Below are 57671 nucleotides of genomic sequence, written 5' to 3'. Positions count from 1 at the left end.
ACGTCGTGCGCAACACCGAAAATACGCTGGACATGACGCGGGCCGAAAAAGACGCGATCCGGGTGGCGCGCGATGTGCTGGCCTGCGCGTCGGCGATCCGCGCGCTTCATCAGGAAGTCGGGTCTTATCAGGCCGCCGCGCGGGATCTGCCCGGTGTGAAGAGCGATCGGCTCATTCGCGGCACAGACGCCGACGCGATTTTGCGCGATCTCGATCCGGCCCTTTCCCGCGACGCCGCCGATGCCACGCTGCGCCTGCCGGTCGCGCGCCGGGCGGAACTCAACGAACTCGTGCTGTCGCATCAGACCATCACGACGCGATATGCCGAAGCGGTCGAACGCGCGCGCCATGCCGAGTCGATGTTGAGTCTTCAAAAAGCCGAAAGGGCGGCGATGCCCGCCGCTCGCGATCCGCGGTCTCTGGCCGAACTCTGCGATGATCTCGCACGGACCGGCGATCCGCAAAAAACCGCCAACGAAGCCGAAATCGCCGCTGCACGCGCCCGGGCGGATCTCGGTCGCGAGACGGCCGCATTGCCGCTGTGGACACGCGGCGCGGACGAAATCGAACAAACGCCGATCCCGGCGCGCGCGACGGTGACGCGATTCGAACGCGAAATCGTTGCGATCGAGCAGGCGCAACGCGAGTTGGACGAGCGTAGCCGCCGCCTGGACAGCGCGGCGCAGGAGCGCGACGAGCGGGGGCGCGAACTGGCGCGCGAAAGCGAAGTGCCCACCGAGGCGGCCCTGATCGCCGCCCGCCAACATCGCGATCAGGGTTGGAAACTGGTTCGCGACGCCTGGCTGGGTGGCGCGAACGACACCAATACCTGGGCCGCTTACGACAGCGGGCGCGATCCGGCCGCCGCCTTCGAGCACGCCATGCGTGAGGCGGACGAAGCCGCCGACCGGCTGCGCGGCGACTCGACGCGGGTCGCCGAGGCGGTGCGACTCGAATTGGAAGCCGCGCGGGACGAAATGGCGCGCGCCGAGTGCGTCGAAGCCCAAAACGATTGGCGCGTTCGCCGCGACACGTTTGAGCACGATTGGAACGCCGAGTGGCGGGACGCCGCCGTGACGCCGAAATCGCCGTCCGAGATGCGCGAATGGCTCGACGCCTTCAGCGCGGTTCGCGAGAAAGCCCGCGTTGCGCGGGAATCGGTCGAACGGGCGCAAACCACGAGACGCGAGGCCGACGAATGGCGCGCCCGGCTGTCACGCGCGCTCGAGGCGTGTGGGGAACAGACGGCGGCCGGCGAGACGCTCGCGGCGCTCCATGCCGCCGCGAAGCGGATCATTGGAGACGAGCGGCGCCTGGATCAGAAACGCGCGATCGCCGATGCCGCCCGGCAGTCCCGCGAACTGGAACTGGCCGAGGCATCGGGTCGTTTCGAACAGGTGCGTAATGAGCGGACGCGATGGGCCGACCTATGGCGCTTGGCTGTCGCCGATTTGCCGATGACCGGCGACGCGGCTCCCGCGCAGGCGGCGGAGGTGCTCAAGAAGCTCGACGAATATTTCGGGTACGAAAAAGAGATTCGCGGCCTCGACGCGCGTATCGCAAAGATGACCGCGCATATCGAAGACGTTCGGCGGCGAGCGCGGGAGCTGAGCGAAGTGTCGGGAATCGCGCCCGCGCAGACCGACGCGGCGGATCTCATCGAAGAGTTGCACGGGCGGCTTCAGCGGGCGATGACGGACAACGAGCGCCTCCGGGATCTGGAGATGCGCGAAGTCCAGGACGAAAAGGCTCTTCATGCAGCGAAAACCGGGCTCCAAGCGGCGCTCGCCGAAATCGACGCGCTGCGAATGCGGGCGAAATGCGACACGGCCGACGAGATCGAAGACATCGCCCGGTTTGCCGCGCGAAAGCGCGTGCTCGCCGAAAAGTGCGACGGCCTGCGATCCGACCTGACACGCGAGGCCCGCGGCGCGGATCTGGAAACCTTGCGCGGCGAAATTACTCAGGGCGACGAACCCTCCGAACTCGATCTCGACATCGCGCAGCGCGAACTGGATGACCTGCGCCGGGAATATGACGAACTCCGGGACGAAATCGCCGCCGCGCGCGCGGATCTTCGCGACGAGGCGCCCGCGTCGCGAGCGGCCCAGTTGCTCGACGAGCGGGAACGCGTGCTCGCCGAACTGCGCGATGCGGTCGCACGCTGGCGGCGTCTGCGTTTCGCGACGCATTTGCTCGCCGCGCGGATCGAATCCCTCGGCGATCGTTCGCAAAATCCGGTGCTGGCCCGGGCGGGGGAATTGTTCCAAAAGCTCACGCACGGTTCGTTCGAAAAACTCGGCGCCAACTACAGCGACGACCCGCCGACGATCGCGGGTTTTCGCCCGACGTCACGCGATCCGGTTCCAGTCCCCGCCATGAGCGACGGCGCGCGCGACCAGCTCTGGCTCGCGCTGCGTCTCGCGTGGATCGAGCGGCGCGCGGTCGATGGTCTCGCGTTGCCCGTCATCGCGGACGACCTGCTCGTGCAGTTCGACGAGAATCGCGCGACGGCGGCGCTCGAATCGCTGGCGCAGTTGTCCGATCACACGCAGGTGCTTCTCTTCACGCACCATCGGCACACGTCGGATCTCGTCCGCGCACTGAACGAGGAAACACGCTCGCGCGTTTTCGAACACGAACTCGGCGGGTGATGTTGCTCGAACGCGGTCCGTGCGTTGACGGAGGCTCACACGCCCGGACGCACGTGGCAGGTCATGCAGTCCTTCGGATAGATCGGACCCGTGCCCGGCGCGTGACACTTGATGCACTCGTGAAACGCCTGGCGTCCGCCGGGGATGCCCGCCTTCGCGGGCTCGGTGTGACACGTCATGCACTTCGAGCCGGTGCCCGGCGCGTCCTTGTGATGGCAGATCCGGCAATTGCCCTGCGCGCGTTCCACATGCGCGGTGTGATTGAAGATCGCCGGCTTCTTCCCCGTGAGCGAGAGAATCTGCACGCCCGCGGGACCGGTCGAAGCCCCCTGCGTGAAATGATGCGCGCCGAGCACAACGACCAGTGCGGCAACGAAGATCGCGAGATACCGTGTCATTCATTCCCCCTCACGAAGACCGGCATACGCTGCCCGACTCGCGGCGGGACGCCGATCCAACTCGCGGAACGTTAGCACACTCTTCGATCGAATCCCAAGACCACGGGACATACGGATGTGGAGATGGGGGGGCGGCGCAACGTGGCGACATCCGGGCACGACGAATTGCGACAGGTGCGTTGATTCATCGTCGCGATTGACCTATGGATCGGTGAATCCATCAACGCGGGTCAAAAAGCGGTTTCGTCAGCCCGCGTCGAATTCCGCAGATGGAAACCAAGGGATTTCTCAGACAATCGTCATGGGAAGGACGCGAAGACTTCGCCGGTGGGCGATGACGCTGGAATGAGCGGCAAAAGACGTACGCAGGCCTTTGCGCAACGTGGTCGACTGTTACGTTTTCCAGCCGGATTCCAAGGTATCCCAATCGTGACCGATCAAGCAGAGAGGAGCTGGAAGGCGGCGAGGGCACGAAGCCAACTCGGAAAAGTCGAAAAAATTCGACCTGGGCGTCCTCCCGAAGCATCCGGTTTTTAGGCTCTTTTTGGAAAAGCGATCAGAAATTTTCAAAGTTCGCCGATTCTGAAAAGGCTGAACTTTGGGAATTTTTAACCGTTTTTCTCGATAAGCCTCTCGGGAATTCGTTCATTTTTCTGTGATGCCCATGGAGAAAAGACGTGAAAGTGCCTGAAAAAGCGCGGAAATTCGTGTGCGTGAACGAACCTTGCGGATTCACTCGCCGGGGACACGAATTCCAAAAATCGGGCACATTTTGGGCTGATGGCCTTTTCGCCGACGGACGCACGGAAAAGTTTCGCGTAACAGATTTTCCATTGACGCCAAAGTGGGATGTTGTTATACGTCGGTCATGTCCAACCCGAAATTCCACTGGGGGTAATTCCAATGTCCTCGACCACCGAGATTATCGCCACTGTCCGCCGCGAACTCGACGAACTCCAACGCAAGATCGACGAGATCAACGGGAAGAAAGCTGAACTCGACAAGGAAATCTTTCAGGTGCGCGAAGACATGAAGCGCCGCGAAGACCTGCTCCTCGTCTGGGAAGGCAAGGCCGACGTGAAGCCGATGATTCAGCGCCGCACCCGCGGTCGCGCTCGTCGCGGCGGATTCACGATGAACAACCTCATCCTCGAGATCATGGAGCAGTACGGTCGCCCGATGTCCGCGCATGAGATTCTCGACGAACTCTCCAAGCGCAGCGCGGCCGGTTCCTCCAAGAGCCCGATTTCGTCGGTGCGCAACGCGCTGCAGATTCTCAAGAAGCGCAATCAGATCCTGAATCCGGCGTACGGCGTTGTGTGCCTGCCCGGTCATGAGAGCGCCGTGTCGAGCGCGCCCAAGGTCATTCGCCGCGCGAAGGGCGACGCCTGATCCGACGACCAGTTCCCGAACCGTACCGCGGTTCGAGATTGGCCCTGCCGCATACGGCCGCTCCGCTTCGGGGCGGCCGTTCTTCATGAATCGCGCGCCGTCCGGTCGCGCGAGATCTCATCACTTTCGCCGTAGCCCGAGCAGCGTCTGCGCGAGTCGGGCCAGCGCGGAGCCGGCGGGCGCGGCGAACGAGAGCGCCATCGTCTCCTTGGCAAGTGCGATCGCGTCGCCGTCCTTTTCCGCAATCGACGCCGCAAGCGCGAGCACGCGCGTATCGAGATCCTCGGGAGCGCAGACGTCGTTCGCGAGTCCCCACGCGAGCGCCGTGTCCGCATCCACGCGTCGGCCCGTGAGGATCATCTCCTTCGCGCGACCGAGGCCCACGAGCGCCGCGAGACGGTGCGAGCCCCCGGCGGCGGGGATCAAACCGAGCCCTGTTTCCGGCAGCGCGAAGAACGCATCTTGAGACGCCACACGCAGGTCGCACGCGATGGCCAACTCGCACCCGCCCCCCACCGCCGCGCCGTTCACCGCCGCGATCGTCGCCTTCGGAAACGCCGCGATGGCCGCGAAGAGCCGCGCGCTGGGAAGATCGAGGACCGAAAGCGGATCGCGCGCGCGCAGCGCGTCGAGATCGGCCCCCGCGCAAAAATGCCGATCGCCCGCGCCGCGAATGACGATGACCGACACCGCGGGTTCGACAAGAGCCGACGCGAGCGCGTTTGCGATACCCGCGAGCATGGCGTCATCGTAGGCGTTTGCGTGCTCCGGGCGGCGCATCGTGATCACGAGCGCGGCGCCGTTCATGTGCGTTTCGACGTTTGGGAACATCCGCCGACCTTTCTCGACGTTCGGATTCCATCGCTGCCGTGGTATAACCTTGGCCATGCCGCCGGAGCAAATCAACTGCCGCCGATGCCGGCACTATGCCGTGACGTGGGATCCCGCATGCCCACACGGCTGCCGCGCGTTCGGCTTCAAATCCGTGCAGATTCCCAGCGTCCAGGTCTTCGCGAACTCGGGCATGCCGTGCACGATGTTCGAGCCGAAGGACAGAACCCCCGACAAGCCGTCGAAGAAGAAGCCGATCGTGGCGTGAGCCCTATCGCTCCAGCACTTCGTTCCCGCGGAAGAAATAATCCCAATCGCCGGGATCGCCCTGCGCGTAAGGCGGATTGATCGTGATGGTGTGGACCGCGCCGGGGTCGTCGGCGGCGACGTGCCAATACAGTACGAAGCGTTCGGGATCGTACTCGCAGCGACCGTCCGACACCTTCACGTAGAAGCCGTCGGTGTACTGTAGCGGCGGCACGAAAATCTCGGTGGGCGCGTCGGTCTCCTTGCCCGCCATCTCCATGTGGAATTCGAGATAAGGCGTCTGTTCGCCGGGGCGCGGCTCGAAGTAGTGCACCGGCGAGTGGAAGTACATCGAGAGCAGACGCCCGGCGGTGGCGCGCGGAACCGTTCGCGAATACGCCTGCCACGAGCGCGGCTCGCCGTCGGGGCCGAGCACCGAAAAGTCCTCGCGGTTCCAGCCGTCGCCGTTCTCCGCGGTGTTTTCGGGCGAATAGCACCACACGGTGCGGTGCACGAGCATTTCGTCGTACGCCTCGTAATACGGATTGAGCACGAGCGTCGAGATGTGGTAGTCGTTCGCCATCGACTCATCGATGCCGCCGAAGTTGAAGTAGGTGCCGAACTCACCCATCAACACCGGCGGATTGCCGAGCGAAAACGTCGCGGGTTCGATCGCCTCCGCGATGGGGTCGCGGTAGTCGCGCAGCCATTTTTCCTCGGGTGTGAACTCGCGCGGCGGTGCGTTGACGCCCAGATGCGGGTAGATGTCCGTGTAGTAGTGCGGCGCGTACACCATCTGGTCGAAACCCTCGGGGCGCGTCATCGGCTCGGCCCACTGCCCGCCGATACCCCGGTCCATCGCCCCCAGCGCCTGCTCGATGAACATGATCGCGTCGGGGTCCTCTTCCAGAATCGCGCCGCCCACCTTCTCGTAGAACGGTTGTAGGTGCGTCTTGTTGAAGTTCGAATTGATGGCGAGCGCCGCGTCGAGCTCCGGCCGCCACGGATCGAACGCGCGGTCGGGCGCGAACCCCTGCGCCTCGATCTCGTCCACGCTCGCCGGCAGTCCGATGTCCGACATGAACACCTCGCGCATCAGGTCGGCCTGCCCCGCGCCGAGGCCGTTTTCGACGAGCCCGTCGAGAAACTCATTCACGATCTCCATCGCGCGCTCGTTCCCGATCTTGCCGCCGGCGGACTTGGCCTCGCGATAGAGCAGCGCCTGAATCGGCAGCCGGATGAAAAGCCCCGCGGGCTCGTTCATGAGGTCATAGCCCAGCACGTTCGGCGAATCCTTAACGCGCATCGCGATCTGCCGCCACGCGTTGGCGTAGCTGTCCTGCAGGTAGTCCTCGACGTTTTTCCCTTCGATCGTATGGTGCGGATACACCTCGCGCCCGGCGAGCATCGCCGCGAAGCAGCGGTTCACGTCGAGCGAGATGAAGATGTTGACGCCCCAAAGCTGGAAGGGGATGACGTCCGACACCGTGCGCGGGCTGGAGCCGAGCCAGAACGGCAGACCCCACTCCGGGCCGCCGACGAATTTCTCGGGCAGGCACGTCTTCACCGCCCACGCGGGCGCGCCGTCGCCGCCCACGCGGTTGTTGAGACCGTATTCCCCGGCGAGCGCGATTTCCTTTTCGTCGTAGAGATTCATCTCGTCGCCGCCGTCGTCGAAGAGCGCGACGAGGTGGCGCGAGAAAAAGTCCTGGTGCATGTCGAGGAAAACGTAGAGCCCATTCTCGCCGGCGAGACGCACCACCTTTTCCACATAGTCGAGGTAATCCTCGTCGTACTCGCCGCTCGCGTAGGGCTCGACGCCCTCCCAGATCACGAGAAAACGGATCGTGTTGAAGCCGAGCTTTCGCATGATGGCGAAGTGGTGTTCGGCGTCGGCGAGGTCGAAAGGCTTGCCCACGTAGGTGACGGGGTCCGTGCCCGCAGGGAACTTGGTGCTGCCCGACAGGTTCGCGCCGTGCAGGAAGACGTAGCGGTTCGCGTCGTCGCGCAAATAGCTCTGATCGACGCGCACTTGGCCGAGCGGCCGGTCGCGCCCGTCTTCGAAATCGTAGTGGTCGTCGCACGCACTCGTCGCGACGCACACGAACACCGCCGCCGCGATCCAAAACCGCCAACACGCCCACATGATGTATCTCCCGGAATCGGCGCGAATTCCCACGCGCCCGACGACGCCAATTTCTCACGCGCATCGGGATTTGTCATGCCCCCGTCGTCCGCACGCCCGCGTCACCAGAAACCCGGCTTGTGCGGGTCGGTCACGAGGGCATAGCGCCACGCGTCGATCGCATGGTCGTCCTGCTTCACGGGCTCTTCACGCGCACCATCGTCGTCGCGCCACCGGTATTGCGGGATTTCCGACAGAAGCTGAACGCACCCCGCGTGCACGCGCAGCAGCGGCCCGCCGGGGCGATCGGGGTGCAGCAGCGTGCAGATGCGCGCGATGCCCGAGGCCACGTCGTTTTTCGCGGCGCGCGCCGGCAATCCCGCGCCGCGCAGCGCGCGGATGTACTCCGGCCGCGCGGGATCGCACGCGAAGGCCGACGGGCGCCACCGCTCGGCGAGTTCACGCGCGATCGCAACCCACGTGCGTCCATCCCCTACCACTGGCAAGCCGCGTTCGTAGCGCTCGTCGAGCGTCCACCAGCACCCGTCGCCGTCGCGGGCGACCACGATCATCGCGCCGGGGTTTCGGAATCCCCAGTCCACGCCTACGCGCACCTCGTCGAACCGCGACGGCGCGTCGGCGTCCGCAAACACGTGCGCGCGGCGATCGAAGCCCTCGAAGACTTGGCCGATGAAGGCATCGAACGACGCGAGATACTCGCGCTCGAAATACCGCGCGGGCAATTCGCGGCGAGCGCGCTCGACCTCGGCGGCCAGGTGCGGCAGCGCGGTGTTTTCCGCGGTGGTGAAATGCGCGCGGCCGTAGTCGGGTAACGCCAGTGCGTCGCCCGGATCGCCGCGCCGCCAGATCTCGCGAAAGAACCAGTTGCGCGAGAGCGGCGTGGTCGAAAAAAGTCCCCAGCCGAGCCGGTCCGACAGTCGCATGCGCAGTTGCCCGGTCCACGCGCGCTCATCCACGCGGGCGGCCTCGTCGATCCACAATCCGTCGAGGCCGACGCCCACGAGCCGCTCGGGCACGTGCGCGCTCTTGAACTCGACGGAGATGTCCCCCGCCAGCTCGATGCGCCGGTCGGTGCGGTGGACGTTGCGCACGATCACGGCGACCGGACCCGCGAGCGCGCTCATCACCTCGCGCCACTGCACCTCGCCCAGATCGTGCGTGGGCGCGACGGCCCAGTAGAGCAGCGATCCCGACTTGGCCCAACGGTCGGCGTATACGCGTCGCAGGAACTCGCGCGCCGCGCCGTACGTCTTGCCCGAACGCACCCCGGCGCACAGCGCGACGAAGCGCGTGCCCGCGCGGTGCAGCCGCTTTTGGCCGTCGTGGGGGTGGTAGTTTGCGAAGAGGTGGAGCACGGAATGGGTTGTTGGTTGTTGGATGTTGGTTATCGGTCGTTGGCCGTTGGTTGTTCGTCGTTTGTCGTCGTTCGTTCGCCGGTGGTCGTATGCCGACTCTTGTCACCCTGAGCGCAGCGAAGGATCTTCCTTCTCCACCGCAGATTCTTCGCTTCGCTCAGAATGACATACCCCACCTGAGCCGACATCCGCCCGCTTGAATCGACATCCGCACGGTCGTCGACTCCCGCTATTCTTCAGTACCCGGAATCGCGATGTTGACGACGATCACGTCCTCGCCGCGGTCGCGCGCGGCGGCGATGCCTTTTTGCACGCGCTCCAGCAGCTTGGTGATCTCGTCGAGATCGGTGTCGGGAAATTCGCCCGCGAGCATCTCGGCGATCCGCCCGCGCACGGCTTCCCACATGGCATGAAAGGTTTCTTCGGTCATTGGTGGGTCTTTGGTCGTTGGTCGTTGGTCGACCCGGAGTCCGTCATGTGGAACAGCCGCCCTCGGCTGTTCATATCTGTAAAAGCCGCCGTCGAGTGCGCCCGCACCTGCCCTGTCGTCGCAAGGCGAAACGCGCTCCCTCACCCTTCGCCGGATGAACGGGTGTCGGCGGCGAAATGCGTCGAGGTACGTCACGACGCGCCGGGAGGCGTTACGACGTGCCGAGTTTCTCTTGCGAACGGATTTCTGCTATCAACGCGTCACACGAGAGGGCATTCCATGGCCGACGCACATCGAGAAGAAGTATTGAACGTCTTTGCGGCGATGGCGCTCATAGAACTCGGCGTGTCGGCCGACCCGGAAACGTCTCATCTGATCCGCACGGCGCAGGGTCAACGACGCGCACTCCCCGACGTCATGATCGTCGAGCATGGGCTGCGTCATGTCATCGAGGGCAAGATCGCCGATCAGGGGAACGCCAAGGACGTAGTTTTCGCACAAGCGCGAGAGCGAATCGAAACCTTGCACGCGCACATCGGCGTCGCTCTCGTCTACCCCACGAGGCTTCGACGGGTTTCTTTTGATCGGCTGCTCGACGGGATGAAAAGCGAGCAGTCACTGGAATGGATCATATCGACCGAAGCCGGTTCATCGGACTGGTCGAAGGGCAGCCTCAGTGATTTGGTCGAAGGCCTCCGGCGCACCCACGCCGTCCTCGCCCAGGAGGATGTCGTCGAGTCGGCCGTCGAATTGCTCCGCTTCTCGATGCAGCCGCTCGTCGCGGCGATACGGACGAATCCGGTCGGATGCCGTCGATGCGCACGAGTGCTTGGAATCATCACCGAGGAAGAGTATGCGTCGAGCGATCCACTCGACGGCCTGAAAGCGGACTCATCCGCACAGATCGCCGCGCTCACCGTCGCGAACGCCGTCACGTTTCATTCGTTGCTGTCGGGCGCAAATCCCCGTGTGGCGTCGCTTGCCGCGATATTCGAGGACGCCAGTCCCATTCTGCGATTGTGCGACGAGTGGAAATCGATCATGGACGCGATCAACTACGTTCCGATTTTTGACGTGGCGCGCAGGATTCTTCAGAGCGCTCCGGTGATGCGGGACGTGGACGATGCGGTGAAAACTCTCTACACGCGAGCGGACGGCGTAGTCAGGAATCGGGCCGCCCTGCGTCACGACCTCGTGGGGCGTATCTTCCACCTTCTGCTGCTTTCCGCAAAACACCTCGGGACGTTCTATACGTCAGTGCCTGCAGCGACGTTGCTGCTCAAGTTGGCGCTGCAGCCCCGGTTGTGGCCAGCCGTGAACTGGGCCGATCCTGAAGTGATCCGGTCATTTCGCGTCGCCGATCTAGCCTGCGGTACGGGAACGCTTCTCATGGCGGCGTTGCAAGCCGCGTCCGACAATTTCGTGACGGAAAAATTCCGGAAGAATGAACGCGTCGATCCGGCGGATCGGAGGGCGTTTCACCGGGCGATGGTGGAAGACGTCCTCCATGGGTATGACGTGCTGGCGAGCGCTGTCCACCTGACCGCGTCCACCTTGGCCACGCTGGACCCGGAAGTCCCGTTCCGGACGATGAACCTGATGAGCCTCCCTCACGGCCGAACATCCGAGGGACAATACGCGCTGGGCAGTCTCGGATTCCTGAAGGAAACAACACTCGGCGTGCAACTCGATCTGATGAGGCCGGTGGAGAAGGCGGGCGACGCGGCACGCGTCACGGGATCGGGAGAACGACGAACCCAGGCGACGCTCCCGGAGATCGACCTGTTCGTCATGAATCCTCCTTTTGTGCGAAGGGTCGGCGGCAATCTACTGTTCGGCTCGTTGTCCGAAACGGAACGATCCGAAATGCAGAAACGCCTCGCCAAGATGCTGAAGGCCGAAGCGGACTCCACTCAATCTGATTGGGCGAGCACCACGGCCGGTCTCGGGTCCGTATTTTTGGCTGTTGCCGCGAAACGTCTGAAGTCTGAAGGTCGGCTCGCGTTCGTGCTTCCCGCCTCTCTCGCAACCGGGGTGGCATGGGAAAAGTCGAGATCCATGCTGTCTGACCACTTCATTCTGGAATACGTTGTCAGCAGTCACGATCCCGAGAAATGGAGTTTTTCCGAGAGCACGGACCTGAGCGAAATCCTGATCGTCGCCCGCCGGCGCGCCAACGGCGAGAACCACGGACCGAGAACGGGTTTCGTCAACCTCTGGAAAAACATGACGTCGCCTATCGAGGCGCTCACGATTGCCGGAATCGTTGGTGACCCAGCGCCCGCGCAGTTCGAGGATGACCACGCGATTTCGTCGATCCGACTCGGTGACCGGAAGGCCGGAGAAGCCGTGTCGGTTCCCTGGAACGAGATCCGCGACTCCGGTTGGTATCCGGCGACCTTCGCCCAAGTCGATGTCAGTCGTGCCGCGCGGAATTGAAAGACAGGTGTCGTTTTCATTCCCGGCACTGCGGAAAAGAAGGAAGTCCCCTGCGAAACTCTTGGCAAGATTGTTCACCTCGGTCCGGACCGTCGGGATATTCACGACGGGTTCACGTTTTCTAAGGACCCCACGCCGTACCCAGCTTTTTGGAGTCACAAATCGGATCGCGTTTTAACGATCAGCCAGATTCCCAACGGATATCTGGAACCTCTCGTCCATCCCAAGGAGAACCGCCCGAAACGACCGGTCGCTCTTCTTTGGCCGAAAGCCGCGAAGTTGATGCTCGCCGAAAGACTCCGGCTCAACGCAAATCGAACCGTCGCATGCCTGCTCCCCGTCGAGGCACTCTCAAATACCTGGTGGCCGGCGAAGGCGGTCTCCCACGATATCGAACAGTTACTTGCCCTGTGGCTGAACAGCAGCATCGGAATTCTCTCGTTACTTTCGATTCGAACGATGACGGAGGGTCCATGGGTCGAGTTGCGAAAGCCTTCCCTTTCATCCCTGCCCGTTCCGAATTTCGGTAAGCTGAAAAAACGGCAGCGCGAGAGCCTGCTGGACCTTTATGATCGGGTCAGCCGGGAAACCCTGCTTCCGATTTCGGAGATGGCCGATGATCCGGTGCGAGCGAAAATCGATCGCGGCATCGCGGCGGCTTTTGAACTTCCGTCCTTGGATCCGTTGCGAAGCGCTATCGGGCGCGAACCAACAGTCTGCGGAAAGCCGCTCTATGCTGATAAATAGACCGCGGGTGATCAGCCGCCGAGTTTTTTCGCCAGAAGGTCGTGCGTGATCTGGGGATGAGCCTGGCCGCGGCTGGCCTTCATGACCTGGCCGACGAAAAATCCCATGACGGCGGTTTTGCCCGAGCGGAACTGTTCGACCTGTTTGGGATTCGCGGCGATGATCTCGTCCACGATCTTCTCGATCGCGGCCACGTCGCTGATCTGCGAAACGCCCATCGACTCGACGATCTTCGCCGGGCTGTCCTTCGTGTCGAACATCGCGGCGAACACGTCCTTGGCGATCTTGCCCGTGATTTTTTCCGACGCGATGAGCGTGAGCAATTCGCGCAGGCGCGGCGCGTCGATGGGGTTCTTCGCCAGTTCCAACCCGCGCTGGTTGAGCGCGCCGAGCAGTTCGGACGACACCCAGTTGGCCGCGGTCTTGGGCGATATGCCCTCGCCCAGAACCGACTCGTAATACGCGGACAGCTCGTCGTCCGCGGTCAGAACCTCGGCGTCGTAAATCGACAGCGTGTAGTCGCGCTCAAAACGCACGCGCTTTTCCCACGGCAATTCTGGCAACTCGGCGCGCGCCGCGTCGATCATGGCGGGCTCGACGATCAGCGGATGCAGATCGGGATCGGGGAAGTAGCGATAATCGTGCGCCTCTTCCTTGCCGCGCATCGAATAGGTGCGGCCCTTCTCGGCGTCGTACAGGCGCGTTTCCTGCACCACGACCTCGCCGTGCTGCAACAGATCCCATTGGCGCGCGGCCTCGTATTCCAGCGCGCGCTGGATGTACCGGAAGCTGTTGATGTTTTTCAGTTCGGCGCGCGTGCCGAATGGATGATCGGGCGTGGGACGCACCGAAATATTGGCGTCGCAGCGAAACGAGCCTTCCTCCATATTGCCGTCGGAAACGCCGAGCGTGCGCACGAGTTGGCGAATGGTTTTCAGATACGCCACCGCCTCGTCGCTCGTGCGGAAATCGGGCTCGGAAACGATTTCGAGCAGCGGCACGCCGGTGCGGTTGTAGTCGAGCAGCGATCCGCCGCCGCCGTGCATCGACTTGCCCGCGTCTTCCTCGATGTGAATGCGCGTGATGCCGAAGCGCCGCTCCGCGCCGTCCACGATTACGGGCAACCAGCCGTGCTCGCAGATCGGCTTGTCGTACTGGCTGATCTGATAGCCCTTGGGCAGGTCGGGATAAAAATAGTTTTTGCGCGCGAAAACCGATTCGCGATTCACGGAGCAGTGCGTGGCGAGGCCGAGCAGCACGGCCATCTCGGCGACGCGGCGGTTGAGCACGGGCAGCATGCCGGGCATGCCCATGCACACGGGGCAGACCTGCGTGTTCGCGTCGTGGCCGAAGTCGGTCGGGCACGAACAGAACGCCTTGGTCTTCGTGAAAAGCTGAACGTGGACCTCGAGGCCGATGACGATGTCGTAGGGGCGCGCGTTCATGCGGAGACCTCGGAAGTGGACCTGCGGTACGTTTTCTTCATGCGAGTCCTACCCTCCTCACGAGGGAATCGTGGAGAAGCGCCAAATCCGAAGGAATGCGGTTCGCGGCTCGCTGGCTATCCGCAATGGCCCGCGCCAAGTCGATGTCTTCTTGCACCGACGTTCCCTCTCGCGCCCGCGCGGCGGTTTGCGTGACGTATCCACGCACGGTCCTAAAGATTTCTTTACCGGGAAAGTCTCGATTCCAAATTTGGTTCTCCAATTGCTGCCTTCGTAATGTGTGTGCGACATTCAAATATGGATTGAGATTCGCGACGACCTCGTGCGCACGCAATTCCAGGTCGCGAAGCCACGGCTGGCTTCCAATGTACGTCGTCGCGGCAGCCAAATCGGGAATGGTGCCGAATGTCGGATTCTCGAAATATTCGCCGATCATTTCACCGCGGCACCTCGCAAGGACATCGCGGCATGCGAGCCACGCGGGCATGGCTTCGGCGCACTGAATGGCTCTGCTTCGGACCTCGTCCTCACTTCTATTCGCGTAATTCGCGCGGCAATCCGCGATCAGCTCGAAATCGAGCAGGTAGTTCTCGATCTCGAACACCGGGAGACGATAAACGGTCAGGTCTCCCGGTGGATTCGCCCATCGGTCGAAATTGTCTGTTCCAAAGTCGCGATCGACGATCCCAAATACCCAGCCATCGTGTGTGTCGCGCACGATTCCCCGCACGGCGTTGCTTCCGCCGGCGAATCGACACGTGATGTCCTTGTCTTCCCACAGCGCCGTGGGATACGCACGCGTCAGCTCGTCTTCGACCCAAACGACGACTACCGAACGGGCGATTTCCGCAGACAGGTGACTGTGCGTCGGCATCAGTCGCGACCGCCTTCGCTGAGCGCACGTGAATTGCGAAGACGAACGCGCGGGTCATTTTCGTCGAGAAGAACGAATCGCTGGTAGTATTCGACGGCATCGAGCACGTCGGGGGAGTGCGTCGCGCAGATGATCTGCGTGTCGGGGAGAACCTCGCGCAGCGCACGAAGAATCGCTCGATGCCAAGTCGGGTGCAGGTGCAGTTCCGGCTCGTCGATGAACAATAATTTCGGCTTGTTCTTTACAATCGCGAAAGTGCCCAACATACATAATATTTCAATCTCTCCCGAACTCAATTTATCTACAGAGACTATTTTTTTATTCAAATCATCAACTATAAATAAGTCGAAGTTCATCCTTCTCACATCGTTTAGCTGTTGATCGTCTATGTGCCGTGAATCAACGGGCCTAGCTTCAAATTTGATTTTAGAATGTGGATAAAAATAACTCCAAGCCAAAGCCAAGGATTCAAAAACAGGATCATTCTTTGGCGAATTATCATTTCGCCGAAACCCTCTAAGTGCTGTAACGTCGATACAATACGATTTCAATATTTTTAATCTCACATTTTCTTCCGTGACAAAAGATTCGAGATTCCCAGCGATCGCTACAGGTAATCCACCGGCCAAAACCTGCTGCCTTGACGATGAAAAATACTCTACAGAATCTTTCAACTTTTTCTGCATTTCAGATGCATTTTGCCTCTCTTTGGCGAAGCTCCACACGGCAGATATCGAGTCTTCACTGAAAACATCGGCCCCGTTTTGCAACTTTGACATCACGAGATCTTCAAGAGAAATTGATCGAAGTGTATTTTTTAATTTGAACTTTTTATCAGATCCAGCATCAATGTCAATTATAATCTCGGCATTTTCGGATTTGAGGCCTATATTGAATGAATTTCCTTCTTTTCCATGAGGAAGTGCTTGATATTCGCATGACAATAGGCACGCCTCCAGCACGCTCGTTTTCCCGCAGCCGTTCGGGCCTGCTAGGACGACGAGATCGAGCGGCTTTCCAGCCGGGTCGACGAAATCCAGCGCCAGATGATCGATCCCGCGAAAATTCGTGATCTCGACACGTTCGATTTTCATCGCCGCCTCCTCAGGTTCCCGCGAGTTTAGCATGGTTCGGCACGATGCGCGGCGGCAGCGCCTTTTCCATCGCGTCGCCGAAACGCAGCATCGTGGCCTCGTCCATCGGACGGCCGATGATCTGCAATCCCACGGGCAGGCCCGCGTCGTCCGCGCCGCACGGAATCGACATGCCCGGCAGGCCCGCGAGATTCACGGGGATGTTCAGGATGTCGGACAGGTACATGCGCAGCGGATCGTCGGCGCGCTCGCCGATTTTGAACGCCGTCTCGGGCGCGGTGGGCGAGACGATGAGATCCACGTGTTCGAACGCGCGCGAAAAATCCTCGCGGATCAGCGTGCGCACCTGGCACGCGCGACCGTAGTAAGCGTCGTAGTATCCCGACGAAAGCGCGAACACGCCGAGCATGATGCGGCGGCGCACCTCCGGACCGAAGCCCGCTGTGCGCGATTTCGTATACATCTCGAGCAGGTCAGTCGCAGGCGCGCGGAGCCCGTAACGCACGCCGTCGTAGCGCGCGAGGTTGCTGGAACACTCCGCGGGTGCGACCAGGTAATACGTCGCCACCGCGTAGCGCGTGTGCGGCAGATCGATATCCACGATCTCGGCGCCGAGTTTTTTCGCCGTGTCGATCGCGGCGCACACGGCGTGTTCCACATCGGGCGCGAGGCCCTCGCCGAAATATTCGCGCGGCACGCCGAGGCGTAGCCCCCGGATGTCGCCGGTGAGCGCCGTCGTGAAGTCGGGCACCGCGTCGGGCAGGCTCGTCGAATCCTTTTCGTCGTGGCCGCAGATCGCGCCGAGCATGAGCGCCGCATCCTCGACGGTTCTCGTCATCGGGCCGACCTGATCGAGGCTCGACGCGTAGGCCACCACGCCCCAGCGCGACACGCGCCCATACGTGGGTTTGATGCCCACGATGCCGCAGTGCGACGCGGGCTGGCGGATCGAGCCGCCCGTGTCGGTGCCGAGCGCCGCGAGCACCGCGGACGACGCCACCGCCGCCGCGCTGCCCGACGACGATCCGCCCGGCACGCGCGTGACGTCGTGCGGATTGCGCGTCGGGCCGAAGTGGCTGTTCTCGCCCGACGATCCCATCGCGAATTCGTCCTGATTCAGCTTGCCGACGCTGATCGCGCCGGCCCCGTGGTTGGCGCAGCACAGCTTCTTCACGCACGTCGCCGAATAGGGCGGCACGAAGTTTTCGAGGATCGCGCTCGCCGCGCTCGTGCGCACGCCCTTGGTGCACAGGATGTCCTTGAGGCCGATCGGCAGGCCGAGCAGCGCGGGCAATTCGCCGCCTCGCGCACGACGCGCATCCGCATCCGCGGCCTTGGCGCGGGCTTGATCGAAGGTGCGCGTGATGAACAGATTGAGTTTCGGGTCCAGGCGTTCGGCCCGCGCGACGCACGCATCGACCAACTCCACGCTGGTCGCATCCTTGTTGTCGAGCATCGCCTTCGCCCCCGCGAGGGTGAGGCGATCGAGCTGCGCTTCGAGGCTCATGTCGCGCCGCCCCCTTCGATCACGCGCGGCACGACGACGAAATTGCCCTGGCGTTTCGGCGCGCCCGCGAGCGCCTCGTCCACGGTCAGGCCGGGGCGCGCCGCGTCGTCGCGCAACGGCAGCGGCATGGGGCGGCCATGCGCGGTGGCGGCGATGCCCGCGACGTCGAGTTCCTTGAGCTGCTCGACGTATTCGATCACCTCGCGCATGTGGCGCGTGAGTTCAGGAATGTCGAGCCCGTCGGGATCGAGCCGCGCGAGCGCGGCGACATTTCGGATCAGTGTTTCGTCAACGTTCATGTTTGGGTCTTTGGTCGCCTGTCCGCCGTAGCCTTGGCGAAGGCGGATTGGTTGTTGGTCTTCGGTTGGCGGAATCAGCCCTTGAGCTTTTCCACCGAGGTTTTTGCCTGCGCCGACTCGGGCGCGTCGGGGCGGAGCTTAATGAATTTCTCGTAATTTTCCAGCGCCGCCGCGCTTTGGCCCTTGGCCTCGTACGCCGCGCCGAGCCCGAAATACGCGTCGGCCGACCCCTGCGCCTTGGCGTCGGTGAACGCTTCGATCGCCGCGTCGGGCGATTTCATGTCGAGGTAGATCCAACCGGTCTCCATCAGCGCCTCGACGTTGCCCGGCTGAAGTTTGAGCGCCTTTTCGAGTTGGCCGAGCGCCGGGTGGTATCCGCCGCCGCGCCGCATCGCACGTGCCTTGGCGAGCAGATACGCGAACGCCTTGCGTTTTTCGGCGTCGCTCGCGAGCTCCTTGTCATCGCCATAGACGAGCTGGTCGCCGCCGCCCTTCATGCGACCGCGATACATCTCGACCGCCGACTTCGCCTCGGGATTGTTCGGGCTCGCGTGCAGCGCCGCCGCCGCCGCGTCGTAAGCCGATTTCCAATCGCGGCGATTTTCGAAGAGCTGCGCGAGACGCGTGTGCGCTTCGAAGCTGCCCCGGTCGCGGGCCGTCGCCGCGCGCAGCGATTCGAGTTGGCGCTCCTCGTCTTTTTGCGCGCCGTAGATCCGCGCGAGCAGCACGTAGCCTTCGGCGACCTGCCGGTCGAGCTCAGGCCCCTGCGGCTGCGCGGTTCCGTCTTCGGGGACGTGCGTCGCACGCAGGGCGAGCTTGGTCGCGCCGTTGAAGTCCTCGCGCGCGAAGCGGCAAAGCCCGAGCGCGAGGAAGCCGGCGCGGGATTGGGCGGTTTCGGGCGCGAGATTTTCCGCCTCGACGCACCCCTGCTCGATCAGGTCGCGGTTTTGCGCGACCAGGCCGTCCTCGACCCGGTGCCATACCAGTCGCGCCCGCGCGTCGTTCAAACTCGGGTCCGTGGCGAGCGCCTGGCCGAAGAGATCCACCGCCTTCTCCCGATCGATGGGAATGCCGGTGCGTTCGAGCGACCGCGCGACGGCGAAGTCCTCAAGCGCCTCGACCGTCGGATCGGTGACGCGTTCGGGCGCGGGCGGCGTTCCCGGCGGCGCGGCTTCGCGCGGGCGAAAGACGAGCGCCGCGGCGACGATGATCGCGATCGCGATGAAGGTTCCGATCAGTAGACGGCGCGGGGTGATGCGCCGGACGAGCTCGGGCACACCCGTGTCGAGGCGCGCCGCCCCGGACGGCTCCACCCGCACGACCTCGGGCTCGAACACGAGCGGCGACGGAGCGCGCGTTTCGTGCGGTACCGCCCAGTGAGCATGGGCCGGCGAGATGATGCGTTCGATCGCTCCACGATCGTCGACGAGGTCCGGCATCGACGCGGGTTCCCCGAGCGCCGGAATCGCGGGGCCGGTCAGGGTGTCCGGCGTCTCGTCGTCCTCGTCGAGCACGACCTCCTGAAACTCGTCGCCCGGTTCGGGTTCGGGTTCGGGTTCGGGGATGGAGATGAATTCCGGCTCGGGTTCAAGCTCCGGCTCTTCTTCGAACTTGGGAATGGGCTCGGGTTCCGGCTCGTCATGTGGCACAGCCGCCCCCGGCTGTGCGTGCTCCGGCTCGGGCTCGGGTTCGGTCTCGGGTTCTGGCTCCGGCTCGGCCGCCGGCTCGGCCACCAGCTCTTCCTCAATCTCGACAATCGGCACGCACGGCATGGCGGGTGCGCCGGGGAAATCCTCGGGAACGGAAACTTCCGGGGCCGCTAAGACGGCGGCATCCGGCTCGATTTCCGGCGGCGCCTCAGCGTCGGTCTCGGGTTCCGGCACTGCTTCGACGTCGAACCCGCCATGTGGCACAGCCGCCCCCGGCTGTGCGTGCTCCGGCTCGGGTTCCGTCTCCGGTGCGGGAGCAAGTTCCGACTCGGGCTCGAGTTCAGGTTCAGATTCCGATTCAGGTTCTTCTGAAATCAGCACAGCCGAGGGCGGCTGTGCCACATGATCTGACTCGGGTTCGAGTTCGGGTTCGGGCTCCGGCTCCACGTCCGTCGGCGGCGCGACGGGATGCGCGTCGTGTTCGTGCGCCGCGTGAACGAAGTCATGCGCCTGCTTCCACAGCGAAGGCCGTTCCACCTCGTCCAGCACCTGCTCGACGTAGTCGTCCGGCGCTTCTTCGGCGGGCAGTTCCGCCGGGAAAGCAGGCGGCTCGCGCGGCACAGCAGTCATCGGCGGCGCGAGATCAGATCCCGTTTCCGTTTCGGGCTCGGGTTCAGGCTCGAGCACAGCCGAGGGCGGCTGTGCCACATGTTCATACTTGGGTTCGAGTTCCGCCTCTGAGCGTTCGACCACTTCGACCGGCGCTTCTTCGCGTCCCGTTCCGAACAGCTTTTGCCACAACGTCGGAGGCTTTTCGGATGGCTCGACCGTCAGTGATGGGCGGACATCCGCAGGTACCTCGATCTTGAGGTCGATTCGCGTTGACCCCGGCTTCGCGCGAAGCGCGTCGTGCGAAGGCTGGAGCGCGGGCGAGGAAATGGGAATCGGCTCGGGCTCGGGTTCAGGCTTAGCCTCAGGCTCGGGTTCGAGCTCGGGCTCGGGTTCGAGCTCGGGATCGGGTTCTGGCTCAGGTTCAGGCTCAGGCTCGTCATGTGGCACAGCCGCCCCCGGCTGTGCGTTCTCCAACTCAGCTTCCGGCTCCGGCGCGGGCTCAGGCTCGGGTTCGAGCTCGGGATCGGGTTCTGGCTCAGGTTCAGGCTCAGGCTCAGGCTCGGGTTCGAGCTCGGGCTCGGGTTCTGGCTCAGGTTCAGGCTCAGGCTCAGCCTCAGGCTCGTCATGTGGCACGGCCGCCCCCGGCTGTGCGTTCTCCAACTCAGCTTCCGGCTCCGGCGCGGGCTCGGGTTCGGGCTCGGGTTCGGGTTCAGGCTCGGGCGCAGGCTCGGTTACTTCCCCAACGCGGGACGTCTCGACCCAGCCCGCATCGTAATCCGGAGGCGGCGGAACGGGCTCTTCCTCTTCTCGGTCTTCGCGAACGCGACCGAAGAGCTTCTTCCACAGCGACGGCTTCTCGGGCGTTTCGATCGAGACGACCGGACTGCCGGACGAGTGAACCTCGATCTTCAGTTCCGCACGCGAGGATTCCAGTTTCGCGGGCTCGGGCTCGGGTTCGGGTTCGGACTCAACCTCGGGTAACACATGTGGCACAGCCGCCCTCGGCTGTGCGAGTTCCGCCTCGTTCTCAGTTTCGACTTCCGTGGCCCGACCGCCCTCGGTCGGGGCGAAGGACGGCTCCACGGCATCGATCGCAGGCGAGGGCGCCCGCGCCACATTCTCATGAAGCTCCGGTTCGGGCTCCGGCTCAGGTTCGGGCTCGAGTTCGGGTTCGGGTTCGGGTTCCGGCTCGGATTCATGCACAGCCGGGGGCGGCTGTGCCACATGCTCAAGCTCCGGCTCAGTCTCCGGCTCGGGTGTCGACTCGGGCTCAGGTTGGGGTTCGGGTTCCGGCTCGGGTTCACGCACAGCCGGGGGCGGCTGTGCCACATGCTCAAGCTCGGGTTCGGGCTCGGGCTCGGGGGTCGGTTGGAAGTCGACCGAAAATATTGTCGTCTTGTGTTCGGGGAAAAAGCGCGTGACGGTTTTGCACGCGGGGCACCGCACCGGGAGCCCCTCGTCACGCACCTTGTGGTCCGGGATGTAGAAACGCCGGTCACAGACCGGGCATGCGCCCCGCATCGACGCTCCGCCGCGCGTTGTTTCAAAAGCGCCCCGAAACTAGCACACGGCCCCGAAAGCGATCAAGGACGGAAACGGACGTTACGTCACCGGGCATCGAGGCGCGCCGCGAAACGCTCGACACCGGCGGTGCCGAGCAAGACTCGATGGCCCTCGTCACGGTTTCGCGCGAAACCTGACAATTGCTTTACGGCGTGGAAGACCGGAGACGTCCCGTCCTTGACACTCGCAAAAGGCGAACCTTAGATTCGCACGCCTGACTGAAGTTCCCTGCACGGTTCGCGAGGATTTCCATGCCGCCGGCGATTCACTCCCGCAATCTTGTGCGGGTGTTCAAAAAGAAGGGCAAGGAGCCGCATACGGCCCTCGCCGGCGTCGACATCGAGGTCCGGTCCGGCGAGATCTTTGGGTTCCTCGGCCCGAACGGCGCGGGCAAAACCACGCTCATCAAGATCCTTTGCACGCTGCTGTACCCCACAAGCGGCGAGGCATTCGTCGACGGCCACAACGTCGTCACCGAGACCGCGAAGGTCCGACGCCTCATCAACATGGTCTCCGGCGGCGAGACCAGCGGCTACGGCATCCTGAACGTCGAGGAAAACATCTGGATGTTTTCCCAGTTTTGGGGCGTGCCGGGCGACGTGGCCCGGGCGCGCATCAAACGCTACCTGGAACAGTTCGGCATGACGGCGGACACCCGCACCAAGGTGTCGAAGCTCTCAACGGGCATGCGTCAGAAGATGAATATCATTCGCGGCTTCGTCACCGATCCCAAGATCTTCTTTCTCGACGAACCGACCCTGGGCCTCGATGTGCACATCGCCCGCGAAGTACGCGACACGATTCGCGCCTGGACCGCAGACCACCGCGAGAAGACTGTTTTCCTGACCACGCATTACATGGCCGAGGCCGAGGCATTGTGCGACCGTATCGCGATCATCGACCGGGGCAAGATCGTCGTTTGCGATACGCCCGCCAACCTGCGCCGCCAGCTCGGCGATGGAGCGGTGTACCGGCTTCAGCTCGCGCCCCTGCCCGCGCGGCCCGAGATCATCGGCGGGGTCGACGGCGTTGAGAAACCCTACCTGCACGGCGTGGACGAGGCCGCCGGCTGGTGGGAGGTGCGCTTCGGGCTGCGTTCCGACGAAATGATCCTTGGCGTGCTCCAGGCGGCGCGAGACAAGGGACTGCGCGTCGAGAGCTTCGGCAAGACCGAGCCCGGCCTCGAGGATCTCTTCCTCAAAATCGTCGGCCGCAGGCTGGAATCCGCGGAATAGACGCTCCCTGCTGATTGTCAAAGACCGTTCGCGACGCGTCCACGCGCGCCGACACCTCACACGCTTTTGCGAACCTCCACGACCGCGCCGAGGATCTGCCTACGCATCGCCTTTTGCGGCGCGTGGCGGCGCACGTCGTTCGCCAGAAATCGCTCGTCCATTACGCGACGCACGGTGACCGCATCGTCGAACTTCACGGCGACGAGGTGTCCTTCGATCGCGGCCGCTTCGCGGCTCTCCATGTCGAAGACGATCAGGTCGCCGCGCGCGACCTCGTCGCCCATTGCGTCGTCGGGCATGCGGATCGCGGCGAGGCGCGAGCCGGGCTTGGCATGCGAAACCGTGAACCCTTCCATCGTCTCCGCGCAGACGCGAAAGCACGCGGGATCTCGCCAGGCATCGGGTTTGAGGATGGGCACGGTCTGGAAGTCGTCGCTCGACACGACGCCCGCCTCTCCCGCGTGCACGAGCCGGATCGACTCGGGCATCGGGCGGGAGGCCGCGCCGAATTTCGGCGACCATCCGAAAATCAGCCAGTTGGGCGTCACACCGCACTGCCGGCAGATGTCCACGATCATGTTCAGACCCGGCACGCTCTTGCCGCGCATGTAGTTGTCGATGGTCGTGGCGCCCGTGCCGACGATTCGGGCGAAGCGCGAGTAGTGGCCGCCGCCGAGTTCCTCGATGAGCTCCGAGAGTCGCCCGATAAACCCTTCGTTCTTCGGTCCGCTCATGATTCCTCCGTTCGCCACTCGATATTCGCGGAACGAATCCGCGCGATCGTCGTTGCGACGTGAGTTGGGCGGCGGGGGCGGCCCCGCCGCCGCGTTCGTTTTGAGGACGAGATCCGCTCGCCCGTTGTGCTTTTCCCGTACATTGCGTTTTCCCTCGCGCGCGCCCCGCACTGGGGGAACGGGACGCGGATCTTGTCGCTAAGCCGCACGCAGATTCGACGCGCGGTCGAGGCCGCGGTACTGCACCGCTTCGGCCAGATGCGTCGCGCGCACGGATTCGCAGCCGTCGAGGTCGGCGATCGTGCGCGCGACCTTCAGGATGCGATCATGCGCGCGCGCCGAGAGCCCGAGCCGCTCCATCACCGATTCCATGATCCGGTGGCCATCGGCATCGAGCGCGACGAATTCGCGAAGCTGCGCGGGAGTCATCCGCGCGTTGCACGCCACGGAGGTCCCCGCGAAGCGTTTTGCCTGCACGTGCCGCGCCGCCATCACCCGCGCGCGGATTTGTTCCGACGATTCCCCCGCGCGCGGCGCCGCCAACTCCCGGTAACGCAGCGACGGCACCTCGATGTGCAGGTCGATGCGATCGAGCAGCGGCCCCGAGAGCCGCCGCCGGTAACGCGCCACGGTCTCGGGCGAACACGTGCAGTGCCGCAGCGGTTCGCCGAAATACCCGCACGGACACGGATTCATCGCGGCGACCACGCACACGTCCGCGGGAAACGTCACCTCGGCCGCGCTGCGCACGATCGAGATCGATCCCGTCTCCAGCGGCTGGCGCAGGACTTCGAGTACGTGGCGGCCGAATTCGGGCAACTCGTCGAGAAACAAAACCCCGCGATGCGCGAGGCTCAGCGTGCCCGGGCGCGGCACCCCCACGCCCCCACCCGCGAGACCCGCCGAACTGATCGTGTGGTGCGGGCTCTCGAAGGGGCGGCGCACGACCAGCCCGCGGTCCTCCGGCAGCCGCCCGGCGACGGAGTGGATTTTCGTCACCTCGAGCGCCTCGGCCACGCTCATATCGGGCAGAATCGTGGGCAGGCGCTTGGCGAGCATCGTCTTGCCCGACCCCGGCGGGCCGATCATCAACACGTTGTGCCCGCCGGCGGCGGCGATTTCCATGGCGCGTTTGGCGTGCTCCTGCCCGGCGACGTCGCGATAGTCCAGGTCGCCGCCCTGCCACGCCTCGGCGAGCAGCGCGTCGGGATCCAGCGTCACGGCGGGAATGGCCGTTTCGCCGCGCAGGAACGCAATCACGTCGGTGAGATGCCGGACGGGTACGACTTCGACGCCGCGCACCACCGCCGCCTCGCGCGCGTTTTCCTCGGGAACGATCAGCCCCGTGAGCCCCTGCGACGCGAGCGACGACGCCACCGCCAGCGCGCCGCGCACGCCCCGAATCGAACCGTCGAGACTGAGCTCGCCGACGATCGCGAAGCGTTCCAGCGGGCCATTCTCGGGGACCACGCCGATACCCGCCAAAAGCCCCACGGCGATCGGCAGGTCGAAGCCCGCGCCCGCTTTGCGGACGTCCGACGGCGCGAGGTTCACGGTGTAGTGTCTCTCAGGGAGGTAGTACCCGCTCGTATACAGGGCGGCCTGGACGCGGTCCTTGGCCTCGCGCACGGCGCTGTCGGGCAGACCGACGATGTTGAAGAGGAACACTCCACGCCTGGCGTCGACCTGCACCTCGACGGGTTGAGCTTCGACGCCGATGACCGATGCGGTGTTGACCTTCAAGCCCATATCTCGCGTCCTCCCCCAAAAATCCCGAGCGCCCTGTCCGCGAAACTCTTTTCCAAGTTGCGTGCCGTGTTCCGACAATTCCGTAACTATTTGAATTAATAGCGTTATTATTCGGTGAAGTGGCCGGAAAGCGCACCACGAACTCCGGATTCCGAATTTCGGACTCCGGATTTCGGAGTTCGCCCGGAAAGCGGTGGAACCCCAAAACAGCCTGAGGTGTGCGCCACCGAACCAAAGCTTCATTTGACATTTTCGTCCATTTTGTTGTCGAATATCGGCAACTGTATTTCCCTCTTGAATTGGCTGTGCCATGACCGATCCCGACTCGGACGCCGCGCGTCCCGAATCAGATTCCGCTGTTCCCGCGGCAGCTCCCCAGAGCACCGAGCGCCCACGCCTGCGCGTGCTCTACCAGATCGGCTCGCTGCTCGAACGCGGCCTCAAAGACATCGAGACCCTCGACCGCGTGATGGAGATCCTCGGCGCAAACCTCGGCGTCACGCGCGGAATGGTGGCCATCTTCGAAAAGTCATCAGGGCGTCTGCGTGTCGAGGCGTCGCTGGGTCTGAGCGAGGCGCAAGTCCGCCACACCAGCTACAACGTCGGCGAGGGCGTCGTCGGCCGCACTTACCAGACCGGCCAGACCGTCGTGCTGCCCAGTGTCGGCAAGGATACGGGCGAGGGCGTGCGCGACGCGTCCTGCATCTGCACGCCGATCCGCCTGGGCATCGAGGTCATCGGCACGCTTTCGGTCGAAAAACCCCGCGTGCCGTTATCCGAACTCGCGCAGGACGCCGACCTGCTCCGCGCCATCACCTTCATGATCGCCCACAGCGTGCGGCTGCGGCAGGAAACCTCGGAGATGCACGACCGCATGCACGAGGACCGCGAGCAGCGCGACCGCCTCGCCGAGCGCTTCCGCCACGCGAACATCGTCGGCACCTCGGCGGCCATGCAGGAGGTGTACAGCCTCATCATGCAGGTGGCGCCCACCGACACCACCGCGCTGCTGCGCGGCGAAAACGGCACGGGCAAGGAACTCGTCGCGCAGGCGATCCACTACAACAGCCTGCGTCGCGACGGCCCCTTCGTGCGGGTGAACTGCGGCGCGCTCTCCGAAAGTCTGCTCGAATCGGAGCTGTTCGGCCACGTCAAAGGCGCGTTCACCGGCGCGGTGCGCGATCGCGTGGGGCGATTCGAGGCCGCCGCCGGGGGTACGATTTTCCTCGACGAGATCGGCGATTTTTCGCCGCGCGTGCAGGTGAAGCTGTTGCGCGTCTTGCAGGAGCGCGAGTTCGAGCGCGTGGGCGCGACGCGCACCATTCCGCTCGACGTGCGCATCGTCGCGGCGACGCACAAGCCGCTCGAGTCGATGATTCAGGAGGGTCTGTTCCGCGAGGACTTGTTCTACCGCTTCAACGTCTTCTCGATCCACCTGCCGCCGCTGCGCGAACGCAAGAGCGACATCCTGCTGCTCGCCGATCACTTCTGCGAGACGTATTCGAAGATCATGAACAAGACGGTGAAACGCATCTCGACCCCGGCCATCGACATGCTCATGCGCTACCACTGGCCGGGCAACGTGCGCGAATTGCAGAATGTTCTCGAGCGCGCGGTGCTGCTGTCTTCCGACGGTGCGATCCACGGTTTCCACCTGCCGCCTTCGCTGCAGACCGCCGAGGCGACGCAGACCGAGATGACAGGCTCGCTCGAATCTCAGCTCGACACGTACGAGCGCGAGATCATCATCGAGGCGCTCAAACGCCTGTCGGGCAACGTGGCGTCGGCCGCGCGCGAGTTGAACATGACCTACCGCAAGCTCGCCTACCGCATCCAGGCGCACGGGATCAATCCGAAGCTGTACAAGCGGTGAGAGCGCCCGGCGCGCCGACTCCGCATTTCGGAGATGGTATACCTGTATAACCGTTTAAACGGTTATTCGGTTATAGCGATCGATATCTTGGCGGGACGCCACCCGGGGTTGGAGAATGGGAGAATCCGAATGCCGGCGAACTGTCATGCGTCGGTGCAAAGACGCCGAGCCAGGGCCGCGAGGCTTCGGAAAATCAGACCGTCAGCACGGCGCGGTAGCGAACGGCATTGGCGCGGACTTTCGCGATGGCGTCGCCCGCGGCGGCCAGCGGGAACGTCTCGACGATCGGCGCGATGCCGAAGGTGTCCGCCGTGCGCAGCATCTCGTCCATCATCGCGCGCCCGCCGATCGGGCTCGCCGTGATGCGCCGACGCCGCGCGAGCAGCTTGACGAGCGGCACGCTCATCGGTTCGTTCGGCACGCCGACGAACGTCATCGTCGCGTCGGAGCCCAGCAGGTCGAGGTACGCGGCGAAATCGAGCGCGACGGGCACGGTGCTGATGAGCACGTCGAGATCGCGCGAGCACGACGGCTCTTCGCCCGCGCGCGTCACCACCGCCTCGTGCGCCCCAAGTCGCGAAGCGAGCTCGGCTTTGTCGTCGCTCGTCGTAAAGACCGTCACCCGGTTGCCGAGCTTCGCCGCGAACTGCACCGCGAGGTGCCCGAGGCCGCCCACGCCGATCACGCCGACGTTCTGCCCTGAACGCATCCCCGCGTGACGCAGTGCGGAATACACCGTGACGCCGCCGCACAGCAGCGGCCCCGCCGTCGTGGTGTCGAGTCCTTCCGGCAGACGAAACGCGAAGCGCGAATCGATGACGAGCGCCTCGGCGAATCCGCCGCGCCCGTGAATAATCGTGGCGCGGTTTTCGGCGCACAGGTTTTCGTCGCCGCGCAGGCAGTCGGAACATTGCAGGCAAGCGCCGCGCTGCCAGCCCACGCCGACGCGGTCGCCGAGTTTCAGGTGGGTCACGCCGCCGCCCAGTTCCTCGACGACGCCCACGGCCTCGTGCCCCGGCACGAGCGGATAGCGCGAAGCGCCCCAGTCGTTGTCGATCATGTGCACGTCGCTGAAACAAATGCCGCAGCTTTTCACGCGCACGCGCACGTCCATCGGCCCCAGCGCGTCCGGCTCGTAGCTCCACGGCGCGAGCGCCCCGCCCTGTTCCATCGCCGCCATCGCGCGAATCGCCATCTCGTTTCTCCCTGTTCGTGTCCGATGTTTCTAGCGCGCCGGGCGTGATCGCGTCCAGCGCGCTTTACACCCCTCGACGCCATTCCGATAATGACGGTCGCATCTCACGATCCCACGGGGAGCCCCCCATGTTCCGCCCGCCGATCAGCGCCCCCACCGGCGCCGCGCTCTCGTGCAAAGGCTGGCACCAGGAAGCCGCGCTGCGCATGCTCATGAACAATCTGGACGATCGCGTCGGCGAGGATCCGGCGAACCTGGTCGTGTACGGCGGGCGCGGCAAGGCCGCGCGCAACTGGGAGTGCTTCGACGCGATTGTGCGGTCTCTGCGCGATCTCGAAAACGACGAGACGCTGCTCGTGCAGTCGGGCAAACCCGTGGGCATCATCCGCACGCACGAGGACGCGCCGCGCGTGCTGATCGCGAACTCCAATCTCGTGGGGAAGTGGGCGGACTGGGCGGTCTTCGACGAGCTCGATCGGCGCGGGCTGATGATGTACGGCCAGATGACCGCGGGCTCGTGGATCTACATCGGCACGCAGGGCATTTTGCAGGGCACCTACGAGACCTTCGCCGCCGCCGCGCGGGCGCATTTCGGCGGCACGCTCGCCGGGCGGCTCGTGGTGACCGGCGGGCTCGGCGGCATGGGCGGCGCTCAGCCGCTCGCGGCGACGATGAACGGCGCGGCGTTTCTGGGCATCGACGTCGACGCGGCGCGAATCCGCAAGCGCATCGACACGCGCTACTGCGACCGCATGACCCACTCGCTCGACGAGGCGCTCGCGTGGGTGATGGACGCGCGGGATCGCAGGGAGGCGCTCGCCGTCGGGCTTGTCGGCAACTGCGCCGACGTGATCCCCGAACTCGCGCGCCGCGGCGCCCGGCCCGACATCGTGACCGACCAGACGAGCGCGCACGACCCCATCGGCGGATACGTGCCGCACGGCATGAGCCTCGCCGAAGCGCTCGATCTGCGCGCGCGCGACACCGCCGAGTACCGCCGCCGCGCCGTCGCGTCGATCGGCGAGCACGTGCGCGGCATGCTGGCGCTCATGCGGGCCGGGGCTGTGACCTTCGACTACGGCAACAACATCCGCACGTTCGCCAAGGAAGCGGGCGTGGACGACGCGTTCGCGTTTCCCGGATTCGTGCCCGCCTACATCCGCCCGATGTTTTGCGAAGGGCGCGGGCCGTTTCGCTGGGCGGCGCTCTCGGGCGATCCCGACGACATCCGCAAGACCGACGATTTGGTGCTCGACATGTTCGGCGACCATCCCTCGCTCGCACGGTGGATCGCGCTGGCCCGCGAGCGCGTGGCGTTTCAGGGCCTGCCCGCGCGCATCTGCTGGCTCGGCTACGGCGAGCGCGCGGCGTTCGCGCTGCGCGTGAACGACATGGTGGCGGCCGGCGAGCTCGCCGCGCCGATCGTCTTCGGCCGCGATCATCTGGACTGCGGGAGCGTGGCGAGCCCCTACCGCGAGACCGAGGCGATGAAGGACGGCACCGACGCGGTGGCCGACTGGCCGGTGCTCAACGCGCTCGTCGCGGCGTCGTCGGGCGCGAGCTGGGTGAGCTTCCACCACGGCGGCGGCGTGGGGATCGGCTATTCGCTGCACGCGGGGCAGGTCGCCATCGCGGACGGAACGCCGCGCATGGCGGCGCGGCTCGAACGGGTGCTGACGAACGACCCCGCGATGGGCGTTTTCCGGCACGCTGACGCGGGCTACGACGAGGCGATCAACTTCGCCCGCGAGCGCGACGTGAAGATCCCCATGTTGGGGCCGCGATGATTTTGATCCGCAACATTTCGCGGCTCGCGACGTGCGGGGTCGGACCGGGCGCGCGGCGCGGCGCGGCGCTGGCCGACGCGGGCGTCGTCGAGAACGCGGCGGTGCTGTGCGACGGCCCGGCGATTGTCGCGGTCGGCCACGAGGCCGAGGTGCTGCGTCTTATGGCCGCGCAAAATGCGGAAGTCATCGACGCGCGCGGGTGCTCCGTGATCCCCGGATTTGTCGACGCGCACACGCACCCGGTTTTCGCCCGCACACGCCACGGCGAATACGAGCGACGCATTCGCGGCGAGACCTATCAACAGATCGCGGCCTCGGGCGGCGGAATTTTGTCGAGTGTGCGCGCGGTGCGCGAGGCGGACGAATCGCTGCTGGTCGACATCGCGCTCGACCACGCCGCACGTTTTCTGGAATACGGCACGACGACGATCGAGGCGAAAAGCGGCTACGGCCTCGATTTCGAAAGCGAAATGAAGATGCTGCGCGCGATCCGCTCGATGGGCGAGCGCTCGGCGCTGTCCGTGCTGCCCACGCTGCTCGCGCACGTGGTGCCGCCCGAATACGCGCGCGATCGCGAGGGCTACGTGCGCCTATGGTGCGAGCGCGTGATCCCCGAGGCCGCGGGCGAGGGTCTCGCGCATTTTTGCGACGTGTATTGCGACGAGGCCGCCTTCACCATCGACGAGATGAAACGCATCTTCGCCGCCGCCGCGCGTTGCGACCTCGTCTGCCGTGCCCATGTCGAGCAGCACGCGCGTAACGGCGGCGCGCTCGCGGCGATTCGCGCCGGGGTGACGAGCGTCGATCATCTGGAGCATTTGTCGGGCGACGAAATCCCGGCGATCGCGTCGAGCGGTGCGACGGCGGGGCTCCTGCCCGGTTCGGTGTTTCACCTTGGGCTCGACCGATATCCACCCGCGCGGGCGCTTGTCGACGCGGGTGCGGCGGTGTTTGTCGCCACCGATTTCAACCCTGGCAGTTCGCCCTCGTGGTCGATGCCGATGATGCTTGCCCTCGCGTGCAATCGGATGAAGATGACGCCGCACGAAGCGCTCGTCGCCGCAACCGCGAACGGCGCGGCGTCGCTGGGCCTGGGCGATCGCGGGCGTATCGAGCCGGGCGCGCGGGCCGATCTCGTGATTTTGGATGGGTCCGACGAGCGTCGGATTCCGTATCATTTCGGCACGAATCCGTGCCGCGTTGTCATTGTCGGCGGCGCTGTTGTGTCGCGTCGTATTTGAGTCGGGGGCAAGACCGTGAAGACGATTGTCGAGTGCGTTCCGAATTTCAGTGAAGGCCGGCGACCCGAGGTGATCGACGCGATCGTCGCGGCCATCGCGTCCGCGCCGAACGTTTATGTGCTCGGCCACGAATCCGACGCCGACCACAACCGCGCCGTCGTCACTTATGTCGGCACGCGCGAAGCGGTGGGCGAGGCGGCCCTGCGCGGCGCGGCGACGGCGATGCGCCTGATCGACCTCACCACGCACACCGGCGGGCATCCGCGCCTGGGCGCGGTGGACGTGATCCCCTTCATTCCCGTGCGCGGCGTGACGATGGGCGAGTGCGTGTCGATTGCGCGCGAAGTCGGCGACCGGTTGTGGAATGAGCTCGGCCTGCCCGTGTATTTTTATGAGCAGGCGGCGACGCGGCCCGATCGCGAAAATCTGGCCGATGTTCGTCGGGGCGAATTCGAGGGCATCCGCGACGAGGTGAAGACCAACGCGGCGCGCCGCCCCGATCGCGGCGGTCCGGAACTGCATCCCACGGCGGGCGCGGCGATTGTCGGCGCGCGCAAGTTTCTCGTCGCGTACAACGTCAATCTCGCGACGAGCGACCTCGCCGTCGCGAACCGCATCGCCAAGGCCGTTCGCCATTCGTCGGGCGGATTGCTTTATGTGAAGGCGATGGGCGTGAAGCTCGACGCGCGCGGTATCGCCCAGGTGTCGATGAACCTGACGGATTTCGAAGGAACGCCGATCCACCGCGCGGTCGAGATGGTGAAGAGCGAAGCGGCGCGCTACGGCGTCGCCGTCGTGGGCAGCGAGATCGTCGGCCTCGTGCCGCAGCGCGCGCTCGATGCCGCGGCGGACTTCTATCTGCGCGTCGAGAATTTCTCGCCCGACATGATTTTGGAGAACCGCATCGCGCAGGTCGCCGCGGGCGGCTCCGCCGTCGCGAGCCGCACGCCGCTCGCCGACATGGCCGCGCCGTTTCTCGACGCGGTGGCGGGCAAATCGGCCGCGCCGGGCGGCGGCAGCGTGGCGGCGTTTGCCATCGCGTCGGCCGCCGCGCTCGGGCTGATGGTCTGCGAACTCACGACGGGCAAGAAGAAATACGCCGAGCATGAATCGTGCGTGCGCGACGCCATGGCCGCGCTGCACACAATTTCGGCCCGCGCCCGCGCGGCGATCGACGCCGACGCCGACGCCTACGGCGAGGTGATGGCGGCGTACGCGCTGCCCAAGGATACCCCCGAGCAGCAGGCCGCGCGCACGGCTGCCGTGCAGGCGGCGACGATTCACGCCGCGCGTGTACCGCTGGCGAATGCGAAGCTCGGCGTCGAGGTGCTTCGCGTGCTGCAGGGACTCGACGGGCGCAGCAACGTCAACTGCGCGTCCGATCTCGACGTGGGCCGCATGATGGCGGCGACGGGCGTGCGCGGCGCGCTCGCCAATGTGCGGATCAACCTCGGTGGCATCGACGACGCCTCGGTCGTCGCCGAGCTTCGCGCCGCGGCGGACGCGACGGAAGGCGACCTCGGGACGTGAGCGCGCTGCGCATCCACGAGATCTATCTTTCGGTGCAGGGCGAATCGACCTTCGCCGGGCTGCCGTGCGTGTTTGTGCGCACCACCGGCTGCCCGCTGCGTTGCGTGTGGTGCGACACGGCCTATGCGTTCGAGGGCGGCGAGACGATGGAATGCGCCGACGTGCTCGCGCGCGCGCTGGCGTTCGGCGTGGACTTCGTCGAGATCACGGGCGGAGAGCCGCTCGCGCAAAAAGAGGTCCCCGCGCTCGTGACCCAGCTGTGCGACGCGGGGCGAACCGTGCTGATCGAGACCAGCGGCGCGTATCCCATCGACGCGCTCGACGAGCGCGCCCGCGTCATCATGGATCTCAAGTGCCCCGATTCGGGCGAGGATTCGCGCAATTTGTGGTCGAACATCGACGCGCTGCGCGCGAAGGACGAGGTGAAATTCGTGCTCGCGTCGCGCCGCGATTACGAATACGCCCGCGACGCGATCGCCCGCCACGAACTGCACCGACGCGCGGGGGCGGTGCTGCTCTCCGTCGTCTTCGGCGCGCTCACCCCGGTCGATGTGGTGAACTGGATGCTCGCCGATCGCGTGCCGGCCCGATTCCAGCTCCAGATGCACAAGTTCATCTGGCCGCCGGACGAGCGGGGGGTGTGACGTAGAATTGGGTTTTTGGTTGTTGGTTTTTGGTCGCCGATCGTCCTTGACCTGCCGAAATGGCTTGTTTAACGTGAGCGCCGTTTTTGGGGTCCAGTCGTTGACCGGACGCGGCGGAGAAAGGCCGGAACAAATATGCGGAACGTGAGAACGGGTCGCCGGGTGCGTCCCGCGCTGATCGGCGCGGCCATCGCGCTCTTCGCGCTCGCGGCGGCGGGGACGGCGCTTTCCAAATCGGCGCGCGGACAGCTCTATATGTTCACGAAGTCCACGACGCTCTCCTCCCGTGTCGGCACGCCCTGCACGGCCGACGAGGACACCGCCGAGCGCGCTTACTGCGACAGGACGTATCACTGCAAGGACGGCGAGGTCGCGCGCGGCATGTCGTACAACGTGTCCGTGGTGGACGGCGTCGGCACGCTGACCGGCCTTGGCCTCGTGTGCACCGAGCCCAACGAACTGCTGCTCACCGAGCAGATCGGCGCGACGGGCGCGGAGTTCGGCGGCGAGTCGATCCGCGACACGTGCGACACGGGCTTTTTCCTCACGGGCATGACCGCGGCGACGTCCGACCGGCGCAACGTGACCGGCGTGCGCCGCCAGTGTCGCCGCTACTGGCCCGTGGCCGAGCAGCAGGGCGCGAACGAGTACGGCTCGGGCGTGATCCGCGAGTGGACCGGGTGCCCCGACGGTCGTTTCGTCACCGGCATGAAGATCAGCTACTTCCAGAACGCCGACGGCTCGGGCGCCGATCAGACCATCGTACGCAGCCTGCGTTTCTACTGCTCCGAAATGCGCCACTGGATCGGCGAGCCTGAAGACGTGCGCGACCCGCGCGACCCGGCGATTCGGAAGTAGACCGGTCCGGCTCAAGCCAGATCGAAATCCGATTTCTCGGCCCGCCTCGACGAGGCGGATGATACCCGTCTGCGCCAACGAAAACCGAGATCGTTTTCGACCGCCCCTACCCATAAAAATTTTCTACCATTTTTACGAAACAGAAACGCGAACTTCGTGCGATAGAATCCGTGCGACGAGCGAAAACCCGCTTGCGCGCCATTGAAGCGACGCCGAACGCCTATGTCGGCGGGCTGCTTCGGGAGGTTCAAATTGATGGTCGACTACGCGATCAAGCTCCTGACATGGCTTAGGTTCGTTACCGAGCATTCCGAATTGCTCGCTGGCTTTTGGGTCGTTGGGCTCGTCTGCTTGTGGTTCGTGCAACATCGCGGGAATCGGTCTTCAGGAGACCGAGCGAGAAAACGGGCAGTCGATTTCGAGCTACATGTGAATGTCAAAATGTCCAAGTCCGGAGAACCCGATCTGCGGACGCGACAGCGGAAAGACGATCGGCCCGAATGACGGGTCGAACAGGGTTCGGTCCTTCCGGACAGCTAAATTGTCGTCAAACGCCGGCACGCCGCGAGGAAGGCTTCGCGGAGCGTTCGCTTCTGCTCCGACGTTAGACGGAAATCGCCGGTCGCACGGGTTCCGGCGGACAGGAGCCGTCGATCGATGTCGGCAGGCACGCCGCCTCCGCTGGATTCCTTCAATACGGCGGCGATCTCTTCCCGCGAAAGTTCGCCCGCGATCCGTTCGGCTTCGGAAGCGAGTGACGCCGGTGTCTCGGTGGCCGAATCGATGCTCGCGGCGATCGATGACGTGCTCTCCTCGGCGGAAGTCCTGAAGCCCGGAACCAGCTTCAGAAAACTCTGGACAGAATCAATCGACAACTGACGCACACCGTCCGCTTCCTGGACGAGGAATCCGGACTGGTTTTCGCCGGCGGGCTCTATCCCGATGAGATGAACGCGAACGCCGAACTCCTGCGCCTGCTGTACGCCGACTCGAATGTCTTCGTCTCCGGTCATGAGCACGGCGTCGGCCATCGCGTGATTGCGGGCAAGGTTGATCAGGTCCGTGACGATCAACGAGTCCACGCCCTTCTGTTCCCCCATACGATTCACGAATCCGAGCCGAAGTTTCACATTCGGGCGATAGGCCAAGGCGAGCTGTTGGGGCGTCGCGCCCGTGGCCGTTCCGTCGTACCAATAGAAGCGCAGAAGAGGCAGACCGGTCAGGTCGCGTACGAGATCGTTGAGCACGTTCAGGACGGCGTCGTAGTCGAGATGGAAAGCGCCTCGCGGAAGTTTCTGGCCGGCAATCAATCGCGATCCCGCGGCGAACAGGTATCCCGCATCGACGAACACCGCCGTCCGATCCATTGAAACTCCCCCGAAAATCCGGAAAAGGAAAAGGCCCCGAACATCGAGGCCTCCCTGCGTACGCCGCCCCATTCCACATTAGTCGGGACGGCAATCTCACGCTAACCCCCCTCAATGGGGGCAGTCAAGAATCGTTTCATCTTTCCCGCGACACGATCCCGCACGAAATGTCAGAACCCGCAGCCGCCCCCGTCGTCATCGTCGTCATCATCGCCGCCTCCGCCGTTTTCGGATTCGGTCGGCAGGCCGCACGCGGTGGACAGGCACGCCGCGAGCGTCTCGCAGTCGGTGACGTTCTCGTGATTCACGCACGAGCCCACGCACTCCCAACTGTCGCCGCCGGCCTGGCACGAGTCGTAGGCGGCCTGCGCCTCGAGGTCCACGCCGCCCGACACGAAGGCGAGGTCGCATCCGCCGTAGATGAGGTTCAGCCAGTCGCCGCACGAGCCCGCGCCCGCGTCGTCGTCATCGCCGCCCGATCCGCCCTCGCAACTATTCGTGTTCTCGTCGCAGGTCCGGTCGGCGTCGCACGTGTCGCCCAGGCCCCAGCAAGTGCCCTCGTTACAGGTGTCGTTCGACGTGCAGAAGAACCCGTCGTCGCACGAATCGCCGTCGAGCGATGTCCAGTCCTCGACATCCTCGTCGGTGTCGCACACCTCGCAGTCGTTGCCGGGGCGGTTCGTGCCGTCCTCGTAACACGCGCCGTCGATCAAACAGCCGTCGCAGCCGCTCGTGAACGAGCTGATGAAGTTCACGATCTGCTGATTGAGGCGCACCGAATGGCAGCTCGCGAGCGTCAGCACCGCCGTGATGTTGTAGTCCGAACCGTCCTGATGAAAGACCCCGCTGCCGCTCTGGCCGGGGATGCAGTAGTAGGGATCGGTGCCGAAGGTGTAGTCGGGCCGGATCAGGCGGGAGTCCACGTAATCCGGATACGCCGACTGCCACCACATCTCGTCGCCGGGGTACCCCAGATCGGCCGGATAGCCCGCCGTCTGGAACTCGTTGTCGTAATACCAGGAATTTGACGAGTCGAAGATGTGCCCCATCGGCGCGGGCCCCGAAAACGACGGCACGGCGATGACCGCCCAGTCCTGCGTGTAGTCTTCCCAGTTCGCCCACGAGTCGTTCGTCGCCCAGTTCACCGCGTTCTTCGATCCCCAGGGCGAATTGCCTTCGTCCTGCGCGGGGATCACAATGATCTCGTTGGCGAGGCCGCCGTAATCGTGATTGTAGACGCAGTGCCCCGCGGTCAGCACCGTGCCCGTGTCGTAGATGAACGCGCCCGAGCATCCCGACCAGCCGACCGTTCCGAATCGCAGATACAGGTGCACGGCGGCGCTGTAGGGCGGCGAGGTGGTGTCGTTGATCTGCGTGGGCCCGCCGACCTTGGGGCGCCCCGACGGGCCGCTGTCGAACAGGCGCGGCGTGTCCACCGGCTCGTCCTCGATCACCACGTCGCGGGGATCGAACTTGTAGATCATGTGCGTCGGTCCGCTCGTCACGGTGCCGCGCTCGGGATCGGGAAACGGCATGGGCCGCGCCTCGGCGCGGATTCGCGCGAGTTCCTCGGGCGTGATGACGCGCGCGAACGCGGACGACGCAAAGACACTCAGACACACCACGGCGCACAGCGCCAATACGCCAAACAGCAAGCGACGGTTCACGGAAAACCTCTCCCTCTGGTCCGGCCAGACCGAAGGCAATCCGCTACCACGCGCCCCCGGGAGCGTCAAGACGGCGGGGGGGCGACGCGATTGACGATGCTCGGAATGTGGAACGGTCGCCCACGACTGTGGGCTGCCCCTGCCAATCCGCCATTCGAATACTACCCGCAACTATCGTGACCGACTCCGATTGTCGCGAATGGGCGTGTTTCGTCGTTTAATGCCGCTTGCAAAACAACCGAGAGCGATCTATAGTACTATTGCGTTGTAAAATTTTTGCGCGAGGAGACATGATGACATTCGAAGAAATCGTCGAAGCACTACGCGCCAAAGAATCGCCCGACGCGATTATCCTAATCGCGGAGAATCCGCGTGCTCAGAAGCTCGTCGTCGCGTGGAAAACCGTTGAAATAAGACGCTTGGCCGTCTCCGATTCGTGTCAATCCGGCAGGGGTCCATGGGGTTCAATCGAATTTGATCGACAACAATGGTATCGACATGCGGGGCTTTCCCCTTTTGAGGGTCAGCGTGATGCCGAATGCCTTATTGCCAATAGCATCGTTTATCCCGACGGAACGATTCACGAGTACGTGCAAAAATTTCTTAACTCCTTGGTTGCAGAACGCATCGCAAGATATCACTCCAGCAAAACTCAACGGAAGAAATAACCCACTGGAGGCACCAAAATGTTGAAAGTGCAATACTTGAAAACAGAAAATCTAAGACCGTGGCCAGAAAACCCCAGAAAAAACGATCACGCCGTAGAGGTGGTTGCCAAAAGTATCAAGGCATTTGGTTTCAACGTACCCATAGTCTGTGATCATAACTTCGTTATCGTTGCTGGCCATACTCGTTGGAAGGCAGCAAAATCGCTTTCGCTCGCGGAAGTGCCGGTCGTCGTCGTTGAACTGTCTGATCCCCAGCGCCGAGCCTTCTCGGTTGCAGATAACAAGACTGCAGAGATCGCCGATTGGGATTTTCCCGGTTTGCGCCAGATTCTGAAAGGACTGGAATCTGACGAGGTTTCGCTCGACGCCATCGGGTTTTCGAATGAAGAACTCAGACGGATTCTTGATGATGACGACGCAAAGGAAAACATCCCTGCGATCGCTGAAAAAACTGAAATCAGATTTGGAGATCGGTTTGAACTCGGAAGTCATCGATTGATTTGCGGAGATTCACGCGAACCGTCGTCGATACATCTTGGCGTAGATGAGCGACCAGTCGATCACATATTCGGTGGCCCTCCGTATTTCAACCAACGCGAGTATGCTCAGTGGAGTAGCTACGATGAATATCTGACCGATATGCAAAAAATAATCGTCAATTGCTTTGATAATCTCAAAGATGGGGGCGTTGTCACATGGAACATAGCGAACGGAGTAGAAACGGATCACAACCACGTTGCACATCATGCAAGCATGTTTGAAGATGCAGGATTTCGATTTCTAGATACAATAGTTTGGGTCAAACCTCATGCCAACTACAGTGTTCCACGAAATTTGCATATCCAAAGAAATCATCTCTACTATCCAGCATTACGCTGGGAAGCGTTGCTTGTATACCAGAAACCTGGACCGTTGACTCGAATGACTGATCAGTCGGCGAGATATATGGCTGATCACCACTCAGACGTTTGGGAAGTAGCGCCCGTTACCAAACAGCAAGAGAGCTATGGACATCCCGCTGTCTGCCCTGTAGAATTGCCTTACCGATCGATTTTGGCTTACGCCGGTCCCAAATCGGCCCGCATCCTCGAGCCGTTCGGCGGCTCTGGAACGACCCTCATTGCCGCGGAGATGGCCGGTCGTAGTGCGATCCTGGTGGAGAGAAAACCCGAATACTGCGATGTCATCCTACGGCGCTGGCAGAAGTTCACGGGGATGCCCACCCGGCGAATCGAGACTCGGACGTGAGTCGCTCGCGCATCCAACGCAACAACTGAACCTGCTTACCCGGACGCGGGAGACAGCGCTTTCGGACAACTCGCGTCCACCCCGCGCTCCGCGTTTTTTTCACGTCGAACGCATCGTCCTCGCCAAGGGCAGCCTGTCGACACCGGAGCGGCGCGATCTGGTCGAAAGAATCTGCGCCGTCTACCCCGATGCCGAGATCATGGAAGCCTCGGATGTCGCGCACAACGCGGTGGACCTCGGCGAGGACGACATGCTCGCGCGACACTACCGGGGGAAGCGAACGCTGGTGTTCGGCGAGCACAAGGATCCGCTGCGTTTTAGCGAAGAGTCGGAAAACATCTGCCCGAACTACTGGCATTTCTCGCCATACGGTTTTTGCGCCTACGACTGCAAATATTGTTATCTTGCGGGAACCATGGGCGTGAAGTGGTCGCCGACCGTCAAGATCTTCGTGAATCTGCCGGAAATTCTGGACGCGATTGACCGCGTCGCGAACCGACGCGCGCGGCAGACGGCTTTCTACCTCGGCAAGCTCCAGGATCCCATGGCGCTCGATCCCCTGACCGGCTACTCACGCACGCTCGTACCGTTCTTCGCCCGGCATCGATATGCCCAGATGACGCTCCTGACGAAGAGTGCCGACGTGGACAATCTCCTCGACCTCGAACACGCGGGGCGAACGCATCTTTCCTGGAGCCTCAACCCGCCCGAAGTGTGCGAAGAGTTCGAGTCGGATGTTCCCACGATCGACGAACGGATCGACGCGATGAACGCGTGCGTCGCGGCGGGGTACCCTGTGCGCGCCATCATCATGCCCGTCATTCCGACGGACGGATGGCGCGATTGCTACGCGCGTTTTCTGCGTCGATTGTTGGTGGAGGTTCCGCTGGTCCGGCTGACATTCGGAGCGATATGCATCTACGATGGGGCCAGGCGGCTCATGGAACGGAAGATGGGCCGCGAGAACGCGATCTCGGTTCACCTCGAGCGCCCGCGTCGCGATGGCGGCGACGGTCGCGGGCGCTACGAGGCGGGTCTGCGGGAGGAGATGTACGCATTCCTGACGAACGAGGCTCGCGCGCTCCGACCGGACCTCGATCTGGCGCTGTGTCTCGAGGAGAAAGACGTCTGGCGGGCGACGAATACGATTCAGAATCTCGGGCGATGCAACTGCCTGCTGTGATCGAAATTTCGGCGAAGGATCGAGCCGAACATCCAGGGAGTTTGACGGGGCGAGGGGGGACACAAAGAAAGGCCCAGTTGCTCGACCAGGCCCGGGAGGTGGAATTTGCCGGAGATTCTCCTTGAGCAGAGAAAGGCCCCCCATTCTGGCGCGGCCGAGTCTACCCTGCCTGTCCGATGCGTACGTCATCAATCTGACCGCGGGGTGCCCTCTTCGATGCCGGTATTGTTACGCGCAATCGTACCGGAATAACCCCGGTGATGGCCGAATATCCTTCTACGCCGGCAGTGCGAAACGGCTGGAGGCTGAGCTAGCACGGAAGAAGCGGAAACCCAGGCTGGTCTATTTCAGCTCGGCGACGGACCCGTTCATTCCGATTCCGGCGATTTTGGACGAGCAGTTTTCCATGATGGAGATGCTGCTCGCGGAGAATATTCCCCTGCTGATCATGACGAAGGCCAAGATCCCGGATCGCTTTCTCCAGTTGTTCTCGAGGCACTCCGACCGCGTGAATGCACAGGTGGGGTTGACCACGACCGACGATCGCGTGCGTTCAACGTTCGAGCCCGGCGCGACCTCCGTGGCCGGTCGGCTGCGGAACATTTCGTATCTCGTCGAAATCGGCGCTCGCGTGGAGCTGCGGATGGACCCCTTGATCCCGATGTTGACCGACACGGATTCCTCGCTCGTGGCTCTGCTCCGGGAGGTGTCGGGGCGCCGGTGTCGTGAGGCCGCCGCATCGTTCCTGCACATCCGCCCGGCGATTCGCCCTGCGATGGCCGTCCGATTCAAAGATTGGGACTTCGACGCGGTCATGCGACGTCTCTACGTAAAGACGGCCAGGCTTGGCGGGGAAGGCTGCGCGATGTTGCTGCCGTCCGAAGAGTACCGCCGCGAACGGCTCGGCGCGATGGAGCGGATGGCCGGGGAATTCGGAATCACGATCAAATCCTGCGCGTGCAAAAATCCGGATATCGTCGCGGGAAAATGCCACGATCGGTTGCCTTCCGACGATGAGCAAATGGATCTTTTTCGATAATTCCGCCGCCGCCGCACGCTGCATTGGTGTTCCTTGGACGCCATACCAAGCGGACATCCAAAGGCACGCCCCCTTCCCGATAGCGCTCGTGCTAAACTCCACTGAATCGAGGATGTCTCTCGGGATTTTCTTCGACGCGGATCGAAAGGATGCTTACCATGAAAATCGGTTGCGCCTGGCAGAGTTTCTTGACTGTCGCCATCGCGGCTCTGGTCGCCGGCTCGCTCTCGTGCGCGAGCGACGATGGGAACGGCGGCACGGAAGAGAGCGACGCCTCGCCGGTGTTCGACGTTTCGCAGAGTGCGTGCGTGGATGAGGCGAACAAGGCGTCCACTGTCGAGCGCGTTCGATTTGCGATCAGCGACGGCGTCCTCGGCGTGGTTCACGAGAATGCGTGCCGCAACTGCGGATTCGAAGTCGCGGTCGAGGCCACAGTCGGCGAGGGATCTCTGGTCATTGACGAATCGGATGTCGGCGAGAATCCGGCCATGTGTTCCTGCCTGCACGACGTGGAATTTCGGGTCAACGGCGTGACGCCGGGGACGTGGACGATTGCGTGGCACAGCGTGGAATTCGGCGGGGATGACCACGTGCTCTTCGAAGTGTCTTTGGATCTCGCGGAGACGGAAGAGCATGTGTTCGAAGTCGGCGCGGGATCCTGCGTGTGAAGCGCTTCGTCGATATGAGGATGTCGCGCGGCGGGCCGGGCGCGACGGAGCCGCGACCGTGGACATGCAGCACTTCGCACCGCATGTCTCCGATTTCATCCCTCACCCCGTCTCGCTGCGCTCGCCACCCCTCTCCCGCCCGGCGGGAGAGGGGCCGGGGGTGAGGGCTTCGGCCCATCCCGTGCCGACTCGCGCCGCCGCGCGACAACTCGCGCCCATTCCCACCCGCTGACGCATCGTGACGCGCAAAACACCCGTTCGCCACGCGAAGGGTGAGGAAAACATCGACAGCGCGAAAAGCGACAGCGCGAAAAACACGAGCGGGCGAAAACGGTTTCGACGAAGAAAAATACAGCCCTTCGCGGGCGACGGCGGGTCGAGGGTCCGGGATGCCGGGCCCATCGATCCGGCCGAAGAAAAGGAGCACGGGCCGATGACGCGGACGCCGTTCAGGGATCTGATCGAATCCCGCCATCCCCATCACGAATCGCGCCGCGCCTTCTGGCGTCTCGCCTGGCAGAGTTTCCAGGGAGGCGCCGACTACCTGACGGCGTCCAATCTTTTTTCCCATCGGCTCGAAAACGCCGCCGACCACCGGCGACGCCTCGCCCGCGCGTTCCACCTCAACTACTGCCGCCCGGTCGTGGACACCTACGTCGCGTCGATCTTCCGTGTCGGCCCGACCATCCTTCCCGAGGCCGGCGCGCCCGCGCTGCTCGCCGACGCCGACGGGCGCGGCCACGGCCTCGTCGACGTCATGAAGCGCGCGCTGACCCTCGCCGCGGTTTACGGCCACGTGGTGATCGGCGTCGATCGCCCGCGCACCGACGCGCGCCCCGCGACCGTCGCCGACGAGCTCGCGCTCGGCCTGCGCAGCTATCTGTATCTCGTGCTGCCCGGCGACTTTCTGAACTGGAACGCGGGCGGCGCGGGCGGGCTCGAATGGGCGCTCGTGCGCGAACGGCGGCGCGACGTCTCCCAGGCTTCGGCGGGCACGCCGACGGACGTCGAACGCACGCGCTATCGCCTGTGGACCGCGAACGGATGGACCCTGATCGACGAGACGGGGGAGTGCGTGGACGAGGGCGACCATCCCTTCGGGCGCGTGCCCTTCGTGTCGTGCCGATTCCGCGAGGGCGACGATCCCGTGGTGGGCGAGAGCCTGCTCGCGTCGATCGTCCACGTGAACCGCGAGATCTTCAACCTCGGGTCGCTGCTCGGCGAGATCCTGTACCGTCAGACGTTTTCGCAACTCGTCGCCGAGGGCAGCGCCGCGGAGTACGGCGAAAACGGCGACATCGCGCGGCTCGGCACCAGCTCGATCTTCCTCTACCCCGAGGGCCACCGCGCGCCCGAATACATCAGCCCAGACGCCGCGCAGGCCGATCTGCTGATGCGCCGCATCGACGGGCTCATCGACGAGGTCTACCGGCTCGCGAGCCTGTCGCGCGGCAGCGCCCGCGAAGGCCGCGTGCAAAGCGGCATCAGCAAGGCCTTCGATTTTCTCGACACCAACCACGCGCTCGCCGACGCGGCGGACAATGTCGCGCGGGCCTTCGAGCGCGCGCTGGCGATCGCCGCGCCCGACTGGAACGCTCGCATCCGCTTCCCCGGCGATTTCGGCGTCAGCGAACCGCTGGCGCTGCTGGACGAGAGCGAACGCACCCTCGCACTCGGCGTCGGGCCGGTCTTTCGCCGTCGTGTGCTGGAGCGCCTCGCCCGCGCGGTGCTGCGCGAACTGCCCGGCGATCAGCGCGCCGAGGTACTGCGCGAGGTCGCGACGGGCGACCAAATCGAATCGTGACGAACACGCACGGAGAAAACCAAATGGATGACCCGAACGATCCCCTCACCAAACTCGCGGCCGACGTGAACGCCGCCATCGAGCGTCTGTCTTCGCAAATTGACGAAGCCGTCACCCGCGTCGAGACGAGCCGCATGGACGAGACCGAGCGCGCGGCGCACGAGCAGGCGCGGCGCGCCGAGGCGTTGGGCGTCGAGCGCGACCGGCTGCTGGCGACGGCGAAGGAATGGGAGCGCCGCTACCGCGACACGCGTTCGCGCCAGCTCCTGTCCGACGCCGCCGCCGAGTGCGGCGCGTACCGCCCCGACCAGGTGGTGTCGCTGCTCGCGCCGCGCGTCGAGTGGCCCGGCGAGGGCACGTCGCCCGAACTCGCGCTCGCGGGACCGACCGGCCCGGCGCGTTACGACGAAACGCGTTTCGCCGAGGCCGTGCGCGCGTTCCTGACCGAGAATCCGAATCTGGCGAAAAGCGCGTCGTCCGGCGGCGCGGGGTCCGCGGGCTCCCCCTCCCCCGCGCCCGCGCCCCGGATGACGACGCTCGTCGAGCTGCGCCGCCGCCGCGCGGAACTGGAGAGCGCCGCGCGGGGAGAAGGATAGCAGGCCCTCAGCCCCGGCCCTCGAAGCCCTCACCCCTGCCCCTCTCCCGCCGGGTGGGAGAGGGGAGGCCGAAGGCCGGGGTGAGGGAATAAACAACCAAAAACCAAAAACTAAAAACCAAACAAAGGAGTCCCCATGGCCCTCGGAAACGCCCACGTGACCACCACGACCGCCGCGAATTTCATCCCCGAACTGTGGGCCCTCGACGTGCTCGAGGCCGCGGAAAAGAACCTCGTCATGGCCGATCTGGTCGCGCGTTTCGACGACGTGGCGGCGGACGGCGGCGACGTCATCCACGTGCCGCGCGTGTCGAACTTCGCCGCGCAGACCAAAGCCCCCAACGCGCAGGTCACGCCCCAGTCCACCACCGAGGACAAGGTCAGCATCCCGCTCGCGAACCACAAGGAAGTCAGCTTCCTGATCGAGGACATCGTGGCGGTGCAGGCGAAGAGCAGCCTGCGCGAGATCTACACGAAAAAGGCCGGCCACGCGATCGCCCGCGCGATCGACACGCACCTGCTGGGCCTCCACGCCCTCGCCGCGCGCCAGGTTTCGGCCATCGGCGACGACGAGGAGGTCGGCCAGGCTCTGGTCGCCGCGATGCGCTACCTCGACAGCGCCGACGCGCCGGTCGAGGACCGCTTCCTGGTCGTCGGCCCCGACCTGAAGGCGCGGCTGCTGGCGCTGCCGGGCTTCACGAACCGCGATTACCTTTCTCCGGGCGACCCCAACGCGCCGATGGCGACGGGCCTCGTCGGCGACATCCTCGGCTGCCGCGTGCACTTGTCGAACAACATTTCGAGCAGCACCCAGAGCGGCATCGAGACGTTTCACAGCGTCATGTTCCAGCGCCACGCCATCGCCCTCGCCATCCAGCTCGGGCCGCGCGTGCAGGCGAGCTACGTGCCGGAGTACCTCGGCACCCTCGTCACCGTCGATGTCATCTACGGCTACGCGATGCTGAACGACGACCTGATCGTCGACGTCTGGAGCCAGTGACCGGCGCGCGCGACGCGAATCCATCCGCATCCATGAATGAAGTCCGGGGGCGGCTTTGCCCCCGGCGAACCCCGAACCCATGAGGACGAGGCGCATGGCCCTCAACACCACCCTGTGCGATCCCGCCGCCGAGAGCATCGTCGATCTCGCGTTCGCGGATGTGTATCTCGCGCGGCACCCCGATGCGACCGCGTGGACCGACCTGGGCGAGGGCGAGACGGGCAACGCGCGACGTGAGCGGTATCTCGCCGCCGCGTCGCGGACGATCGGCCGCGCCCCGCTCGTCGCCGATGCGCTCTCGCACGGCATGGGCTGGCCGCGCCAGGCGATCGGCGTCCCCATCATCGGACACCCGGTCGAGTTCGCCCGCGCGAGCGAGGTGGACGGAGCGACGGTGCGCAGCGAGAACCTCGTCGGTCGCGACCGTGCGGAATTCGTCGGCGGGGCGGCGCGCTTCGACCGGGCCGGGCTGTTTCGCATTGACGACTTCGATTCCGACACCGGCGCGCTCGAGCTTTCCGCCGAGCCCGATGTCGCCGCCGACGAGGTCTTCGTTCTCGTCGCGCCGCTGCCGCGCGGAGTGCTCGAAGCCGCGTGCGAGCAGGCGATCCAACTCGCCGTGTCGCCGCAGTCCGCCGCCATCGCGGCCGCCGCGGCGGGGATCGAATCGCTCGACGTCGGCGGCCCGGGCGCGGGCGGATTTCGCACGCGCGCCGTTTCGCCGCTCGCCGAGCTGTGTTTCGCCGCGCGGCGGCTGCTGCGTCGCGGGGGTCTGCTGCGCGTCGCGCGGTCGGTCGAATCGGGACGGGCCTGACCATGCTCGCACACGCCAACGCACGGATCACGCGATGAGCACGCTCGCGCAAAGCATTTTCGGCGACGCCCTCGCCGCGCTCGGAGCGATTTCGCGTGCGAACGGATTCGGCACGGACGTCGAACTCGTGCGCACCGGGCCCGTTCCGCCGGGGCTCTTACCGCGCTACCCGTCCCTCGTCGCGCAGGTCGAGCGCGTGCGCACGTCGTCGATGCCCGCGCGGCGAAGGCGATGCGCGATGCGATTGCGCGTCACCGCGCACGTGCGCGGGGCGGACGCGGCGATGGCGCGAGCCGCGATGGAAGCCCTGCTCGGCGACATCGACCGCGCCCTGCTCGCCGATCCCACGCGGGGCGCGCGCGCCGCGCTCACCGAAGCGGTCGAACGCACGGCGGAATCGACCTTCGGCGAATCGGGCCTGCGCGCGGCGGCGCTTTTCGACATCGTCTGGCACGAAACGGTTTGACCCGCGAACGCGCGTGCGCGTCGCGACGGAAAAGGACATGACGCACTACCCGAATCCTCTCTTCGAGCAGCTCTACGTCACCGCCGAGTCGTCTTACGGCATCGCGCCCGACGCGGACGCGGACGAGGCGATCGCGCACACCCGCGCGGCCTTCACCCTCACGCACGAGCGCGCGGCCCGCGACGAGCGCCATGCGGGGCGCGGCACGGCCGATCAGGTCACGCGCCGCCGTTCGCTCGAATACGAGATCGAGGGCTACCTGATGCCCGGCGAGACCGGCCCCGGCGCGGCGCACGCGTTGCTGGCCGCGCACGCACTCTCCTCGTCGGCCTCCGGCACGACCACGGTGGCGGCCGCGCCCACGGCGACGTCGTGCACCGTTGCGCAGCAGGTCGCGCAGGTGGGCGACGCGGTGGGGTTCACGCAGGGGGACGACTACCACGTGCGCGTCGTGACCGACGCGGCGGGCGGATCGATCGCGTGGACGCCGGCGCTGCCCGCCGCGCCCGTGGTGGGCGACAGCGTACGTGGCGCGACGGCGTATCGCCCCGCCGCGCGGCCCGCGTCGTCGATGACGATCCGCCGATTCCTCGACGGCCTCGCCTTCGCGTACCCGGGGTGCGTGGGGCGGCTCGTGGAGATTTCGCTGAGCGCGGGAAACGAGGCGCGCTGGCGCTTCGAGGGCTTCGGCGCGGACGAACACGCGGCGGCGATCGACGCGCTCGGCGCGGATATCACCGACGCGCAGACGACCATCGCCGTCGCCGACGCGGGCCGCTTCGACCCCGGCGCGGTGCTGGCGATTCAGGGCGAGTGCGTGCGCGTGAACGACGTGGCGCTCGGGGGAAACGAACTGCGCGTGACGCGCGGTTACGCGGGCACGACACCTTCACCGCATCCGGCGGGCACCCGCATCGATCCCGCGCGGCCGGACAGCGCGACCGTCACCGGCGTGCCCGTGGCCGGCATCGCGGGGCGCGTGCTGGTCGGCGGCGCGCCCTTCGAGATCACCGAGGCGAAGCTGCGCATCGAGGAGGGCGTGCGTATGCGCGAGTGCTTCGGCACGCCCGGCCCCAGCGGCTTCACGCACCCCGCGCGGCGGCAAACGACGCTCACGCTCGCGGGATATTTCACGCCCGAAACCGCCGGGCTACGCGGGCGGATCAGGGCGTTCGCGCCGATCGAGGTGCTGGTGCAGGCGGGCAACGCGCCGGGGGCGACCTTCGCCTTCCATGCGCCGCGTTTCGCGCCGCGCATCCCCGAGATCGCGAGCGAGGCGGGCCGCGAGGTGCCGATGGAGCTGTCGGGCCCGTGTCTCGAGGACGCGGGCGACGACGAAATCCGGCTGATCTTCGCGTGAGGCGACCGATGACGGAAGGCAACGCACAGCTCTACGAACTGCTCCATCGCGCCATCGAGGAGGCCGTCGGCCGACTGCGCGTCGAACTGACGGAGCGCCTCGAACGCATCGAGCGGCGCATCGACACGCACAACCATTTCGCCGAGCGCCTCGCCCGCGCCGAGGAAGCCGTGAGTGAACTCAAGCACGCGCGCCGGTGGGCGATGGGCGCGCTGGGCGGCGCGGCGCTGTCCCTCGCGGTGAGCCTCGTCATCGCCGCGCTGCGCTGAAACAGACGGAGAACGCATGGGTTTCGTGTACAGCAAGGGCTATCTCGTTCACGCCGACCTCGAGTGGGACGCCGACGAATTTCTCGTCGGGTCGGAGTACGTGAACGCGGTCGTGCATTGGATGGGGGCGGACGGCGCGCGTTACGGAGCGTTCGCGACGAACGCGGACCTCGTCGTCATCCGGCTCGACACGAACGCGCCGCATGGATTCGCGCGGCTCGCGGGAGGATTCGCGAAGGTCGCGCGCTGCGGTGACGACCTGTACGCGATCTCGAATTCCGATCCGGCGAAAATCTATCGTGTTGCGTGGACGGCGATGTCGGGCGGCGCGGACGCGACGCCCGCGGATTGGGCGCCCGAAATCGAGGCCGATGTGGGCGCGACCTTTGCCGACGTTCACGGCTGCACTTACGACGGCGGGGCGCACCGCGTTCTCGGGTGGACGGGCGACGATGGAAACACGGCGACGTTGTGGTTTCGCGCGCTGCCGGACGGGGATTTGCGAGCGCTGGAATTCGGCCCGAACTCGCGCGTCGGGTTCTTTCCCGCCGGCGATCACGACAACACGCTGTACTACGCCATCGGGTCGCGCGTGCACGCCATCCACAACCCGCACGCGGTCGCGGGCGACGTCTTCGTGCCCGACGCCTCGGTCGGCGCGATCGCCGACGACTTCGCCGGCGACGCCATCGACGGACGCAGCTGGATGCTCGACCTCACGCCGGGCGCGACGCTCGCGCAAAACAACGGGCTCGAATTCGCGCTTTCAAACAGCGGCCCTTTGCGCGAAGCGGCTGCGTACTTTCTGCAATCGTGCCCCGGCGACATCGGCGTGCGCGCGAAATACGCGATCGACGAGGAGCCCGCGCCCGTGGGCGACGAGTACACCGAGGTCATCGTCGGCCTCGTCACGCTCGGCGGAGCGACGCAATACCTGCACGTGCGACGGCGCACGGCGTCGGGCGTGGCAAACCGCATGGAGGTGTGGCATGGCGGCGCGCTCGTGTACGCGCACGACGCGACGACGTACGCGACGTATCCCTGGATCGCCGTCGATCGCTATCGCGACGGCGACGACGTGAAGATCCGTATCAGCGCGTCGAACGATGCGGATGACCCCGTGTCGTGGAGTACGATTCGTACGCATATCGATCCGGACGGTGACGACACGTCGCTGCTGCCCGCGCTGTCGGCGACGAACACGTGCGTCGCCGCGAGTGAGTTTCTGCGCGGGCGCTTCGAGCACTTCCGCGCGCGCGACACGAGCAGTGCGCACTACCGCGTGCGCCGCACGTCGCCGCTCTACCATGCCGGGCTTCTCGCCGAGGACATCACCGCCGCGGCCGTGAGCGCCCGGAGCGTGTCGGGGAGCGATCCGCGCGCCTTCGCCCTCGTCTTCGGCGACGTGAATGCGAAAGTGCAGGTGGTGCGTCTCGATCACGGCGCGTATGACGGCGCGCTCGCACGCGAGTCGGTGGTGTCGAACACGGTCGGCACGGCGACGAGCGGCGCGGCGATTCCGGTTATCGACGCCATGCAGGCGATCCGGTGCGTCGCGGTATCCGACAATCGAGCGTCCATCGTCGTCGGCGGCTCCACGGGCGCGCGGCAAATCGACACGTCGGACATTGCGCACGACATCAACGTGCTTCCGATGCGCTCGTACACGACCGCGTGGGATCACGCGCAGCCGCTGGTGGATGCGCCCGTGTGGTGCGTCGACTGGCGGGGCTCTTCCTTCATTTACGGATGCCGGTCGGATGCCGATCCGCTCTACGGCGACGCGTGGGGCTACGGATACGGCTACGCGGGACACGCCGACGGCGGCGGCGCGGGGCAGATCACGCCCGACTTCGCCGCCCCGCTCGGCGCGAACGCGTGGGCCGAATCGACGCACGATACGCGCGCGGTGGTGCGCACGGGCGCTCGCTCGCCGCAGCCGATTCCCGCGGATTACCTGCACGCGCACATCGAACGGCGCATCGAAGGCGGCGCGTGGCAGCGGCTTCGCGCGGACGGCTGGGAGACGGTGACGGACGGCGCGTGGGATCATTCGCTCGACGTGGCGTTTCCCGCGCCTGACGGCGAGCCTGCCGACGCGTACACGATCATTCAGGACACGCAGGCCGCGCCGGGTCGCCACGAATACCGCTGGGTTTTTCACGACGAGGCGGGCAACGCGGGGTTGCTGGCGGCGCAGACGCTTTACGGCGACCGGGTGGAGTATCGCGGCGCGCCGGAGGTGACGGCGATCGCGATCGACGAGGGGGGCGCGGTGGCGACGGCGCGCGGCGTGCACGTGACGGTCGCGGCGTCGAGCGGTGCACAGGCCGGCGACGTGGACGGCGCGGTGTGGCAGGCGCGGGTGTGGAACGACGGCGAGGCCGAGCACGCATCGCCCTGGCGCGACTGGCCGGCGGGTGCGGCGAGCGCCGCGTTCGCGCATCTTCTGACGGCGGGCGCGGGTCTCAAGACGGTGCACGCGCGCGTTCGCCATGTGTCGGGCGAGACCTCGGCGTCCGTCGGCGCGTCCATCGTGCTCGTCGCGGGGACGGCGCTCGCCGCGGCCGACGGCGCCGTCGCCCGCGTCATGATCGCCCACGGCGACGAGGGCCCCTTCGCGTTCACGGGCGATCGCGGGCGCGTCTTCACGAACAGCGCGGCGGCGGGATTTCCCGTGTCGAACGTGCGCGCGAATGACTTGGGTACGGCGTGGAAGAGCGACGGGCTCGGCGACCGGCTCGTCATGCCGGACGGCATTCTTTACCGCGCGGAGCTCGTCTTCGATCTCATCCTCGCGCGCAATATCGACCTGGTCGCGCTGCTCGGCCACAACTTCGCCGACATCTCCTCGCTCTCGGGACTGCGCGATATGAGCGTGCGGCTCGCGGCGTGCGACGATTCGAGCTTTTCCGGAGCGAGCCTCTTTTCGGTCGATCTCTCCGGCGTGGCGACGCGGCCCTTGGTCGCGCATCGGCCGGGCGTGTCGCGTCGCTGGTGGCGCGTGCGCACGGAGGCGCGTTTCGACGCGGACCCCGCGCGGCAGGACACGCCGTGGACCATCGGCCGCGTGATTCTGAACGAGGCAACGATGTGCTTCACGCCCTCGCACAACTATTCGCAGCGCATCGGCGTGGCGTGGACCGACCCGTCGCCGACGACCGCGACGCTCGGCCAGGCGCGGCGCGCGGTCGATCTCGCGTCGTATCGCCGCGTCGATCTCGTCTTCGCCGATCTCACGCCGGACGAAACGCAGCCCTTCGAGACAATCTGGCGGCGGCACCGGCAGGTGAAGCCCGTGCTGGTTGTGCTCGATCCCACGCGTCTCTCGCAGGGCACCGACGCGCCGCACGCGAGCGGCGAGGCCGACGACCCGGCGCGCGACGTGATCTATGGATACCTCGGCGCGTCACTGCGCCGCGAGGGCAGCGGGTGGAATCACGCCGACGTGCGCCTCGCGATCGATGAATCGGTGGGGTGAGGCGATGACGACGACCGCTTCCGCATTGCGCGGCTACAACCTGCTCATCGAAATCGAGTCCGACCCGCGCGACGGCCGCGAGTGGCGATTCGCCCTTGCACATCGCACGCACTCCGTCGTCGGCGCGCCTTACCCGCGTCACGACGGCGTGTGGCCGGGCATCGCCTCGGTACGGGGACTGCGTCACGAGCTGGGCACGGGCGGCGTGGTGGTTTCGCCGGCGGTGCGCATCGAGCTGGCGCGCGGGGCGGAGGCCCTCACCGACGCCGACGTCGCGACGATCCGCGCGGCGGAGTATTTCGTTGGGCGGAGTGTGCGACTTTACCTCGCCCTGTCGGCCCGCGGCGTGCCGTCGGCGGATACGCTCGTGCACGAGGGAATGATCGAGCGCGGCGACGTGGAGATCGGGCCGTACACGGTGGCGATCTCGGCGCGCGACCGCGTCGAGCGCGACAATCGGCGCATCCCCGCGCTCGCGTATGGCGACGACGCGAAGACCGATCCGCGTTGGTCGGGCCGCGCGGTGCCGGTGCTGTTCGGCGATTTCGGCGCGGAGCAGTCGGACTACTGGATCGAGGCGGCGTGCGTGGACACGCAGCCCTATGCGACGGACCGCCCGCTGCGCGCTCGGCTGTGCCGCCCTGGCCACTACGGCATCGCGAGCTTCGGCGCGCGGGCGACCTGGACCGATTCGTCGGCCCGACCGAAGCGCGACGAGACGGGTTACCGCGACTTCGAGATCGGCGTGGTGGACGCGGCGGCGGGGACCTTCGAACTCGTCGGCTCCGAATTCGAGCGCATGGAGGTGCGCTTCGAGTCCGGCGACGAGATCCGCGTCGCGCGTCCGCGCGGCGAGCGGGACGAAAACGGACGGCTGATCGAATCGCCGGTGGGCGTGATCCGCCACCTACTGACCGATCCCGTGAACGGCCTGAGCCTTTCGGCGGACGCGCTCGACGTGGCGTCGTTTGATTCGGCGCGGGCGTGGGCTGACGCGTGGGGATACCGCTGCCGCGCGCTGATCGACGGCGAGACGACGGTGATGGACGCGATCGGTCGCATCGGCGCGGACTTCGGCCTGTGCCTGTTCGTGCGGCGCGGTCTCTACACGCTCGTGCCGGCGGGCGGAGCGGGCAGCGCGCCCGTGACGACCGTCGACGACGCGCGGCTGCTCGACGCTCGCGAGTGGAACGATCTCCGGCGACTGGGCGGCGAGTCGCTCGCGCTGCGCTATCGCAGGCGTCCGGACGACGGGCAGTTCACACGCCGCGTGGCGAGCGGGGCCGCGGCGCCGGTGACGCTCGAGAGCGACTGGATCTTCGACGACGAATCGGCCCGAGCGTGGCTCTACGACCGCGAGGCGCGATTCGCGTCGCTGCGCACGGTCCGCGCGCGGTGCGACTTCTCGCTGCTCGGGGCGCGCCTGGGCGATGCGGTGTCGGTGTCGGGCTCGCTGGGCGAGGGGGTGTTTCAGGTCGCGGCGATCGGCATCGACTTCGATCCGCCCGTGAGCGTGGAACTCGACCTCGTCGCGCGCGGCGAGGCGCCCGACGCGGGCGTGTGGTCCGCGGACGCGGGTGATCCCGTGCCCACGGCGCACGGCGGCGGCGTCATGCCCGCGGACTTTGCCGAGGCGTCGGCGGCTCAGCGCGCGGCGCTGTCGTTCTGGGCCGACGCGGGCGACGCAAACCCCGACGGCGAAGCGCTGAAGGTGTGGGGGCGGTGAGGAATGGTGAATGAAGAATGTGGAATGAAGAGTTGAGAGAGCGGGTCTGACCAAGGACCAACGACCATCCGCCTTCGCCAAGGCTTCGGCGGACAAGTCGACCGCAAACCAACAACCAAAGACCAACGACTTCTCCGGAGCCCCAACCATGTCGAGCTGGAACACGAACAACGGCGACGCCTTCGTCGCGCAGAGCGCGCCCGGATTGTGGACGCCGACGCGGCAGAGCTTCGCGACGCGCGTGACGGAGAACGAGCGATTCCTGCGCGCGGTGAAGTGCGACTTCGTGCGCGGGCGATCGGACGCGCAGGTGGAACAGGAGCGCGACGGCGGGTTCACGATCCACGTCGTCGGTTCGACGCCGACCGGGTCGGACGGATCGTATCGCGTGCTCGCCGACCGCGACGATTACGGCGGCATGCTGGCCGCGGGCGGATTCACGAACCGCTACGTCACCGTGTGCGGATCGGTCATCTTTCTCGATCATCCGGCGAACGCGCTGCCCGGCGGTTCGAGCGAGGGTCTGCTCAAGTCGAACCTGCTGGGCAGCGAAGGCGGGAGCGTCAAGCCGATCTTCGGCGCGTGGTACACGGGCGGCGGCGTGGCGCGACCGATCGACGGATCGTCCACGCGCGTCTTTCAGAAAACGGGAACCTACAACGACGGCGAGCACGACTACGAGCTGGCGTTCTACGTGGGCGCGGCGGGCTCGGATGACGAGGGCCGCCTGATGCTCTACGAGCGCGCGGCGCACGGCGCGGCGTTCCAACTCCTGCTCTGGTGCTCGCCGCGCTGCGAGTACGACGCGGGGTGAAGAATGAAGAATGGTGAATGTGGAATGAAGAATGCAGCAAGAGAAGCTGAGGTTCTCCATTCGCAATTCGCCATTCATCATTTGATGTTGCCCAATCCTCGGCCGCGCGCGCCGTCAGCATGACTGATCCACAACGCATTCATCCGACCTCCAACCCCCGGAGCCCCCATGGAATTTGAACGCGTGAATCCGCAACAGATCGTTCCCTACATCCCCGAGTTCGGCGGTGAGCGGCGGCGGGCGTGCGAGAACCGCGACTACGCGCCGTGCGCGTTCCATCTGCGGCCGATGACGGTAGCCGAGTACGAGCGCGCCTCGGTGTGGACGCGCGACGGTGACGGATTCGCGCTCGCGCCCGACACCGTACGCGACACGCTCACGCGGCACGTGACGCGGGTCGAACACTTGCGTTTCGCGGACGGCGAGGAGATCGCCGACGGCGCGGCGGTCGCCGCGGCCCGGGAGCGCGCCGGGGCGTCGGCCGCGCCGCTCTATCTGGAGATTCTCGCGGCGATCCGCGACGTGTCGGTGCTGCGGGAGGGGGAAAGAAAAAACTCCGATTCGCCGCGGGCGTCTTCGTAACGTCGGCGGCGTGGGACTGCAACGGCTGCGACGCACGGCTGCGTCGGCTTCGCAACTGCCCACCGGGATCGAATCCGCGTTTTCGCACGGTCGTCGCCGGGGAGGTGGTGGACCGCTGCCCGATGCTGCTCGTCACTCCGCTCTCGCTCGCGCTGCTGCGCCGACACGCGCGGCTGCGCTTCGGCCTCGCGCTGCGAGCCGACGAACCGGAACTGGTGGCGCAGGCGATGGAGGAGGCGGCGGGAATGGAGAATGAAGAATTGCGAATGAAGAATGGGGAATGAAGGCCCTCACCCCGGCTCGCTTCGCTCGCCACCCCTCGCCCGCCGGGGGGGAGAGGGGACGGGGGTGAGGGCCTCCCGACAACCAACAACCAAAAACCAACAATCTCTCCGGAGCCCCCAATGCCCCTCATCCTCGAACCCGAAACCGCAAGCATCGATGAGTCCGCCGAGAGTGCCGAGCGACTGCGTCGAACGCTCGCGCAAAGCCGCGAGGAGATGCGCGGGCTGGGCGACGCCGCGCGCGAAAACGCCGAGCGCGCCCGCGCGTTGGAGATGGAGCTGTACGTCGCTGAACGCGCGGCCCACGCGCGCCGGCGGGCCATGACCGAGGAGACGTTTCGCGAGTGGATCGGACGCGCTTCGGGCGCGGCGGATTGGACGCGCCAGGCGTTCACGTCGTCGATCGGCGCGATCGGGCGGGGCCTCGCCGATGAACTCGTGGACGGCACGCACGATTGGCAGACCTCGCTGCGCGCCGTTCTGAAGCAGATGATCTCGATCACCGCGCAGATGGTGGTGATGCGCACGCTGATGACGGCGCTCACCGGCGGCGGCGCGGGATGGCTCAACTTTATTCACGCGGGTGGCCCCGTCCTGCACGCCGGGGGTCCGGTGCGCGCTCACGCGGGTCTCGCGCTCGGTTTCGACGAGGTGCCGATCGTCGCGCAGCGCGGCGAGTTCGTGATGCGCCGCCGCGCGGTGGAGCGAATCGGGCCGGAGAGCCTCGCGCGCGCCAATCGCGGCGAAACGATCGGCGGCGATTCGTTCACCTTTCATGTGAACGTCACGGCGGGCGGCGCGGCGGACCCGCGCGATCTGGCCGAGCGCATCGGGCCCGAGATCGCCGAGTTTCTGCGCCGCGAGAAGCGAAGGGGAGCGGGGGTGTAACCGCGTCTCGGGAATCGAATCGTCACCGGCGCGAGCGGTTACTGAAAACCGTCTTCCTCGTCCGGCGCGGGCTTCGGTGAAGGTTTTGGGGTCGGTTTGGGCGTCGATTTCGGCGTGGAAGCCGTTGTCGCCGAGGACGGCTTGGGGGGCGTCGCCGCCTGTGCTGGCGGAGCGCTTCCACCGCGCGGCCACGGCGGTGCGATCAGCAGACGCACGGGATACGCGCGGGCGATTTCTTCGAGACGACCGGTGGTGCGCGCGGCGATGATGACGCTGTCGAGGAACGCGACGAGGCGCGCGTCGCCGGGCCGCGCAGCCCAGCACCAAGGCAGCGGGTGAATCTGCGCCGACTCTGCGAGCAGCAAGCCGCGCAGCGAGGAATCGAGTGCGAGCGTCTTTTGTGCGAAGACGGCGTCGACGAGGGCAATATCGGCTTCGCCGTTTTGCACGGCGGCGAGCGGCGCGGCAGGGCTGTCACCAGGTACGAGCATCACGCGGGCCTTCGTCACGCGTCCCGGGAGCCACATCTCCAGCGCATCGCCGCGCAGCACGGCCACGCGGACGCCCTCGCGATCGAGGTCGTCGAGAGTCGCCGGCGCGAGCGCGCTGTCCTTACGCACGAGTCCCGCGTGGCCGAGCCAGACGACGGGCTGCGTGAGCAGCAGGCGCGACGCGAGGGCGGGCGTGGCGGCGACGGGGGCGGCGGCGAAATCGAACGCGCCGGCGGCGAGGTCGTCGGCGAGCGTGGCCGGCTCGGTGCGAACCCAGGCGATCTTGATCGACATCGACGCGGCGACATCGTTCATGAGATCGACGAAAACGCCGCGCAGCTCGCCATTTGTGAGGTCGGTGTAAACGGCGCTCTCGCCCTCGAAATAGCCGACGCGGATCTCGCCGCGCGCGCGGATGGCGGCGAGCGGATCGGGCGCGACCGACTCGGGCGCGGCGCAGGCGGTGAACGCGCAAACGAGCGCGACGACGGCAACGATCAGGATTTTTCGCATGCGCCGTGTTTGCACCGGAGGACGCGGCGCGTCAAGCTCTCCACGGCTCCCGTTTCGGTCCCCGCGCAGTTGTGCTAACCAGTCGGTACTCCAGGGTAAACGCATCTAAAAAACTCCGAGCACCTTTTTCAAATAGTCTCCGCTCCATCCGGCCGCGAGTCTTTTTCTTCGCAGGCTCATTTTGGGATCGGATGTTTCGTTTTTCAGCGCATTCAGC

At 65.4% G+C, this 57671-nt stretch carries 47 protein-coding genes (1 of these 47 running past the window's edge); 30 read left to right on the top strand and 17 right to left on the bottom strand.

All coding sequences use genetic code 11. The features are described from left to right. A protein-coding gene (locus IT350_02680; GenBank protein ID MCC6156930.1) for an AAA family ATPase crosses the window boundary here: on the top strand, positions 1–2654 show its 3' portion. It extends 856 nt beyond the left edge of the window; only the last 2654 of its 3510 coding nucleotides appear in the window; the start codon falls outside the window, past its left edge; the stop codon is at positions 2652–2654. A gap of 35 nt (positions 2655–2689) precedes the next feature. On the opposite strand, the gene IT350_02675 is transcribed toward IT350_02680, so the two are convergent. Next, positions 2690–3052: a cytochrome c3 family protein gene (locus tag IT350_02675; GenBank protein MCC6156929.1), complete on the bottom strand. Its 363-nt coding sequence runs from the start codon at positions 3050–3052 to the stop codon at positions 2690–2692. Between the two features lie 903 nt (positions 3053–3955). Here IT350_02675 and IT350_02670 point away from each other — a divergent pair. Then, positions 3956–4444 carry a hypothetical protein gene (locus IT350_02670; protein ID MCC6156928.1) on the top strand — a complete coding sequence of 163 codons (489 nt, stop codon included), beginning with the start codon at positions 3956–3958 and terminating at the stop codon, positions 4442–4444. 120 nt (positions 4445–4564) lie between these two features. Here IT350_02670 and IT350_02665 read toward each other — a convergent pair whose 3' ends face one another. Then, the gene (locus IT350_02665) at positions 4565–5251 is read right to left on the bottom strand and encodes an enoyl-CoA hydratase/isomerase family protein (protein MCC6156927.1); all 687 of its coding nucleotides are present in this window, start codon (positions 5249–5251) and stop codon (positions 4565–4567) included. A gap of 79 nt (positions 5252–5330) precedes the next feature. Between IT350_02665 and IT350_02660 the strand changes: the two genes are divergently transcribed. Beyond that, complete coding sequence (locus tag IT350_02660) at positions 5331–5543, top strand: uracil-DNA glycosylase (GenBank protein ID MCC6156926.1); 213 nt, start codon at positions 5331–5333, stop codon at positions 5541–5543. Positions 5544–5546: 3 nt separating this feature from the next. On the opposite strand, the gene IT350_02655 is transcribed toward IT350_02660, so the two are convergent. The 3 genes from IT350_02655 to IT350_02645 form a co-directional block, all read right to left on the bottom strand. Further along, the gene (locus tag IT350_02655; protein ID MCC6156925.1) at positions 5547–7667 is read right to left on the bottom strand and encodes a cellulase family glycosylhydrolase; all 2121 of its coding nucleotides are present in this window, start codon (positions 7665–7667) and stop codon (positions 5547–5549) included. Positions 7668–7768: 101 nt separating this feature from the next. After that, on the bottom strand, positions 7769–9022 hold the full coding sequence (locus IT350_02650; GenBank protein ID MCC6156924.1) for a hypothetical protein: 1254 nt from the start codon (positions 9020–9022) through the stop codon (positions 7769–7771). A 229-nt stretch (positions 9023–9251) separates the two neighbouring features. Next, positions 9252–9452, bottom strand: coding sequence for a hypothetical protein (locus IT350_02645; protein MCC6156923.1), 201 nt, complete (start codon positions 9450–9452; stop codon positions 9252–9254). Between IT350_02645 and IT350_02640 the strand changes: the two genes are divergently transcribed. Beyond that, positions 9432–11891, top strand: coding sequence for a hypothetical protein (locus tag IT350_02640; protein ID MCC6156922.1), 2460 nt, complete (start codon positions 9432–9434; stop codon positions 11889–11891). The two genes, IT350_02645 and IT350_02640, sit on opposite strands and share 21 nt — an antisense overlap. 282 nt (positions 11892–12173) lie before the next feature. Beyond that, positions 12174–12638: a hypothetical protein gene (locus IT350_02635; protein MCC6156921.1), complete on the top strand. Its 465-nt coding sequence runs from the start codon at positions 12174–12176 to the stop codon at positions 12636–12638. 11 nt (positions 12639–12649) lie between these two features. On the opposite strand, the gene gatB is transcribed toward IT350_02635, so the two are convergent. From gatB to IT350_02605, 6 genes are all read right to left on the bottom strand, one after another. Continuing rightward, on the bottom strand, positions 12650–14083 hold the full coding sequence (gene gatB / locus IT350_02630; protein ID MCC6156920.1) for an Asp-tRNA(Asn)/Glu-tRNA(Gln) amidotransferase subunit GatB: 1434 nt from the start codon (positions 14081–14083) through the stop codon (positions 12650–12652). A 37-nt stretch (positions 14084–14120) separates the two neighbouring features. Further along, the gene (locus tag IT350_02625) at positions 14121–14813 is read right to left on the bottom strand and encodes a hypothetical protein (GenBank protein ID MCC6156919.1); all 693 of its coding nucleotides are present in this window, start codon (positions 14811–14813) and stop codon (positions 14121–14123) included. Between the two features lie 143 nt (positions 14814–14956). Then, the gene (locus tag IT350_02620) at positions 14957–16051 is read right to left on the bottom strand and encodes an AAA family ATPase (protein ID MCC6156918.1); all 1095 of its coding nucleotides are present in this window, start codon (positions 16049–16051) and stop codon (positions 14957–14959) included. Between the two features lie 10 nt (positions 16052–16061). Further along, positions 16062–17558, bottom strand: coding sequence for an Asp-tRNA(Asn)/Glu-tRNA(Gln) amidotransferase subunit GatA (gatA, locus tag IT350_02615; GenBank protein ID MCC6156917.1), 1497 nt, complete (start codon positions 17556–17558; stop codon positions 16062–16064). After that, the gene (gatC, locus tag IT350_02610; GenBank protein MCC6156916.1) at positions 17555–17857 is read right to left on the bottom strand and encodes an Asp-tRNA(Asn)/Glu-tRNA(Gln) amidotransferase subunit GatC; all 303 of its coding nucleotides are present in this window, start codon (positions 17855–17857) and stop codon (positions 17555–17557) included. Before gatC ends, gatA begins: the two co-directional genes overlap by 4 nt. Before the next feature lie 74 nt (positions 17858–17931). Further along, a complete protein-coding gene (locus tag IT350_02605; GenBank protein ID MCC6156915.1) occupies positions 17932–21639 on the bottom strand; it encodes a tetratricopeptide repeat protein in 3708 nt (1235 codons plus the stop codon). Positions 21640–21932: 293 nt separating this feature from the next. Between IT350_02605 and IT350_02600 the strand changes: the two genes are divergently transcribed. Next, positions 21933–22916 (top strand): ABC transporter ATP-binding protein, encoded by a 984-nt coding sequence (locus IT350_02600; GenBank protein ID MCC6156914.1) that lies wholly within the window; start codon positions 21933–21935, stop codon positions 22914–22916. Between the two features lie 56 nt (positions 22917–22972). Here IT350_02600 and IT350_02595 read toward each other — a convergent pair whose 3' ends face one another. Further along, positions 22973–23650 (bottom strand): helix-turn-helix domain-containing protein, encoded by a 678-nt coding sequence (locus tag IT350_02595; GenBank protein ID MCC6156913.1) that lies wholly within the window; start codon positions 23648–23650, stop codon positions 22973–22975. 198 nt (positions 23651–23848) lie between these two features. Beyond that, entirely contained in the window at positions 23849–25399 is a 1551-nt protein-coding gene (locus IT350_02590) for a YifB family Mg chelatase-like AAA ATPase (GenBank protein MCC6156912.1), read from the bottom strand. A 310-nt stretch (positions 25400–25709) separates the two neighbouring features. On the opposite strand from IT350_02590, the gene IT350_02585 reads away from it, so the two are divergent. Beyond that, a complete protein-coding gene (locus IT350_02585) occupies positions 25710–27272 on the top strand; it encodes a sigma 54-interacting transcriptional regulator (GenBank protein MCC6156911.1) in 1563 nt (520 codons plus the stop codon). A gap of 193 nt (positions 27273–27465) precedes the next feature. Here IT350_02585 and IT350_02580 read toward each other — a convergent pair whose 3' ends face one another. Continuing rightward, a complete protein-coding gene (locus tag IT350_02580; protein MCC6156910.1) occupies positions 27466–28467 on the bottom strand; it encodes an NAD(P)-dependent alcohol dehydrogenase in 1002 nt (333 codons plus the stop codon). A 128-nt stretch (positions 28468–28595) separates the two neighbouring features. Between IT350_02580 and hutU the strand changes: the two genes are divergently transcribed. From hutU to IT350_02555, 5 genes are all read left to right on the top strand, one after another. Continuing rightward, complete coding sequence (gene hutU, locus IT350_02575) at positions 28596–30254, top strand: urocanate hydratase (protein ID MCC6156909.1); 1659 nt, start codon at positions 28596–28598, stop codon at positions 30252–30254. Beyond that, complete coding sequence (locus IT350_02570) at positions 30251–31495, top strand: imidazolonepropionase (GenBank protein ID MCC6156908.1); 1245 nt, start codon at positions 30251–30253, stop codon at positions 31493–31495. The genes hutU and IT350_02570 overlap by 4 nt, the downstream gene beginning before the upstream one ends. A 15-nt stretch (positions 31496–31510) precedes the next feature. After that, positions 31511–33025, top strand: coding sequence for a glutamate formimidoyltransferase (gene ftcD, locus IT350_02565; GenBank protein MCC6156907.1), 1515 nt, complete (start codon positions 31511–31513; stop codon positions 33023–33025). Further along, positions 33022–33669 (top strand): radical SAM protein, encoded by a 648-nt coding sequence (locus tag IT350_02560; GenBank protein ID MCC6156906.1) that lies wholly within the window; start codon positions 33022–33024, stop codon positions 33667–33669. The genes ftcD and IT350_02560 overlap by 4 nt, the downstream gene beginning before the upstream one ends. 135 nt (positions 33670–33804) lie before the next feature. Then, complete coding sequence (locus IT350_02555; protein ID MCC6156905.1) at positions 33805–34527, top strand: hypothetical protein; 723 nt, start codon at positions 33805–33807, stop codon at positions 34525–34527. A gap of 536 nt (positions 34528–35063) precedes the next feature. Here the strand turns inward: IT350_02555 and IT350_02550 are convergent. Together IT350_02550 and IT350_02545 are read right to left on the bottom strand one after the other, a co-directional pair. Continuing rightward, positions 35064–35894 (bottom strand): NYN domain-containing protein, encoded by an 831-nt coding sequence (locus IT350_02550; protein MCC6156904.1) that lies wholly within the window; start codon positions 35892–35894, stop codon positions 35064–35066. Positions 35895–36064: 170 nt separating this feature from the next. Next, entirely contained in the window at positions 36065–37561 is a 1497-nt protein-coding gene (locus IT350_02545; GenBank protein MCC6156903.1) for a hypothetical protein, read from the bottom strand. A 290-nt stretch (positions 37562–37851) separates the two neighbouring features. On the opposite strand from IT350_02545, the gene IT350_02540 reads away from it, so the two are divergent. The 18 genes from IT350_02540 to IT350_02455 all read left to right on the top strand — a co-directional run bounded on the left by IT350_02540 (position 37852) and on the right by IT350_02455 (position 56450). After that, positions 37852–38229 (top strand): hypothetical protein, encoded by a 378-nt coding sequence (locus IT350_02540; GenBank protein ID MCC6156902.1) that lies wholly within the window; start codon positions 37852–37854, stop codon positions 38227–38229. An 18-nt stretch (positions 38230–38247) separates the two neighbouring features. Continuing rightward, on the top strand, positions 38248–39477 hold the full coding sequence (locus tag IT350_02535; GenBank protein ID MCC6156901.1) for a DNA modification methylase: 1230 nt from the start codon (positions 38248–38250) through the stop codon (positions 39475–39477). Positions 39478–39676: 199 nt separating this feature from the next. Beyond that, on the top strand, positions 39677–40660 hold the full coding sequence (locus IT350_02530; protein ID MCC6156900.1) for a hypothetical protein: 984 nt from the start codon (positions 39677–39679) through the stop codon (positions 40658–40660). A gap of 121 nt (positions 40661–40781) precedes the next feature. After that, positions 40782–41699: a radical SAM protein gene (locus tag IT350_02525; protein MCC6156899.1), complete on the top strand. Its 918-nt coding sequence runs from the start codon at positions 40782–40784 to the stop codon at positions 41697–41699. Between the two features lie 158 nt (positions 41700–41857). Beyond that, positions 41858–42367, top strand: a complete 510-nt coding sequence (locus tag IT350_02520; GenBank protein MCC6156898.1) for a hypothetical protein — start codon at positions 41858–41860, stop codon at positions 42365–42367. Between the two features lie 433 nt (positions 42368–42800). After that, positions 42801–44171, top strand: a complete 1371-nt coding sequence (locus IT350_02515) for a hypothetical protein (protein MCC6156897.1) — start codon at positions 42801–42803, stop codon at positions 44169–44171. A 23-nt stretch (positions 44172–44194) separates the two neighbouring features. Continuing rightward, the gene (locus tag IT350_02510; protein ID MCC6156896.1) at positions 44195–44767 is read left to right on the top strand and encodes a hypothetical protein; all 573 of its coding nucleotides are present in this window, start codon (positions 44195–44197) and stop codon (positions 44765–44767) included. A gap of 135 nt (positions 44768–44902) precedes the next feature. After that, complete coding sequence (locus IT350_02505) at positions 44903–45766, top strand: hypothetical protein (GenBank protein MCC6156895.1); 864 nt, start codon at positions 44903–44905, stop codon at positions 45764–45766. A gap of 94 nt (positions 45767–45860) precedes the next feature. Further along, positions 45861–46580, top strand: a complete 720-nt coding sequence (locus tag IT350_02500; GenBank protein MCC6156894.1) for a hypothetical protein — start codon at positions 45861–45863, stop codon at positions 46578–46580. 34 nt (positions 46581–46614) lie between these two features. Beyond that, a complete protein-coding gene (locus tag IT350_02495) occupies positions 46615–47046 on the top strand; it encodes a hypothetical protein (GenBank protein ID MCC6156893.1) in 432 nt (143 codons plus the stop codon). 37 nt (positions 47047–47083) lie between these two features. After that, entirely contained in the window at positions 47084–48406 is a 1323-nt protein-coding gene (locus IT350_02490) for a hypothetical protein (GenBank protein ID MCC6156892.1), read from the top strand. A gap of 8 nt (positions 48407–48414) precedes the next feature. Further along, positions 48415–48675, top strand: a complete 261-nt coding sequence (locus IT350_02485; GenBank protein MCC6156891.1) for a hypothetical protein — start codon at positions 48415–48417, stop codon at positions 48673–48675. 16 nt (positions 48676–48691) lie between these two features. Then, a complete protein-coding gene (locus tag IT350_02480) occupies positions 48692–52156 on the top strand; it encodes a hypothetical protein (protein ID MCC6156890.1) in 3465 nt (1154 codons plus the stop codon). Between the two features lie 4 nt (positions 52157–52160). Beyond that, the gene (locus IT350_02475) at positions 52161–53882 is read left to right on the top strand and encodes a hypothetical protein (GenBank protein ID MCC6156889.1); all 1722 of its coding nucleotides are present in this window, start codon (positions 52161–52163) and stop codon (positions 53880–53882) included. Positions 53883–54030: 148 nt separating this feature from the next. Next, a complete protein-coding gene (locus IT350_02470; GenBank protein MCC6156888.1) occupies positions 54031–54696 on the top strand; it encodes a hypothetical protein in 666 nt (221 codons plus the stop codon). Between the two features lie 168 nt (positions 54697–54864). Beyond that, on the top strand, positions 54865–55278 hold the full coding sequence (locus tag IT350_02465; GenBank protein MCC6156887.1) for a hypothetical protein: 414 nt from the start codon (positions 54865–54867) through the stop codon (positions 55276–55278). A 107-nt stretch (positions 55279–55385) separates the two neighbouring features. Beyond that, a complete protein-coding gene (locus tag IT350_02460) occupies positions 55386–55562 on the top strand; it encodes a hypothetical protein (GenBank protein MCC6156886.1) in 177 nt (58 codons plus the stop codon). Positions 55563–55682: 120 nt separating this feature from the next. Then, entirely contained in the window at positions 55683–56450 is a 768-nt protein-coding gene (locus IT350_02455) for a hypothetical protein (GenBank protein ID MCC6156885.1), read from the top strand. Positions 56451–56488: 38 nt separating this feature from the next. Here the strand turns inward: IT350_02455 and IT350_02450 are convergent, their stop codons facing one another. Continuing rightward, a complete protein-coding gene (locus tag IT350_02450) occupies positions 56489–57454 on the bottom strand; it encodes a transporter substrate-binding domain-containing protein (GenBank protein ID MCC6156884.1) in 966 nt (321 codons plus the stop codon). Between the last annotated feature and the right edge of the window lie 217 nt (positions 57455–57671).

It is taken from the genome of Deltaproteobacteria bacterium, from assembly GCA_020845895.1.
In the GTDB taxonomy this organism is placed as follows: domain Bacteria; phylum Lernaellota; class Lernaellaia; order JACKCT01; family JACKCT01; genus JADLEX01.
This window is presented reverse-complemented; position numbering and strand designations above follow the sequence as displayed.

Coding starts and splice junctions, on each gene's coding strand:
- IT350_02655 (MCC6156925.1), bottom strand. CDS start 7,667: ATGTGGGCGTGTTGGCGGTTTTGGATCGCGGCGGCGGTGTTCGTGTGC.
- IT350_02520 (MCC6156898.1), top strand. CDS start 41,858: ATGAAAATCGGTTGCGCCTGGCAGAGTTTCTTGACTGTCGCCATCGCG.
- IT350_02450 (MCC6156884.1), bottom strand. CDS start 57,454: ATGCGAAAAATCCTGATCGTTGCCGTCGTCGCGCTCGTTTGCGCGTTC.
- IT350_02550 (MCC6156904.1), bottom strand. CDS start 35,894: ATGGATCGGACGGCGGTGTTCGTCGATGCGGGATACCTGTTCGCCGCG.
- gatB (MCC6156920.1), bottom strand. CDS start 14,083: ATGAACGCGCGCCCCTACGACATCGTCATCGGCCTCGAGGTCCACGTT.
- hutU (MCC6156909.1), top strand. CDS start 28,596: ATGTTCCGCCCGCCGATCAGCGCCCCCACCGGCGCCGCGCTCTCGTGC.
- IT350_02670 (MCC6156928.1), top strand. CDS start 3,956: ATGTCCTCGACCACCGAGATTATCGCCACTGTCCGCCGCGAACTCGAC.
- IT350_02470 (MCC6156888.1), top strand. CDS start 54,031: ATGTCGAGCTGGAACACGAACAACGGCGACGCCTTCGTCGCGCAGAGC.
- IT350_02585 (MCC6156911.1), top strand. CDS start 25,710: ATGACCGATCCCGACTCGGACGCCGCGCGTCCCGAATCAGATTCCGCT.
- IT350_02675 (MCC6156929.1), bottom strand. CDS start 3,052: ATGACACGGTATCTCGCGATCTTCGTTGCCGCACTGGTCGTTGTGCTC.
- IT350_02505 (MCC6156895.1), top strand. CDS start 44,903: ATGGCCCTCGGAAACGCCCACGTGACCACCACGACCGCCGCGAATTTC.
- IT350_02485 (MCC6156891.1), top strand. CDS start 48,415: ATGACGGAAGGCAACGCACAGCTCTACGAACTGCTCCATCGCGCCATC.
- IT350_02635 (MCC6156921.1), top strand. CDS start 12,174: ATGCTCGCCGAAAGACTCCGGCTCAACGCAAATCGAACCGTCGCATGC.
- IT350_02455 (MCC6156885.1), top strand. CDS start 55,683: ATGCCCCTCATCCTCGAACCCGAAACCGCAAGCATCGATGAGTCCGCC.
- IT350_02645 (MCC6156923.1), bottom strand. CDS start 9,452: ATGACCGAAGAAACCTTTCATGCCATGTGGGAAGCCGTGCGCGGGCGG.
- IT350_02530 (MCC6156900.1), top strand. CDS start 39,677: ATGGAAGCCTCGGATGTCGCGCACAACGCGGTGGACCTCGGCGAGGAC.
- IT350_02570 (MCC6156908.1), top strand. CDS start 30,251: ATGATTTTGATCCGCAACATTTCGCGGCTCGCGACGTGCGGGGTCGGA.
- IT350_02465 (MCC6156887.1), top strand. CDS start 54,865: ATGGAATTTGAACGCGTGAATCCGCAACAGATCGTTCCCTACATCCCC.
- IT350_02515 (MCC6156897.1), top strand. CDS start 42,801: ATGACGCGGACGCCGTTCAGGGATCTGATCGAATCCCGCCATCCCCAT.
- IT350_02500 (MCC6156894.1), top strand. CDS start 45,861: ATGGCCCTCAACACCACCCTGTGCGATCCCGCCGCCGAGAGCATCGTC.
- IT350_02555 (MCC6156905.1), top strand. CDS start 33,805: ATGCGGAACGTGAGAACGGGTCGCCGGGTGCGTCCCGCGCTGATCGGC.
- IT350_02590 (MCC6156912.1), bottom strand. CDS start 25,399: ATGGGCTTGAAGGTCAACACCGCATCGGTCATCGGCGTCGAAGCTCAA.
- IT350_02580 (MCC6156910.1), bottom strand. CDS start 28,467: ATGGCGATTCGCGCGATGGCGGCGATGGAACAGGGCGGGGCGCTCGCG.
- IT350_02495 (MCC6156893.1), top strand. CDS start 46,615: ATGAGCACGCTCGCGCAAAGCATTTTCGGCGACGCCCTCGCCGCGCTC.
- IT350_02605 (MCC6156915.1), bottom strand. CDS start 21,639: ATGCGGGGCGCATGCCCGGTCTGTGACCGGCGTTTCTACATCCCGGAC.
- IT350_02660 (MCC6156926.1), top strand. CDS start 5,331: ATGCCGCCGGAGCAAATCAACTGCCGCCGATGCCGGCACTATGCCGTG.
- IT350_02490 (MCC6156892.1), top strand. CDS start 47,084: ATGACGCACTACCCGAATCCTCTCTTCGAGCAGCTCTACGTCACCGCC.
- IT350_02475 (MCC6156889.1), top strand. CDS start 52,161: ATGACGACGACCGCTTCCGCATTGCGCGGCTACAACCTGCTCATCGAA.
- IT350_02665 (MCC6156927.1), bottom strand. CDS start 5,251: ATGAACGGCGCCGCGCTCGTGATCACGATGCGCCGCCCGGAGCACGCA.
- IT350_02620 (MCC6156918.1), bottom strand. CDS start 16,051: ATGAAAATCGAACGTGTCGAGATCACGAATTTTCGCGGGATCGATCAT.
- IT350_02595 (MCC6156913.1), bottom strand. CDS start 23,650: ATGAGCGGACCGAAGAACGAAGGGTTTATCGGGCGACTCTCGGAGCTC.
- IT350_02640 (MCC6156922.1), top strand. CDS start 9,432: ATGAAAGGTTTCTTCGGTCATTGGTGGGTCTTTGGTCGTTGGTCGTTG.
- IT350_02510 (MCC6156896.1), top strand. CDS start 44,195: ATGGATGACCCGAACGATCCCCTCACCAAACTCGCGGCCGACGTGAAC.
- gatC (MCC6156916.1), bottom strand. CDS start 17,857: ATGAACGTTGACGAAACACTGATCCGAAATGTCGCCGCGCTCGCGCGG.
- gatA (MCC6156917.1), bottom strand. CDS start 17,558: ATGAGCCTCGAAGCGCAGCTCGATCGCCTCACCCTCGCGGGGGCGAAG.
- IT350_02540 (MCC6156902.1), top strand. CDS start 37,852: ATGATGACATTCGAAGAAATCGTCGAAGCACTACGCGCCAAAGAATCG.
- IT350_02600 (MCC6156914.1), top strand. CDS start 21,933: ATGCCGCCGGCGATTCACTCCCGCAATCTTGTGCGGGTGTTCAAAAAG.
- IT350_02535 (MCC6156901.1), top strand. CDS start 38,248: ATGTTGAAAGTGCAATACTTGAAAACAGAAAATCTAAGACCGTGGCCA.
- IT350_02480 (MCC6156890.1), top strand. CDS start 48,692: ATGGGTTTCGTGTACAGCAAGGGCTATCTCGTTCACGCCGACCTCGAG.